This window comes from Agrococcus lahaulensis DSM 17612 (assembly GCF_000425105.1).
Lineage (GTDB): Bacteria > Actinomycetota > Actinomycetes > Actinomycetales > Microbacteriaceae > Agrococcus > Agrococcus lahaulensis.
In genome coordinates this window covers 372,740-428,571 of record NZ_KE384303.1, presented here as the reverse complement: position 1 = coordinate 428,571, position 55,832 = coordinate 372,740, and the positions used below count along the sequence as shown (strand labels likewise).

General features: G+C 73.3%; 51 protein-coding genes, 1 tRNA gene, 2 pseudogenes and 1 other annotated feature (1 of these 55 cut by a window edge). Of the genes and pseudogenes, 19 read left to right on the top strand and 35 right to left on the bottom strand.

The window, feature by feature from the left end; all coding sequences use genetic code 11:
* The 8 genes from mraY to H508_RS0111420 all read right to left on the bottom strand — a co-directional run.
* Positions 1 to 894: the 5' portion of a phospho-N-acetylmuramoyl-pentapeptide-transferase gene (gene mraY / locus H508_RS0111455; protein ID WP_026374159.1), read on the bottom strand. The gene continues 210 nt to the left of window position 1, outside the view; only the first 894 of its 1,104 coding nucleotides appear in the window; it begins with the start codon at positions 892 to 894; the stop codon falls past the left edge of the window.
* On the bottom strand, positions 895 to 2,298 hold the full coding sequence (locus H508_RS0111450) for a UDP-N-acetylmuramoyl-tripeptide--D-alanyl-D-alanine ligase (RefSeq protein WP_026374158.1): 1,404 nt from the start codon (positions 2,296 to 2,298) through the stop codon (positions 895 to 897). It lies immediately after the preceding gene.
* Complete coding sequence (locus H508_RS16080) at positions 2,298 to 3,878, bottom strand: Mur ligase family protein (RefSeq protein WP_035254786.1); 1,581 nt, start codon at positions 3,876 to 3,878, stop codon at positions 2,298 to 2,300. Before H508_RS16080 ends, H508_RS0111450 begins: the two co-directional genes overlap by 1 nt.
* Positions 3,879 to 3,898: 20 nt before the next feature.
* Positions 3,899 to 5,692 (bottom strand): peptidoglycan D,D-transpeptidase FtsI family protein, encoded by a 1,794-nt coding sequence (locus tag H508_RS0111440; RefSeq protein WP_051223315.1) that lies wholly within the window; start codon positions 5,690 to 5,692, stop codon positions 3,899 to 3,901.
* Between the two features lie 91 nt (positions 5,693 to 5,783).
* Entirely contained in the window at positions 5,784 to 6,434 is a 651-nt protein-coding gene (locus H508_RS17475) for a hypothetical protein (RefSeq protein WP_026374156.1), read from the bottom strand.
* The gene (rsmH, locus tag H508_RS16070; protein WP_035254784.1) at positions 6,431 to 7,438 is read right to left on the bottom strand and encodes a 16S rRNA (cytosine(1402)-N(4))-methyltransferase RsmH; all 1,008 of its coding nucleotides are present in this window, start codon (positions 7,436 to 7,438) and stop codon (positions 6,431 to 6,433) included. The genes H508_RS17475 and rsmH overlap by 4 nt, the downstream gene beginning before the upstream one ends.
* A gap of 98 nt (positions 7,439 to 7,536) precedes the next feature.
* Positions 7,537 to 7,968, bottom strand: a complete 432-nt coding sequence (gene mraZ, locus H508_RS0111425) for a division/cell wall cluster transcriptional repressor MraZ (RefSeq protein ID WP_026374155.1) — start codon at positions 7,966 to 7,968, stop codon at positions 7,537 to 7,539.
* 389 nt (positions 7,969 to 8,357) lie between these two features.
* Positions 8,358 to 8,732, bottom strand: coding sequence for a DUF3040 domain-containing protein (locus tag H508_RS0111420; RefSeq protein WP_026374154.1), 375 nt, complete (start codon positions 8,730 to 8,732; stop codon positions 8,358 to 8,360).
* 72 nt (positions 8,733 to 8,804) lie between these two features.
* Between H508_RS0111420 and H508_RS0111415 the strand changes: the two genes are divergently transcribed.
* Positions 8,805 to 9,917, top strand: coding sequence for a polyprenyl synthetase family protein (locus tag H508_RS0111415; protein WP_026374153.1), 1,113 nt, complete (start codon positions 8,805 to 8,807; stop codon positions 9,915 to 9,917).
* A 3-nt stretch (positions 9,918 to 9,920) separates the two neighbouring features.
* Here the strand turns inward: H508_RS0111415 and H508_RS0111410 are convergent, their stop codons facing one another.
* On the bottom strand, positions 9,921 to 10,253 hold the full coding sequence (locus H508_RS0111410; RefSeq protein WP_026374152.1) for an Rv2175c family DNA-binding protein: 333 nt from the start codon (positions 10,251 to 10,253) through the stop codon (positions 9,921 to 9,923).
* A gap of 76 nt (positions 10,254 to 10,329) precedes the next feature.
* Here H508_RS0111410 and pknB point away from each other — a divergent pair, with 76 nt between their 5' ends.
* Complete coding sequence (gene pknB, locus H508_RS0111405) at positions 10,330 to 12,246, top strand: Stk1 family PASTA domain-containing Ser/Thr kinase (protein ID WP_026374151.1); 1,917 nt, start codon at positions 10,330 to 10,332, stop codon at positions 12,244 to 12,246.
* Positions 12,247 to 12,281: 35 nt separating this feature from the next.
* On the opposite strand, the gene H508_RS0111400 is transcribed toward pknB, so the two are convergent.
* Complete coding sequence (locus H508_RS0111400; protein WP_051223312.1) at positions 12,282 to 13,682, bottom strand: class II 3-deoxy-7-phosphoheptulonate synthase; 1,401 nt, start codon at positions 13,680 to 13,682, stop codon at positions 12,282 to 12,284.
* 43 nt (positions 13,683 to 13,725) lie between these two features.
* On the bottom strand, positions 13,726 to 14,454 hold the full coding sequence (locus H508_RS16065; RefSeq protein WP_035254781.1) for a lysophospholipid acyltransferase family protein: 729 nt from the start codon (positions 14,452 to 14,454) through the stop codon (positions 13,726 to 13,728).
* A 149-nt stretch (positions 14,455 to 14,603) separates the two neighbouring features.
* Between H508_RS16065 and H508_RS0111390 the strand changes: the two genes are divergently transcribed.
* A complete protein-coding gene (locus H508_RS0111390) occupies positions 14,604 to 16,409 on the top strand; it encodes an AMP-dependent synthetase/ligase (protein WP_035254935.1) in 1,806 nt (601 codons plus the stop codon).
* Between the two features lie 42 nt (positions 16,410 to 16,451).
* On the opposite strand, the gene H508_RS0111385 is transcribed toward H508_RS0111390, so the two are convergent.
* Together H508_RS0111385 and H508_RS0111380 are read right to left on the bottom strand one after the other, a co-directional pair.
* Positions 16,452 to 16,943 carry a peptide deformylase gene (locus tag H508_RS0111385; protein ID WP_026374148.1) on the bottom strand — a complete coding sequence of 164 codons (492 nt, stop codon included), beginning with the start codon at positions 16,941 to 16,943 and terminating at the stop codon, positions 16,452 to 16,454.
* Entirely contained in the window at positions 16,940 to 20,344 is a 3,405-nt protein-coding gene (locus H508_RS0111380) for a pyruvate carboxylase (RefSeq protein ID WP_026374147.1), read from the bottom strand. The genes H508_RS0111385 and H508_RS0111380 overlap by 4 nt, the downstream gene beginning before the upstream one ends.
* 64 nt (positions 20,345 to 20,408) lie before the next feature.
* Between H508_RS0111380 and H508_RS16060 the strand changes: the two genes are divergently transcribed.
* Entirely contained in the window at positions 20,409 to 21,332 is a 924-nt protein-coding gene (locus H508_RS16060) for a ParA family protein (protein ID WP_084155296.1), read from the top strand.
* Between the two features lie 307 nt (positions 21,333 to 21,639).
* Here the strand turns inward: H508_RS16060 and H508_RS0111370 are convergent, their stop codons facing one another.
* The 5 genes from H508_RS0111370 to H508_RS16055 form a co-directional block, all read right to left on the bottom strand.
* Positions 21,640 to 22,209, bottom strand: a complete 570-nt coding sequence (locus tag H508_RS0111370) for a MerR family transcriptional regulator (protein WP_026374146.1) — start codon at positions 22,207 to 22,209, stop codon at positions 21,640 to 21,642.
* Positions 22,210 to 22,375: 166 nt separating this feature from the next.
* Positions 22,376 to 23,059 (bottom strand): transcriptional regulator FtsR, encoded by a 684-nt coding sequence (gene ftsR, locus H508_RS0111365; RefSeq protein WP_026374145.1) that lies wholly within the window; start codon positions 23,057 to 23,059, stop codon positions 22,376 to 22,378.
* A complete protein-coding gene (locus H508_RS0111360) occupies positions 23,056 to 23,511 on the bottom strand; it encodes an FHA domain-containing protein (RefSeq protein ID WP_021011621.1) in 456 nt (151 codons plus the stop codon). Before H508_RS0111360 ends, ftsR begins: the two co-directional genes overlap by 4 nt.
* 141 nt (positions 23,512 to 23,652) lie before the next feature.
* On the bottom strand, positions 23,653 to 23,967 hold the full coding sequence (locus H508_RS0111355) for an AzlD domain-containing protein (protein WP_026374144.1): 315 nt from the start codon (positions 23,965 to 23,967) through the stop codon (positions 23,653 to 23,655).
* The gene (locus H508_RS16055) at positions 23,964 to 24,692 is read right to left on the bottom strand and encodes an AzlC family ABC transporter permease (RefSeq protein WP_051223309.1); all 729 of its coding nucleotides are present in this window, start codon (positions 24,690 to 24,692) and stop codon (positions 23,964 to 23,966) included. The genes H508_RS0111355 and H508_RS16055 overlap by 4 nt, the downstream gene beginning before the upstream one ends.
* A gap of 35 nt (positions 24,693 to 24,727) precedes the next feature.
* On the opposite strand from H508_RS16055, the gene H508_RS16050 reads away from it, so the two are divergent.
* From H508_RS16050 to H508_RS16045, 3 genes are read left to right on the top strand one after another with little or no spacing between them, the layout of a single operon-like run.
* The gene (locus H508_RS16050) at positions 24,728 to 25,342 is read left to right on the top strand and encodes a DNA-3-methyladenine glycosylase I (RefSeq protein ID WP_035254779.1); all 615 of its coding nucleotides are present in this window, start codon (positions 24,728 to 24,730) and stop codon (positions 25,340 to 25,342) included.
* Positions 25,342 to 26,061 (top strand): glutamine amidotransferase-related protein, encoded by a 720-nt coding sequence (locus H508_RS0111340; protein WP_026374143.1) that lies wholly within the window; start codon positions 25,342 to 25,344, stop codon positions 26,059 to 26,061. The genes H508_RS16050 and H508_RS0111340 overlap by 1 nt, the downstream gene beginning before the upstream one ends.
* Positions 26,058 to 27,203, top strand: a complete 1,146-nt coding sequence (locus H508_RS16045) for a glycerate kinase (protein WP_035254777.1) — start codon at positions 26,058 to 26,060, stop codon at positions 27,201 to 27,203. Before H508_RS0111340 ends, H508_RS16045 begins: the two co-directional genes overlap by 4 nt.
* A gap of 86 nt (positions 27,204 to 27,289) precedes the next feature.
* Here the strand turns inward: H508_RS16045 and H508_RS0111330 are convergent, their stop codons facing one another.
* A complete protein-coding gene (locus tag H508_RS0111330) occupies positions 27,290 to 28,279 on the bottom strand; it encodes an LLM class flavin-dependent oxidoreductase (protein WP_026374142.1) in 990 nt (329 codons plus the stop codon).
* 56 nt (positions 28,280 to 28,335) lie between these two features.
* Positions 28,336 to 29,514 (bottom strand): acetyl-CoA C-acyltransferase, encoded by a 1,179-nt coding sequence (locus H508_RS0111325; protein ID WP_035254775.1) that lies wholly within the window; start codon positions 29,512 to 29,514, stop codon positions 28,336 to 28,338.
* Positions 29,515 to 29,630: 116 nt separating this feature from the next.
* On the opposite strand from H508_RS0111325, the gene H508_RS17945 reads away from it, so the two are divergent.
* Positions 29,631 to 29,759, top strand: coding sequence for a hypothetical protein (locus tag H508_RS17945; protein WP_281168380.1), 129 nt, complete (start codon positions 29,631 to 29,633; stop codon positions 29,757 to 29,759).
* A 72-nt stretch (positions 29,760 to 29,831) separates the two neighbouring features.
* Here H508_RS17945 and H508_RS16035 read toward each other — a convergent pair whose 3' ends face one another.
* Positions 29,832 to 30,422 carry a VOC family protein gene (locus H508_RS16035; protein ID WP_084155295.1) on the bottom strand — a complete coding sequence of 197 codons (591 nt, stop codon included), beginning with the start codon at positions 30,420 to 30,422 and terminating at the stop codon, positions 29,832 to 29,834.
* A 74-nt stretch (positions 30,423 to 30,496) separates the two neighbouring features.
* Positions 30,497 to 32,464, bottom strand: a complete 1,968-nt coding sequence (locus H508_RS0111310) for an FAD-dependent oxidoreductase (RefSeq protein WP_245569513.1) — start codon at positions 32,462 to 32,464, stop codon at positions 30,497 to 30,499.
* Positions 32,465 to 32,555: 91 nt separating this feature from the next.
* Between H508_RS0111310 and H508_RS0111305 the strand changes: the two genes are divergently transcribed.
* A complete protein-coding gene (locus H508_RS0111305; RefSeq protein WP_026374139.1) occupies positions 32,556 to 33,776 on the top strand; it encodes a trans-sulfuration enzyme family protein in 1,221 nt (406 codons plus the stop codon).
* On the opposite strand, the gene H508_RS16865 is transcribed toward H508_RS0111305, so the two are convergent.
* On the bottom strand, positions 33,730 to 35,715 hold the full coding sequence (locus tag H508_RS16865; RefSeq protein WP_051223307.1) for a sensor histidine kinase: 1,986 nt from the start codon (positions 35,713 to 35,715) through the stop codon (positions 33,730 to 33,732). The genes H508_RS0111305 and H508_RS16865 overlap by 47 nt on opposite strands.
* 77 nt (positions 35,716 to 35,792) lie before the next feature.
* On the opposite strand from H508_RS16865, the gene H508_RS0111295 reads away from it, so the two are divergent.
* Positions 35,793 to 36,935: a PQQ-dependent sugar dehydrogenase gene (locus H508_RS0111295; RefSeq protein ID WP_026374138.1), complete on the top strand. Its 1,143-nt coding sequence runs from the start codon at positions 35,793 to 35,795 to the stop codon at positions 36,933 to 36,935.
* Between the two features lie 16 nt (positions 36,936 to 36,951).
* On the opposite strand, the gene H508_RS0111290 is transcribed toward H508_RS0111295, so the two are convergent.
* Positions 36,952 to 37,449, bottom strand: a complete 498-nt coding sequence (locus H508_RS0111290; protein WP_051223304.1) for a nitroreductase/quinone reductase family protein — start codon at positions 37,447 to 37,449, stop codon at positions 36,952 to 36,954.
* A gap of 93 nt (positions 37,450 to 37,542) precedes the next feature.
* Positions 37,543 to 38,778: a cysteine desulfurase-like protein gene (locus H508_RS0111285; protein ID WP_026374136.1), complete on the bottom strand. Its 1,236-nt coding sequence runs from the start codon at positions 38,776 to 38,778 to the stop codon at positions 37,543 to 37,545.
* Between the two features lie 43 nt (positions 38,779 to 38,821).
* Here H508_RS0111285 and H508_RS0111280 point away from each other — a divergent pair, with 43 nt between their 5' ends.
* Positions 38,822 to 39,247: a DUF3054 domain-containing protein gene (locus H508_RS0111280; protein ID WP_026374135.1), complete on the top strand. Its 426-nt coding sequence runs from the start codon at positions 38,822 to 38,824 to the stop codon at positions 39,245 to 39,247.
* On the top strand, positions 39,244 to 39,501 hold the full coding sequence (locus H508_RS0111275; protein ID WP_026374134.1) for a glutaredoxin domain-containing protein: 258 nt from the start codon (positions 39,244 to 39,246) through the stop codon (positions 39,499 to 39,501). Before H508_RS0111280 ends, H508_RS0111275 begins: the two co-directional genes overlap by 4 nt.
* A gap of 15 nt (positions 39,502 to 39,516) precedes the next feature.
* Here H508_RS0111275 and H508_RS0111270 read toward each other — a convergent pair whose 3' ends face one another.
* The gene (locus tag H508_RS0111270) at positions 39,517 to 42,063 is read right to left on the bottom strand and encodes an MMPL family transporter (protein ID WP_026374133.1); all 2,547 of its coding nucleotides are present in this window, start codon (positions 42,061 to 42,063) and stop codon (positions 39,517 to 39,519) included.
* Positions 42,064 to 42,172: 109 nt separating this feature from the next.
* Here H508_RS0111270 and H508_RS0111265 point away from each other — a divergent pair, with 109 nt between their 5' ends.
* Positions 42,173 to 42,766, top strand: coding sequence for a TetR/AcrR family transcriptional regulator (locus H508_RS0111265; protein ID WP_026374132.1), 594 nt, complete (start codon positions 42,173 to 42,175; stop codon positions 42,764 to 42,766).
* A gap of 3 nt (positions 42,767 to 42,769) precedes the next feature.
* Here the strand turns inward: H508_RS0111265 and H508_RS0111260 are convergent, their stop codons facing one another.
* The 4 genes from H508_RS0111260 to H508_RS0111245 all read right to left on the bottom strand — a co-directional run bounded on the left by H508_RS0111260 (position 42,770) and on the right by H508_RS0111245 (position 45,981).
* Complete coding sequence (locus H508_RS0111260; protein WP_026374131.1) at positions 42,770 to 43,567, bottom strand: NAD-dependent epimerase/dehydratase family protein; 798 nt, start codon at positions 43,565 to 43,567, stop codon at positions 42,770 to 42,772.
* 62 nt (positions 43,568 to 43,629) lie between these two features.
* Complete coding sequence (locus H508_RS0111255) at positions 43,630 to 44,604, bottom strand: zinc-binding dehydrogenase (protein ID WP_026374130.1); 975 nt, start codon at positions 44,602 to 44,604, stop codon at positions 43,630 to 43,632.
* 49 nt (positions 44,605 to 44,653) lie between these two features.
* Positions 44,654 to 45,484: an aldo/keto reductase gene (locus tag H508_RS0111250; RefSeq protein WP_156906066.1), complete on the bottom strand. Its 831-nt coding sequence runs from the start codon at positions 45,482 to 45,484 to the stop codon at positions 44,654 to 44,656.
* A gap of 38 nt (positions 45,485 to 45,522) precedes the next feature.
* The gene (locus H508_RS0111245; protein WP_035254924.1) at positions 45,523 to 45,981 is read right to left on the bottom strand and encodes a hypothetical protein; all 459 of its coding nucleotides are present in this window, start codon (positions 45,979 to 45,981) and stop codon (positions 45,523 to 45,525) included.
* A gap of 83 nt (positions 45,982 to 46,064) precedes the next feature.
* On the opposite strand from H508_RS0111245, the pseudogene H508_RS18020 reads away from it, so the two are divergent.
* The 4 genes and pseudogenes from H508_RS18020 to H508_RS17470 form a co-directional block, all read left to right on the top strand.
* Positions 46,065 to 46,382 (top strand): annotated as a pseudogene (locus H508_RS18020) (DJ-1/PfpI family protein); the annotation flags it as partial.
* A gap of 114 nt (positions 46,383 to 46,496) precedes the next feature.
* Complete coding sequence (locus H508_RS17565; protein ID WP_026374126.1) at positions 46,497 to 46,799, top strand: putative quinol monooxygenase; 303 nt, start codon at positions 46,497 to 46,499, stop codon at positions 46,797 to 46,799.
* Positions 46,800 to 46,943: 144 nt separating this feature from the next.
* A complete protein-coding gene (locus H508_RS0111230; RefSeq protein ID WP_211220864.1) occupies positions 46,944 to 48,074 on the top strand; it encodes an NAD(P)/FAD-dependent oxidoreductase in 1,131 nt (376 codons plus the stop codon).
* A gap of 51 nt (positions 48,075 to 48,125) precedes the next feature.
* Positions 48,126 to 48,561: pseudogene (locus H508_RS17470) on the top strand (transposase); the annotation flags it as partial.
* Positions 48,406 to 48,534 (top strand) — a sequence feature (AL1L pseudoknot). (Overlaps the previous pseudogene by 129 nt.)
* A gap of 218 nt (positions 48,562 to 48,779) precedes the next feature.
* Here H508_RS17470 and H508_RS0111220 read toward each other — a convergent pair.
* From H508_RS0111220 to H508_RS0111200, 5 genes are all read right to left on the bottom strand, one after another.
* Positions 48,780 to 48,853: transfer RNA gene (locus H508_RS0111220), tRNA-Pro, on the bottom strand.
* Positions 48,854 to 48,958: 105 nt separating this feature from the next.
* A complete protein-coding gene (locus H508_RS0111215; protein WP_026374124.1) occupies positions 48,959 to 50,452 on the bottom strand; it encodes a S10 family peptidase in 1,494 nt (497 codons plus the stop codon).
* Positions 50,453 to 50,480: 28 nt separating this feature from the next.
* Positions 50,481 to 50,981 (bottom strand): FBP domain-containing protein, encoded by a 501-nt coding sequence (locus H508_RS16020; protein ID WP_051223300.1) that lies wholly within the window; start codon positions 50,979 to 50,981, stop codon positions 50,481 to 50,483.
* A gap of 92 nt (positions 50,982 to 51,073) precedes the next feature.
* A complete protein-coding gene (locus H508_RS16015) occupies positions 51,074 to 52,516 on the bottom strand; it encodes a glyceraldehyde-3-phosphate dehydrogenase (protein WP_051223298.1) in 1,443 nt (480 codons plus the stop codon).
* Positions 52,517 to 52,623: 107 nt separating this feature from the next.
* The gene (locus tag H508_RS0111200; protein ID WP_026374123.1) at positions 52,624 to 53,421 is read right to left on the bottom strand and encodes a siderophore-interacting protein; all 798 of its coding nucleotides are present in this window, start codon (positions 53,419 to 53,421) and stop codon (positions 52,624 to 52,626) included.
* Positions 53,422 to 53,533: 112 nt separating this feature from the next.
* On the opposite strand from H508_RS0111200, the gene H508_RS0111195 reads away from it, so the two are divergent.
* Both H508_RS0111195 and pdxY read left to right on the top strand, forming a co-directional pair.
* Complete coding sequence (locus H508_RS0111195; protein ID WP_035254771.1) at positions 53,534 to 54,796, top strand: MFS transporter; 1,263 nt, start codon at positions 53,534 to 53,536, stop codon at positions 54,794 to 54,796.
* Between the two features lie 38 nt (positions 54,797 to 54,834).
* A complete protein-coding gene (gene pdxY / locus H508_RS0111190; protein ID WP_026374121.1) occupies positions 54,835 to 55,686 on the top strand; it encodes a pyridoxal kinase PdxY in 852 nt (283 codons plus the stop codon).
* Positions 55,687 to 55,832: the final 146 nt, after the last annotated feature.

The window sequence follows — 55,832 nt, the reverse complement described above, 5'->3', positions numbered from 1 at the left end:
GATCGGCAGGCCCGCGATGAGCAGCAGCAGCAGGTGCGTGTCGGTCATGACCGCGAGGCCCGCGAGGGCGCCGCCGAGCGCGAGGGAGCCGACGTCGCCCATGAACACCTGCGCGGGGCTCGTGTTCCACCACAGGAAGCCGATGAGCGCGGCGGCGATCGTGGCCGCGAGCGTCGCGACGTCGAGCGGCTGCGCCACGTCGTAGCAGCGGAAGAGATCCTCCTCCGCGGCGCCGGGCGTGAAGCACGACTGGTTGAACTGCCAGAAGGCGATGAAGGCGTAGCCGATCATCGACAGGATCATCGAGCCGGTCGCGAGGCCGTCGAGCCCGTCGGTGACGTTGACCGCGTTCGCCGCCGAGACGTTGATGAGCGTGATCCACAGCACGAAGACGATGACGCCGAGCGCGCCCCACGGCGCGAGGTCGAGCCACGGGATGTCGCGGACGCCCGAGATGACCGGGTCGACGACGGGCCGGCCGCTCGGGCCGACGGGCACGGTGACGGCGAGCACCCCGAACGCGACCGAGACGACGAGCTGGCCGAGCACCTTCGCCCAGCCGCCGAGGCCGAGCGAGCGCTGGTTCGAGATCTTCAGGAAGTCGTCGACGAAGCCGACGACGCCCATCCCGACGATGAGCAGCAGCACGAGCAGCACCGGCACGGTCGGCGGGTCCTGCCCGACGAGCTTCCCGCCGAAGTAGCCCGCGAGGATCGCGACGATGAAGATGAGGCCGCCCATGGTGGGCGTGCCGCGCTTCGTGTGGTGCGACTGCGGGCCGTCGTCGCGGATGAACTGGCCCCAGCCGATCCGCGCGAAGCCGCGGATGAACAGCGGCGTCGCGAGCAGCGAGACGAGCAGGGCGATGCCGGCGGAGGCGATGAGCACGAGCATCTAGCGGCCCCCGATCCGGTCGCCGAGGTCCTTGAGGCCCGCGGAGAGCGACGACTTCACGAGCACGACGTCGCCGGGCTCGAGGCTCGATCGCAGCAGCGCCTCGGCCTCCTCTGCCGTCTCGACCCACGCCGTGTCCTGGCCGAACGATGACTCGAGCTCGGCCGCGTCGTGGATCGCCTTCGCCGCGCTCCCGACGACGACGAGCCGGTCGATGCGCACGCGCACCGCGAGCCGGCCGATGCGGTCGTGCTCCTCGGTCGAGAGCGCGCCGAGCTCGCCCATCTCGCCGAGCACGGCGATCGAGCGGCGCTGCGCCCCGCGCGTCATGTGCGCGAGCGAGCGGATCGCGGCGGCCATCGAGTCGGGGCTCGCGTTGTAGGCGTCGTTGATGACCGTGATGCCGCCACCGGGCTCGAGCAGCTCCATGCGCCAGCGCTCCGCGCGCTCGAGGCTCCCGAGCGCCCCGACGGCGCGCTCGAGGTCGAGGCCGAGCGCGTCGGCGACGGTGAGGGCTGCGAGCGCGTTCATGACGTGGTGCTCGCCGAGGATGCGCAGGCGCAGCGGCCACGACTCGTCGCCGCGGTGGACGGTCGCGATCGTGCCCTCGAGCGTCGAGTCGACGTCGCCCGCCCACAGGGTCGTCGGCTCGTCGGCGGGGCCGGGCGAGGTGCCGAACCACGCGATGCGCGCGCGCGTCGACCGGGCCATCCCCGCGACGCGCTCGTCGTCGCGGTTGAGCACGGCGACGTGGTGGGAGTCGAGGTCCTGCACCATCTCGGTCTTCGCGCGCGTCGTCGCCTCGACGCCGCCGAACTCGCCCGCGTGGGCGAGCCCGACCTTGAGCACGACCCCGACGTCCGGATGCGACATGGCCGTCAGGCGGGCGATGTCGCCGACGTAGCTCGCACCCATCTCGAGCACGAGGTACCGCGTCGACTCGTCGATGCGCAGCATCGTCATCGGGGCGCCGACCTCGTTGTTGAACGACTTGATCGGGCTCACGGTGGGCCCGTGCTGCTCGAGGATCGCCTGCAGCATGTTCTTCGTCGTCGTCTTGCCGTTCGAGCCGGTGACGCCGATGACGGTGAGCGCGCCCGCCTCGCGCACGCGCCGGATGACGTCGGCGGCGAGCGCGCCGAGCGCGACGACGCCGGAGTCGACCACGATGTGCGGCACGGCCTGCTCGAGCGGGCGCTCGGCGATGACGAGCGCGGCGCCCGCGGCGACGGCCGCGTCGACGAAGCGGTGGCCGTCGGTCGACTCGCCCGGCATCGCGACGAAGACGCCGCCGGCTGCGACCAGGCGCGAGTCGGTCTCGACCGAGCCCGTCACGAGCACGTCGTCGCCCTGGAGCGCTCCACCGACGGCCGCCGCGATCTCGCGGGCGCGCATCCGGAGCATCAGCGCACGTCCCGCGCCGGGCGCTCGCCGCGCTCCTCGGTGGGCCAGCCGGCCTCCTCGAGCGCGCGGCGCGCCTCGGCGCGCGCGTCGAACGGCTCGCGCACCCCCGCGACGTCGCGGTAGTCGGCGTCGCCGGGGCCCGCCCACAGCACGGTGTCGCCGGGGCCGACGAGCCGCAGCGCCTCGCGGATCGCCGCCTCCTCGGGCGACGACTCGATCACGGGCTTGCCGCCGGCGGCGGCGCGAGCGCCCTCGAGCACCTGGGCGCGGATGCTCGCGGCGTCCTCGGTGCGCGGGTTGAAGTCGGTCACGACGACGGCGTCGGCGAGCTCGGCCGCGATGCGGCCCATGTCGGCGCGCTTGGTCGCGTCGCGGTCGCCGTCGGCGCCGAAGAGCATGACGAGGCGGCCCTCGGTGACGCGCCGGAGCGCCTCGAGCGTCTGCGCGAAGGCGTCGGGGCTGTGGCCGTAGTCGAGGAAGACCGCCGGGCCCGCATCGCCCGAGACGCGCTCGATGCGGCCTGGCAGCGTGGGGCGCATGCCGCGGTCGATGACCTCGGCGATCGCCTCCATCTCGAAGCCGTCCTCGACGAGCATGAGGATCGCGATCGCGGCGTCGATCGCCATGTGCCGGCCGATGAACGGGACCTGCACCTCGATCGCGCCGCCGTCGATGCCCGTGAGGGTGAACGACGTCGACGACGGCGTCTCCTCCCAGATGTCGACGTGCCAGTCGGCGTCGACGCCCGGCTCGCTCGTGACGGTCGTGACGGGGATGCGGCTGCGCTCGGCGATGCGGCGGCCCCACTCGGTGTCGACGCACACGACGCCGCGCTCGGCGCGATCGGGCGTGAAGAGCTCGGCCTTGACGTCGAAGTACGCGTCCATCGAGCCGTAGTCGTCGAGGTGGTCGTGGCTGAGGTTCGTGAAGGCGACGACGTCGAACACGACGCCGTCGACGCGGTGCCGCTCGATCGCCTGCGCGCTCACCTCGAGCACGGCGGCGCGCACGCCGGCCTCGCGCATGCGAGCGAGCAGCGCGTGCAGCTCGCTCGCCTCGGGGGTCGTGAGCTTCGACGTCACGACGAGGTCGCCGACGTGCCGCTCGGCGGTCGTCGAGAGGCCGGTGACGAAGCCGAGGTCGGCGAGCAGGCCCTCGAGCATGAACGAGGTCGACGTCTTGCCGTTCGTGCCCGTGACGCCGAAGAGCCGCGGGCGGTCCTCGCCCGTGCGGTAGACCCAGGCCGAGATCTCGCCGAGGGCCGCGCGCGGGTCGTCGAGCACGATGACGGGCGCGCCCGTCTCGAGCATCGCGGCGCCCGCGGGGTCGGTGACGATCGCGACCGCGCCCCGCTCGAGCGCCGCCCCGGCGAACTCGGCGCCGTGGCGCCGGGCGCCGGGCAGCGCGGCGAAGAGGTCGCCCGGCTCGACGTCGCTCGAGTCGAGCGTCACGCCCGTGACCTCGATCCCGTCGAGGTCGGCCTCGACCGTCAGCTCGAACGCCTCGACGAGACCGGTGAGCGGCCTGGGCGTGGGGTGCTCGGGCCGCAGGATCCTCGGTGCGACGGGTCCCACGGACATCCTCTCCTCATCCAACGCTCTCATGGCTGATCGGCGGTCCACTCGAGCGGGATCTCCGGCTGCTCGGTCGTGCTGGGCGGGATGTCGAAGTGGCGGATCAAGAGGTTCACCATATCGTGGAAGGCCGGGATGGCCCCGCCGCTCGTGCGGATCGTCTGAGGGCTGTCGTACATCGTGAGCACGACGAACTGCGGGTCGTCGACCGGGAACACGCCCGCGACGGAGATCATCATCCGGTTCGGGTCGTAGCCGGATCCGTCCTCGTACGCCATCTGCGCCGTGCCGGTCTTCGCGGCGATGCGGTACCCCTCGATCGGGAAGGTGTCGTAGCCGTAGTCGGTCACGACGTTCTCGAGCACCTCGAGCGTCTGGCGGGCGGTCGTGTCGCTCACGACCCGCTCCCCCTCGCCCACCTCGGGCACGGTGACCTCCCCCTCGGCGTCGGTGCAGCCCGCGATGAGCCGGGCGGGGAGGTGCACGCCGCCGTTCGCGAGCGCCTGGTAGGCCGACGCGACCTGGATCGGGGTCGCGGCGATGCCCTGGCCGAAGAGCACGTTGAGCTGCGTCTGCGCGTCGAGGTTCGCGGGGTTGCGGAGCGGCACCGGCTGCTCCCCCGCGAAGTCGACCGCCGTCGTCTCGCCGAAGCCGAAGCGGTCGAGGTACTCGTAGTAGTCGGCGGTCGACATCGGCTCGGCGAGGCGCACCATGCCGGAGTTCGAGGAGTTGACGAGGATGCCCGCGGCCGTCCACTGCTTGACCTCGTGCGAGAGCGCGTCGCGCACGCGCACGCCCGGCGCCGTGTACGTCCACGGCACGCTCAGCTCGTCCCGCGGCGTGATGATGCCGAGGTCGAGCATCGCCGCGAACGAGAACGCCTTGAAGATCGAGCCCGGCTCGTACGCGGCGGTGAAGGCGCGCGAGCCGCGGTCGCGGGCGTCGCTCGCGGTGGGGTCGTTGGGGTCGACGGTCGCCGACTCGGCGACCGCGACGATCGAGCCGTCGGTGCGCATGACGATGCTCGTGCCGCTGCGCGCGCGCAGCTGCGACGTGTACTGCTGCGTGAGCTGCTGCATCTGGAACTGCACGTCGGCGTCGATCGTGAGCTGCACCGAGCCGCCGTCGACGGCGGGCCGGGTCGTCATCGATCCGGGGATGGGCGTGCCGTCCGCGCCGCGGTCGAAGACGCGCGCGCCGTCCTCCGCAGCGAGGCACTCGTCCTCGGATCGCTCGACGCCCGCGAGCGGCTCGTCGGCGCCCATGAAGCCGACGAGGTTGCCCGCCACGGAGCCGGCCGGGTACACGCGCTGCGGATTCAGGCGGAGGTAGACGTAGGGCAGCCCGAGGTCGCGCACCGCCTCGAACTGCGCGACGTCGAGCCCGTCGACGAGCAGCAGGTAGTCGGAGTCGGGGTCGCGCTCGAGCTCCGCGAGGATCTTCGCCTGCAGGTCGACCGGGTCCTGGCCCGTGATCGCGCCGATCTGGACGAGCGCGTCCCCCACGGTGAGCGTCTCGTCGACGCGGTCGATGCCGGGCTGCAGGTCGCGCGTGTAGCGCGGCGAGATCGTGAGGTCCCAGCGATCGACGCTCTCGGCGAGCACGGTGCCGTTCGCGTCGACGATCGGCCCGCGCGTGCCGAAGATCGTCTGCGTCACCCCGCGCCGCCCATCCGCCTCGGCGTTGAGGGCCTCGGCGCGCACGAGCTGGATGTCAGCGAGCCGCACGACGAACGCGGCGAGGAGGGCGAACGTGAGGATGGCGACCACGACGGTCCGCACCCGATCGCTGCTGCGCTTCGCGCTCGCGGCCACGCTCACCTGCGCTTCCTGCTCGGCGGCCGAGCATCCATGTCGACGTGCACGGTATCGGCGTCGGGGCGCGCGGCCGCGCCGCCACGCCCTCGCCGGCTCACTCCTGGCCGGGGGCCGGCAGCAGCGTGCCGGGCGCGACGGTCGTCGGCTCGACGGCCTGCACGGCGGCGGGCGCGGTCGCCTCGATCGCGGGGGCGCTCGCGCCGGCCGGCAGCAGCATGCCGGGGTAGGGCTCGATCGCCGCGGCCTGCACGTGGGCGACGGATGCGGCGACCTGCGGCTGCGCGGTGAGGAGCGAGTTGGGCACGTACATGCCGAAGCCGTCGACGGCCGGCACCTGCATGTGCAGCGCGTCGGGACCGCCCGCGGTCGAGGTCGACGCGAGGGTGAGGAACTGCGAGGGCTGGCCCGCGAGCATGCCGAGCTCGGCACCGGCGACGGCGACGTGCTGCGGCGAGCTCAGCACGGCGAGCTCCTCCGCGACGCTCTGCTCGGCGCGCGCGAGGCTCGTCGACTCCGCCTGGAGCGCGCTCATGCGATACGCGCCCTCGCTGATGACGACCGAGAGGCCGAGCTGCGCGCACACGATGCCGGCGAGGCCCGCGAGGGCGATGACGCCGTGCACGAGCCGCGGCGCGCGCCGGGGCGCGACGCGGGGCGTCGGCAGCGCGCGGAGGTGCCGCTCGGCGGGCGCGTCGGGCGCGGGCAGCGGCTGTGCGTGCAGGTCGAGGACGCTCAGGCTGGTCATGGCTGCTCCCTGGGGGTCGGGGCGGTGGTCGAGTCGTTCGATGCGGGTCGGATGCGCTCGGCCGCGCGCAGGCGGACGGGTGCGGATCGGGGGTTGCGGGCGCGCTCCGCCTCGTCGGCGAGCTCGGCGCCGCGCACGAGCAGCCGCAGGTGCGGCGCGTGCTCGGGCAGCTCGACGGGCAGGTCGCGCGGAGCGGTCGAGGTCGACGCCGCCTGCAGCGCGCGCTTGACGACGCGGTCCTCGAGCGACTGGTACGAGAGCACGACGAGCCGGCCGCCGACGCCGAGCGCGTCGATCGCGGCGGGCATCGTGCGCTCGAGGATCGCGAGCTCCTGGTTGACCTCGATGCGCAGCGCCTGGAAGACGCGCTTCGCGGGGTGGCCCTGGTTGGCGAGCGCGCGGGGCGTCGCGGCCTGCAGGATGTCGACGAGCCGCGCGGAGGTCTCGATCGGCGCCTCGGCGCGCGCGGCGACGATGGCCCGCGCGTAGCGGTCGGCGAGCTTCTCGTCGCCGTAGACGCGGAAGAGCCGGGCGAGCTCGCGATCGCTGCGCTCGGCGAGGATCGACGCGGCCGTCACGTCGCCCGCCTGGCCCATGCGCATGTCGAGCGGGGCGTCCTTCGCGTAGGCGAAGCCGCGCTCCGCGTCGTCGAGCTGCAGGCTCGAGACGCCGAGGTCGAGCAGGATGCCGTCGGCGCGCCCGGCGTCGGCGGCCTCGAGCGCGAGGTCGATGCGGTCGTAGGTGGTCTGCACGGGCACGAAGCGATCGCCGAAGGGGGCGAGCCGCTCCCCCGCGAGCCGGATGGCGTCGGGGTCGCGGTCGATGCCGGCGACGCGGAGCGTCGGGTGCGCCGCGAGCATCGCCGCGGTGTGGCCGCCCATGCCGAGCGTGCCGTCGATGACGAGCGGCGTGCGGCCCTCCTCGGCGGCGCGCTCGATCGCGGGGGCGAGGAGCTCGAGGGTGCGCTCGAGCATGACGGGGATGTGGAGGTCGGATGCGTCCATGGGCTTCGGGCGGTCCGACCCGGCCCCTGATCCCCATCCGTGCGACGCGCCACCGGGGAAGGTGCGGCGCGGCGACCGGCTGAGGGTCACGGGTCGGGTCAGAAGATGCCGGGGATCACCTCCTCCGTCGTCGCAGCGAAGTCGGCCTCCTTGGCCGCGTAGTAGGCGTTCCACGCCTCCGTGTCCCAGATCTCGGCGCGGGAGCCCGCGCCGATCACGGTGAGCTCGCGGCCGAGGCCCGCGTACTCGCGGAGGTTCGCGGGGATCGTGACGCGGTGCTGGCTGTCGGGCTGCTCGCTCGAGGCGCCCGAGAGGAAGAGCCGCAGGAAGTCGCGCGCACCGGCCGAGGTGAGCGGCGCCTGCCGGATCTGCTCGTGGACGCGCTCGAACTCGCGCATCGAGAAGACGTAGATGCAGCGCTCCTGGCCGCGGGTGAGCACGAGCCCGCCCTCGAGCTCCTGGCGGAAGCGGGCGGGGAGGATCACGCGGCCCTTGTCGTCGAGCTTGGGCGTGTGCGTGCCGAGGAACACGGTGCCCCCTCTCGTCCGGCCTGCGAGCAGTTGCGCCAGGTCTCCCCGACTTCCTCCACTCTACTCCACGGAGCGCCACTCAAGCCTAGGAATGCTCTGCATCCGCCCGCGTGTTGCGCAGGATTCTGCGGAGGATCGCGGTGGAGGGTTTTCGCCGGGATCCAGGGCGGCTCAAGCCACGCGCGACGTCGCGGCAGCGCGGCAGGGCGCGAAAAAGGGACCGACTCGGGTGAGTCGGTCCCTGGGGGGAGGAAGGTGGAGGGGGTGGGTGAGCTGGCCGCGGAGGTCCACGCTCGCGTCAGCTGTGGGTCTCGATACGCGCGCGGCGACGCCGCGCGCTACTCGACCCTGAGCCCTCCGCGCTCACCGTGAAGGTGAGCGCTGCGGGCTCAGCGGTTGCGGTCGTCCCACTCCTCGGCGAGGCGATCCATGAGGCTCGTCGACTGCTTCGTCGCAGCGGGGCCCTCGCCCATCGCGCCGGTGCGCGGCACGTCATCGCCCGTCGCGGGCCGCGAGGCCGAGAGCGCCCACAGGGCGCCGACGACCGCGACGCCGAAGCCGGCGACGCCGATGATGGCGATCTTCATGAGCACGCCGACGACGATCAGGACGAGGCCGGCGACGACGCCGAGGACGCCGACGGCCACCTTCGTGTAGTCGACCGTGCGAGGCCCGCTCGTCGTCGCGACGATGTCCGCCTCGTGCTTGTAGAGATTGCGCTCCATCTCGTCGAGCAGTCGCTGCTCGTGCTCGGAGAGGCCCATCTCGCACCCCCCTTCGTCCGACCGGTGCGGAGCGCCAGTCTACGCATCACTCCTGTCAATAGCATGTGGGTTGTGTCCGCACAGCAGCGCTTCGCCCGAGCAGTCGAGGGCTCGATCCACCAGTACCTCGACGCGCGCGAGCGCGCCCTCGCCCGCATCTCCCCCGACGCGGAGCCGCTCGTGCGGCACGTGCGCGAGATGGTCTCGGGCGGCAAGCGCGTGCGGAGCGCCTTCGTGCTGTGGGGCTGGCACGCCGTCGCCGCCGCGCGGCCGGGCGCGACGCACGAGGCGGGCACCGAGCGCGACCCCGAGTGGGGCGACGTCGTCGGCGTCGCGACCGCGATGGAGCTCTTCCACGCCGCCGCGCTCGTGCACGACGACATCATCGACGCATCCGACACCCGCCGGGGACGGCCCGCGATGCACCGCGCGCTCGAGGCGATGCACCGCGAGGGCGAGTGGGTCGGCGAGCCCGAGTCGTGGGGCACGAGCGCCGCGATCCTCGTCGGCGACCTGCTGCTCAACTGGGCCGACGACCGCATGGTCGAGGCGTGCCGCGGCGCCGCGCACGGCGAGCGCGTGCACGACGCGTACCGGCGGATGCGCGAGGAGGTCACGTTCGGCCAGTACCTCGACGTGCTCGAGGAGGCCGCGTGGATCCGGCAGGACCCGGATGCCCTGCTCGACCGGGCGCACACCGTCGCGGTGTTCAAGTCGGCGAAGTACTCCGTCGAGGCGCCGCTCGCGCTCGGCGCGCTGCTCGCGGGCGGCGACGACGCGCAGCTCGACGCCCTCGCCGGCTACGGCCTGCCGCTCGGCGTCGCGTTCCAGATGCGCGACGACCTGCTCGGCGTCTTCGGCGACCCGGCGGTCACGGGCAAGCCGGCGGGCGACGACCTGCGCGAGGGCAAGCGCACGGTGCTCATCGAGATCGCGCGCCAGCGGCTCGCGCCCGGCATCCGCACGATGCTCGACGAGCTGCTCGGCGACCGCGAGCTCGACGAGCGGCAGGTCGCGATCCTGCAGGACGCGATCGCCCGCTCCGAGGCGCCCGCGCGGCTCGAGGCGCTCATCGATCGCGCGGTCGGCGAGGCGCTCGAGTCGCTCCACGAGGGCGAGCTCTCGCGCGCGGCGATGCTCGAGCTCGAGCGGCTCGCCGACACGGTCGCGAAGCGCGACCGCTGAGCCTCAGCCGAGCAGCTGCGCCGCGCGGCGCACCGCGGCCTTCGCGCCGCCCCGCATCGCCTCGACCGGGGGCACGCCGAGCGAGTCGTCCTCGGCGAGCAGCCAGTCGATCGCCTCGTCCTCGGTGAAACCCTGGTCGAGCAGCACGAGGAGCGTGCCGCGCAGCTCGGGCAGCGGCTCGCCGTCCTGCACGCACAGCGCCGGCACCTGCAGTGGGCCGTTGCGCCGCGTCGCGGGCAGGCGATGCTCCTCGATGAGGCGATGGATGCGCCCCACGGGCTGACCGAGCAGTGTCACGAGGTCGGGCACGGAGAGCCATGCGGTGTCTTGCGTCACTCCTCCATCTTGGCATTCTCCGGCTCCGCCAGCGTGGGTGCCGGTCGGACGCCGCACCGCCGCCTATCCTCGCTTCGTGCCCGTCGACTCCCGCGATCCCGTCATCGGACGGATGATCGACCGTCGCTACGAGGTGGGCGAGCGCATCGCGCGCGGCGGCATGGCGAGCGTGTACGAGGGCGTCGACCTGCGGCTCGACCGGAAGGTCGCCGTCAAGGTCATGCACCCGCACCTGAGCGACGACGAGGACTTCCGGGAGCGCTTCATCCAGGAGGCGAAGGCGGCAGCCCGCCTCGCGCATCCGAACGTCGTCAACACCTACGACCAGGGCGAGGAGGGCGAGCTCGCGTGGCTCGTCATGGAGCTCGTGCCCTCCATCACGCTGCGCGACCTGCTCGCGGAGCGCGGGCGCATCACGCCCGAGCAGGCGCTCGACGTGCTCGAGGCGATCCTCGCGGGGCTCTCGGCCGCGCACCGGGCCGGGATCGTGCACCGAGACCTCAAGCCCGAGAACATCCTGCTCGCGCACGACGGGCGCATCAAGATCGGCGACTTCGGCCTCGCGCGCGCCGCGACGGCGAACACCGCGACGGGCAAGGCGCTGCTCGGAACGATCGCCTACCTCTCCCCCGAGCTCGTGACGCGCGGCGTCGCCGACGCCCGCAGCGACATCTACGCCGTCGGCATCATGCTCTTCGAGATGCTCACCGGCAAGCAGCCCTTCACGGGCGACGAGCCGATGCAGATCGCCTTCCAGCACGCGAACGAGCAGGTGCCGCTGCCGTCGACCGAGGCGCCGGGCGTGCCCGAGCAGCTCGACGCGCTCGTGCACTGGGCGACCCAGCGCGACCCCAACCTGCGGCCCGCCGACGCGACGGAGATGCTCGCCGAGGTGCAGGCGATCCGCGACCGCGGCCTCGACGCGCGCACCGCGCTGCTCCCCGCCCTCTCGGAGGACGACCGCTCGACGACCATCATCGAGCGGCCGAAGCCCCCGCGCCGCATCGCGGCCGCGCCGGAGGTCGTGCACGACTCGGGCGACGGGGTCGCCGCGAGCGCGCTCGCGCGGCGCGCGACCGTGCGGCGCAGGCGCGGGATGCTGTGGCTCGCGGTCGTCGTCATCGGCGCCCTCGTCGCGGCGGGCGTCGGCTGGTGGTTCAACCTCGGTCCGGGCGGCCGATCGATGGTGCCCGACGTCTCGGGCGAGCCGGCGGACGCCGCCGTCGCGCTGCTCGCGGAGCACGGCATCGAGGTGTCGGAGACCGTGCAGGAGCCCGACTACGACATGCAGGCGGGGCTCGCCCTCCGCACCGATCCGGGCGCGGGCACCGAGCTCGCGAACGGGGAGCCCGTGCGGCTCATCGTCTCCTCCGGAAGGCGGAGCCTCGCGGTGCCGGCCCTCGCGGGCATGCCGCTCGAGGAGGCGCGCGCCGCGATCGAGGCGGCGGAGTTCACCGTCGCCGAGGGCGAGCCCGACCTCGTGTTCGACCAGGCGCCGGCCGACACCGTGCTCGCGGCGTTCGCGCCGGACGGCACCGACCTCGCGGAGCTCGAGTCGCTCGAGGAGCGCTCCCCCATCGCGCTGCGCGTCTCCCTCGGCCCGATCCCCGCCGCGGCGGGTCAGAGCGCCGCGGAGGCGGCCGCGGCGCTCGAGCAGGCGGGGCTCACCGCCGACTTCTCGGAGGAGCACTCGCTCGAGGTCCCGGAGGGGCAGCTGATCTCCGTCGCGATCCCGAGCGACGGCCTCGTGCGCCGCGGAGCGACGATCGGCGGCGTCGTCTCGCTCGGTCCTCGCATGATCGAGGTCCCCGACGTCGTCGGCGACCCGATCCCGGAAGCCGTGCAGGCCATCCGCGATGCCGGCCTCGTGCCTGACCTCCGCACGAACGTGCCGTCGCCGTTGCAGGCGCTCGCCGCGATCCTCTCGCAGGACCCCGACGCGCCCGGCCCGGTCGTCGAGGGCTCGACGATCGTCATCGACGCGACCTACTGAGCGGCGCCGCCTCGCGGCGGCACCGCTCGAGCGCCTCAGCTCGCCGCGCGGTCCCGCGAGCGGCCGGCGTCGCGCAGCTCCTCGGCGACGAGGAACGCGAGCTCGAGCGACTGCATGTGGTTGAGGCGCGGGTCGCACAGCGACTCGTAGCGCGACTCGAGGCCGAGCTCGTCGATGTCCTCCGAGCCGCCGAGGCACTCGGTGACGTCGTCGCCCGTGAGCTCGACGTGGATGCCGCCCGGGAACGTGCCGGCGGCGCGGTGCGCCGCGAAGAAGCCGCGCACCTCGTCGACGACGTCGTCGAAGCGCCGCGACTTGTAGCCGTTCTGCGTCGTGATGCCGTTGCCGTGCATCGGGTCGGTGACCCACAGCGGCGTCGACTCGAGCGACTTCGAGGCCTCGAGCAGCGGCGGCAGCGCGTCGCGGATGCGGCCGGCGCCCATGCGCGTGATGAACGTCAGGCGGCCCGGCTCGCGGTGCGGGTCGAGCTTGTCGACGAGCGCCTCCATGTCGGCGGGCGTCGTCGAAGGCCCGAGCTTCACGCCGATGGGGTTGCGGACGCGGGAGAAGAAGTCGACGTGCGCGCCGTCGATGTCGCGCGTGCGCTCCCCGATCCACTGGAAGTGGCTCGAGGTGTTGTACGCGAGGCCCGTGCGCGAGTCGATGCGGGTGAGCGGCCGCTCGTAGTCCATGAGCAGGCCCTCGTGGCCGGTGAAGAACTCGACGCCCTTGAGCTCGTCGAAGTTCGCCCCCGCGGCCTCCATGAAGCGCACCGCGCGGTCGATCTCGGCGGCGAGCGCCTCGTAGCGCGCGAAGAGCGGGTTCTCGGCGAAGCCCTTGTTCCACGAGTGCACCTGCCGCAGGTCGGCGAAGCCGCCCTGCGTGAAGGCGCGCACGAGGTTGAGCGTCGACGCGGCCATGTGGTAGCCGCGCAGGATGCGCTCGGGGTCGGCCGTGCGGGAGTCGAGCGTGAAGTCGTAGCCGTTGACGATGTCGCCGCGGTACGCCGGCAGCGTCTCGTCGCCGCGCGTCTCGTGGTCGTTCGAGCGCGGCTTGGCGAACTGCCCCGCCATGCGGCCCATCTTGACGACCGGCATCGCGGCCCCGTAGGTGAGCACGACCGCCATCTGCAGGATCGTCTTGACGCGGTTGCGGATGTTGTCGGCCGTCGCGCCCGCGAAGGTCTCGGCGCAGTCCCCGCCCTGCAGGAGGAACGCGCGGCCCTCGGCCGCCGCCGCGAGGCGGTCGCGCAGCATGTCGACCTCGCCCGCGAACACGAGCGGCGGCGCGGCGCGCAGCTCGCGGCGGACGCGCTCGAGCTCAGCCTCGTCGGGCCATCGCGGCTGCTGCTTGATCGGCAGGGCCCGATACGCGTCGAGGCCCTGCTCGATGGAGCGGCGCTCGTCGGAATGCGGGATCGCGATCGTGTCAGTCATGTGCCTCTGCCTCACGTGGCGCCGAGTGCGCCACCTGTCGAGTCTACCGAGGCGCGGGGTCTGCCACCGGCGTCCCCGCGGCGCTCCGCCGCTCGGCGTCGATGCGCGACTTGACGCTCGAGGCGTACATGTCGACGTACTCCTGGTCGGAGATGCGGTTGATGGTGACCATGATCTCGTCGGTGATCGAGCGGAGCACGAAGCGGTCGCCCTCGAGGTTGTAGTAGCGCGAGAAGTCGAGCGGCTCGCCGAAGACGATGCCGATGCGGCCGACGCGCGGCAGCCGCTTGCCGATCGGCATGATCTTCTCGGTGTCGACCATGACGCACGGGATGACCGGCACGCGCGCGTCGAGCACCATGCGGGCGACGCCCGTGCGGCCGCGGTAGAGCTTGCCGTCGGGGCTGCGGGTGCCCTCGGGGTAGATGCCGACGAGCTGCCCGTCCTGGAGCTTCTCGAGCGCGGCGCCGAGGCTCTGCGAGCTCTTCTCGCCGCCAGAGCGATCCATCGGCAGCTGGCCGACGCCGAGGAAGAACCAGCGGATCAGCCGGCCCTTGAGCCCCTTGCCGTTGAAGTAGTCCGACTTCGCGAGGAAGTAGACCCGCCGGTCGAGCACGAGCGGCATGAGGAAGGAGTCGATGACCGAGAGGTGGTTGCCCGCGATGATGGCGCCGCCCGACGCCGGGATGTTCTCGAGCCCCGAGACCCAGGGCCGGAACACCCGCGTCATGAACGGGCCGACGACCCAGTGCCGCAGCAGCCAGTAGAACATCGCACCTCCAGGACGCGAGCCTAGGGCAGGCCGCCCGGCGACAGGGACATGCGCGCCGCGACCGGCGCGAGACCGCCGCAATATGATGAGGCGAATGCACAAGAGCCGAAGGAGTCCCAGTGCCTCAGATCACCGTCCCTGACGGCGTCATGCCCCCGGTCGTCCCAGCCGACCCCGACGCCAACGTCACCGATCTCCTCGAGGAGACCGTCCGCCGCACCCCCGAAGGCTCCCTCTTCGCGATCCCCGAGGGCGAGGGCTGGCGCGAGGTCACCGCGCGCGAGTTCCACCGCCAGGTCGTCGCGCTCGCGAAGGGCTTCGTCGCCGCGGGCGTGCAGCCGGGCGACTTCGTCGGCTTCATGTGCAAGGTGCGCTACGAGTTCTCGCTCGTCGACTTCGCGCTCTGGTACGCGGGCGCCCGCATGGTGCCCGTCTACGAGACCTCGGCGCCGTCGCAGATCCAGTGGATCCTCTCCGACAGCGGCGCGACCCGCGTCATCCTCGAGGACGCCGACCTCGTCTCGCGCTTCGACGAGGCGCACGGCGACCTCCCCGCCGTGACCGACGTCTGGCGCATCGACCGCGGCGACCTCGACCGGCTCGTCGAGCAGGGCAAGGACGTCGCCGACGACGAGATCGAGCGGCGCCGCTCGCTCGCGGTCGGCAGCGACCTCGCGACGCTCATCTACACCTCGGGCTCGACCGGCCGGCCCAAGGGCACGATGCTGACGCACTCGAACTTCGTCGAGCTGTGCCGCAACGCGGCGGTCGCGATGGCCGACGTCGTCGGGCCCGGCTCGTCGACGCTCCTGTTCGTGACGCAGGCGCACGTCTTCGCTCGCTTCATCTCGGTGCTCGCGATCTCGGCGAGCGTGCGCGTCGGCCACCAGGCCGACACGAAGAAGCTGCTCGCCTCGCTCGGCACCTTCAAGCCGACGTTCTTCCTCGCCGTGCCGCGCGTGTTCGAGAAGGTCTACAACGCGAGCGAGCAGAAGGCGGAGGCGGGCGGCAAGGGCAAGATCTTCCGCGCCGCCGCGCAGGCGGCCGTGGCCCACTCGAAGGCGCTCGATGAGGGCCACGTGCCGCTCGGCCTCAAGCTGCGCTTCAAGGTGCTCGAGCGCCTCGTGCTCAACAAGCTGAAGGTCGCGATGGGCGGCCAGGTGAAGTACGCGGTGTCGGGCTCGGCGCCGCTGTCGACGTACCTCGCGCACTTCTACCGCTCGCTCGGCATCCGCATCCTCGAGGGCTACGGCCTCACCGAGACGACCGCGCCGCTCACCGTCAACGTGCCCGACCGCTTCAAGATCGGCACGGTCGGCCCGGCACTGCCCGGCAACGGCGTGCGCATCGCCGAGGACGGCGAGGTGCTCGGCAAGGGCGTCGCCGTGTTCGCGGGCTACTGGAAGAACGAGGAGGCCACGAGGGAGGCGTTCACCGAGGACGGCTGGTTCCACACGGGCGACATCGGCTCGCTCGACAGCGAGGGCTACCTGACGATCACCGGCCGGAAGAAGGAGATCCTCGTCACCGCGGCGGGCAAGAACGTCGCGCCGAACATGCTCGAGGACCCCATCCGGTCGAACACGATCATCGGCCAGCCGGTCGTCGTCGGCGACCAGCGGCCGTTCATCGCCGCGCTCATCACGCTCGACCCCGAGATGCTGCCGACGTGGCTCGAGAACAACGGCCACGACAAGTCGCTCTCGCTCGAGCAGGCTGCGCAGCACCCCGCGGTCATCGAGGAGGTGCGCTCGGCGATCCAGCGCGCGAACCGGCTCGTCTCGCGGGCCGAGTCGGTCCGCAAGTTCACGATCGTCCCGGTCGAGTTCATCGAGGCGAACGGCCACCTGACGCCGAAGATGTCGATCAAGCGCCACAACATCCTGAAGGACTTCCAGGCGGAGATCGACGACATCTACGCCGCCGACTCGAAGGCGCACGACGTCGGCGAGTGAGCCGCACCGCGAAGGGGGCCCCGCGGGGCCCCCTTCGCCGTCTCAGAACCAGTCGGCCTGGCGCACGGCGTGCATCGCGACCGCGCGCGTCTCCTTCTCGAGCGACTGCAGGTAGAGCCGACCGTCGAGGTGCCCCATCTCGTGCTGCAGCATCTGCGCCATGAGGCCCTCCCCCTCGAGCACGACCTCGCGCCCGTCGAGGTCGACGCCGATCACCCGGCAGTAGGGGTGGCGCGGCGTCGGGAAGCCGAGGTCAGGCACCGAGAGGCAGCCCTCGTCGACGAGCTCGGGCTCGCCGCGCACCTCGTCGATGCGCGGGTTGAGCACGTAGCCGAGCTCGTCGTCGACGAGGTAGGCGAACGCCGCCTTCGCGACCCCGATCTGGTTCGCGGCCACGCCCGCCCGACCGGGCAGCTGCACGGTGTCGAGCAGGTCCTGCACGAGCGCGGCCGTGGCGGGGTCGGCGGGATCGACGGGCTCGGCGCGCTCGCGCAGCACCGGGTCGCCGAAGACGCGGATCTCTCGGACGCTCACGCGGGCCGCACCACCGCGATGAGGTCGCCCGCCTCGACGGGCGTCGTGCCCGAGAGCGCGAGCCGCTCGACGGTGCCGGCGACCGGGGTCGTGATCGCCGCCTCCATCTTCATCGCCTCGATCGTCGCGACGGGGTCGCCGGCCGCGAGCTCATCGCCCTCGGCGACCTTGACGGTGACCGCCCCCGCGAAGGGAGCCGCGACCTGGCCGGGCACCGACGCATCCGCCTTCTCCGCTTGGGGCTTGTCGACCTTGACGGAGCGGTCGCGCACGTAGACGGGGCGCAGCTGGCCGTTCAGCACCGTCATGACCGTCACGATGCCGTCGTCGTCGGCCTCGCCGACCGCCTCGAGCGAGACGTTGAGCGTGACGCCGCGGCCGATGCCGACGTGGTGCTCCTCGCCGTGCTGCATGCCGTAGAGGAAGTCGATCGTGTCGACGACCGAGAGGTCGCCGTACTGCTCGCGCGTCTCCTTGAAGGCCTTCGTCGGGCCGGCGAAGAGCAGCTCGTTGAGCGCGTCGCGGCGGTCGGCGCCCGGCTGCTCGAGGCGCGCGGCCTGCTCGGGCTCGAGCGGCTTGACCGAGATGTCGACGTCGCGGCCCTCGAGCACCTTCGAGCGGAAGGGCTCGGGCCAGCCGCCCGGCAGGTCGCCGAGCTCGCCGGCCATGAAGCCGATGACGGAGTCGGGGATGTCGAACCTGCGCGGGTCGCGCTCGAACTCCTCGGGGTCGACGCCCTGCGCGACGAGCTGCAGCGCGAGGTCGCCGACGACCTTCGACGAGGGCGTGACCTTCGTCGGGCGGCCGAGGATGCGGCTCGCCTCGGCGTACCAGTCCTCGATGCGCTCGAAGTCGTCGGCGAGGCCGAGGGCGATCGCCTGCTGGCGGAGGTTCGAGAGCTGCCCGCCGGGGATCTCGTGGTGGTAGACGCGGCCCGTGGGGCCCGGCAGCCCCGACTCGAAGGGCTTGTAGAGGCGGCGGACGGCCTCCCAGTAGGGCTCGAGGTCGCTCACCGCCTGCAGCGAGAGCCCCGTGTCGCGCTCGGTGTGCGCGATCGCGGCGACGAGCGCCGAGAGCGAGGGCTGGCTCGTCGTGCCCGCCATCGGCGCGCTCGCGACGTCGACGGCGTCGACGCCGACCGCCGAGGCGGCGAGCAGCGTCGCGAGCTGGCCGCCGGCGGTGTCGTGCGTGTGCAGGTGCACCGGCAGCGCGAAGCGCTCGCGCAGCGCCGCGACGAGCTTCGACGCCGCGCCGGCGCGGAGCAGCCCCGCCATGTCCTTGATCGCGAGCACGTGCGCGCCCGCGTCGACGATGCGATCGGCGAGCCGCAGGTAGTAGTCGAGGGTGTAGAGGTCCTCGTCGGGATCCAGCAGGTCGCCCGAGTAGCACAGCGCCACCTCGGCGACCGCGGTGCCCGTCTCGCGCACCGCGTCGATCGCGGGGCGCATCTGGTCGACGTCGTTGAGGGCGTCGAAGATGCGGAACACGTCGATGCCGGTCGCGGCGGCCTCCTCGACGAACGCGGTCGTCACCTCGGTCGGGTAGGGCGTGTAGCCGACGGTGTTGCGGCCGCGCAGCAGCATCTGCAGCGGGATGTTCGGCATCGCCTCGCGGAGCCGCGCGAGCCGCTCCCACGGGTCCTCGCCGAGGAAGCGGAGCGCGACGTCGTAGGTCGCGCCGCCCCACGCCTCCATCGAGAGCAGCTGCGGCGTCATGCGCGCGACGTGCGGGGCGATCGCGACGAGGTCGGCGGTGCGCACGCGCGTCGCGAGCAGCGACTGGTGCGCGTCGCGGAAGGTCGTCTCGGTGACCGCGAGCGAGGTGCGCTCGCGCAGCGCCTGCGCCCAGCCCTCGGGGCCGAGGTCCTGCAGCCGCTGGCGCTCGCCCGCGGGCGCCTCAGCCTCGAGGTCGCAGGCCGGCAGCTTGATCGCGGGATTGATGACGCCGTCGGCCGCGCCGTTCGGCTGGTTGACGGTGACGTCGGCGAGCCACGCGAGCACCTTCGAGGCGCGGTCCTTCGGCGGGTTGATGCGCGTGAGCTCGGGGTGCTCGTCGATGAAGCTCGTCGAGACGTCGCCGGCGCGGAACTCCTCGTGGTCGAGCAGGTTGAGCAGGAACGGGATGTTCGAGGCGACGCCGCGGATGCGGAACTCGCTCACCGCGCGGTGCGCGCGGCGGATCGCGGTGTCGAGGTCGCGGCCCCGGCACGTGACCTTCGCGAGCATCGAGTCGAAGTGCGGGCTCACCTCGGTGCCGGGGTTGATCGTGCCGCCGTCGAGGCGCACGCCCGCGCCGCCGGGCGAGCGGTAGGCGGTGATGCGGCCCGTGTCGGGGCGGAAGCCGTCGGCGGGGTTCTCGGTCGTCACGCGGCACTGCAGCGCGGCGCCGCGCATCTCGATGCGGTCCTGCGTGAGCCCGAGCTGCTCGAGCGACTCGCCCGCTGCGATGCGCAGCTGGCTCGCGACGAGGTCGACGTCGGTGATCTCCTCCGTCACGGTGTGCTCGACCTGGATGCGCGGGTTCATCTCGATGAAGACGTGCTGGCCCGCGCGCTCCCCCGCGGTGTCGAGCAGGAACTCGACGGTGCCGGCGTTGACGTAGCCGATCGAGCGGGCGAAGGCGACCGCGTCGCGGTAGAGCGCGTCGCGCTGCTCCTGCGTCAGGTTCGGCGCCGGGGCGAGCTCGACGACCTTCTGGTGGCGGCGCTGCACCGAGCAGTCGCGCTCGAACAGGTGCACGGTCTCGCCCGTCGCGTCGGCGAGGATCTGCACCTCGATGTGGCGGGGCCGCACGACCGCCTGCTCGATGAACATCGTCGGGTCGCCGAAGGCGCTGTCGGCCTCGCGCATCGCGCCCTCGAGCGCCTCCCGGAGGTCCTCGCGGCGCTTGACCAGGCGCATCCCCCGACCGCCGCCGCCCGCGACCGCCTTCGCGAACACGGGGAAGCCGATCTCGTCGGCGCCCGCGAGCAGCTCCTCGATGTCGGTCGTCGCGGGCGTCGAGCGCAGCACGGGCACGCCGGCCGCGATCGCGTGCTCCTTGGCCGTCACCTTGTTGCCGGCCATCGCGAGCACCGAGGGACCGGGGCCGACGAAGGTGATGCCGGCCTCGGCGGCGGCGGTCGCGAGCTCGGGGTTCTCGCTCAGGAAGCCGTAGCCGGGGTAGATCGCGTCGGCGCCGGCGTCCTTCGCGACGCGGATGATCTCGCTCACCGTGAGGTACGCGCGCACCGGGCGGCCCGGCTCGCCGATCTGGTAGGCCTCGTCGGCCTTCTGGCAGTGGAGGGAGTTGCGGTCCTCGTGCGCGTAGACGGCGACGGTGCGGATGCCGAGCTCGTTGGCCGCACGGAACGCCCGGATGGCGATCTCGCCTCGGTTTGCGACGAGGAGCTTCGAGAACATAGAGGAACCCTCCAGGGTGCGGCGGCGCGGGCTTCTCAATGTAGTGGGGCTAGGCTTGGGCGCCGTGCACGTACTCTCGATCAGCTCGCTCAAGGGCGGTGTCGGCAAGACCACGGTGACGCTGGGCCTTGCCTCCGCCGCCTTCGCCAAGGGCCTCCGCACGCTCGTGGTCGACCTCGACCCGCAGTCCGACGCCTCGACGGGCATGGACATCGAGATCGAGGGCCGGCTCAACGTCGCCGACGTGCTCGCGAACCCGAAGGACAAGGTCGTCCAGCAGGCCATCTCGCCGTCGGGCTGGACGCAGGGGCACGGCGGCACGATCGACGTGCTGATCGGCTCGCCCTCGGCGATCAACTTCGACGGGCCGCACCCGACGATCAAGGACATCTGGAAGCTCGAGACGGCCCTCACGACGGTCGAGAACGACTACGACCTCGTGCTGGTCGACTGCGCGCCGTCGCTCAACGCGCTCACGCGCACCGCGTGGGCAGCGTCCGACCGCGTGCTCGTCGTGACGGAGCCCGGCCTGTTCTCGGTGGCAGCCGCCGACCGCGCGCTGCGCGCGATCGAGGAGATCCGCCGCGGCCTCAGCCCGCGCCTCCAGCCGCTCGGCATCGTCGTGAACCGCGCGCGCCCGCAGTCCCTCGAGCACCAGTACCGCATCCAGGAGCTCAAGGACATGTTCGGCCCGCTCGTGCTCGACACGGTGCTGCCCGAGCGCACGTCGATGCAGCAGGCGCAGGGCGCCGCCCGGCCGCTGCACGTGTGGCCCGGCGAGGGCGCGCAGGAGATGGCGCTGCAGTTCGACGAGCTGCTGCAGCTCGTGCTGACGGCCTCGGGCCGCGCGGGCGACGAGGCGGCCTCCGGTCGCAAGGTGCCGGCGCCGACGGCAGCCGTCGACGCGACCGCCGCGGCGCAGCTCGAGGAGGCGGCGGCCGCCGAGGCGGATGCCGAGTCCTCCCCCGCCCCCGACAAGCAGCAGTAGTCCCGCTGAGAGCGGTCCGCGCCTCGAGCGGTCACTTCCGCCTTCGAGCGGTCACTTCCGCCATCGAGCGGTCACTTCCGCGTTCGAGCGGTCAAGCGCGCGCGGGAAGCGGCACGCATCCCGGCCGGTCAGGAGCGGAGCTGTCCGCTCCCATGCCGAGCTGACGAACTGACCGCTCACGCGCGGAGCTGACCACTCACGCGCGGAGGTGACCGCTCACGCGCGGAGGTGACCACTCACGCGCGGAGCTGACCGCTCACGCGCGGAGCTGACCGCTCAGGATGCAGGGGCGGATGCGCGGGGCGGGTCAGGCGGTGCGGCTGCGGCGCGCTCGGCGCGCGGCGAGCTCGTCGACGGGGCGCTCGTCGACGGGCGTGCCCTCGAGCTCGATGAGCTGCGACTCGACCTCGCGCAGCACGCGGCCGACCGCGATGCCGAACACGCCCTGGCCGTTGCTCAGGAGGTCGATGACCTCGTCGTTCGAGGTGCAGAGGTAGACGCTCGCGCCATCGGAGATGAGGGTCGTCTGCGTCAGGTCGCGCACGCCCGCGTCGTGCAGCTGCTGCATCGCGACGCGGATCTGCTGCAGCGAGATGCCGGTGTCGAGCAGGCGCTTGACGAGCTTGAGCACGAGGATGTCGCGGAAGGAGTAGAGGCGCTGGCTGCCCGAGCCGTGCGCGGGGCGGATCGACGGCTCGACGAGACCGGTGCGCGCCCAGTAGTCCAGCTGGCGGTAGGTGATGCCGGCGGCGTCGGCCGCGATCGAGCCCTTGTAGCCGACCGCGTCGTGCTCCTGCGGCAGCCCGTCGGTGAAGAGCAGGCCCGCGTCGATGCGGGAGGTGCCGCCCTGGTCTGCATCCCGGGTGCCGTCGCGCATCGCCGATCCCTTCCGAAGAGCTGAGCCCCAACCTTCAAGTCGAGGTTGAGTGTTGTCGCCCACCGTATCGACCCGTCGCCCCGACCCCGTGGAACCTACGACCGGCGCGGCGTGTCGGGTCGAGTCTACGCCCTGCCGCCGACGCGCGGCCGGGACGCGCGGGCGCTCACGCCCCGAGCGCGTCGCGGGTCAGGAGGTCGCGGACGGCCTGGATCTGGCCGGCGAGGTCGCGGGCCGTCTCGGCCGCCTTGGCCTGGCTGCCCGTCTCGCGGCGGCCGCGCATCGGCTTGAGCGCCGACTCGATGAGGGCGGCCTCGCGCTGCGCCGACTGGCGCATGCCGCGCAGGTGCCGCGGCTCGATGCCGAAGCGCTGCAGCTCGACGAGCGAGCGCAGTGCCTGCACCGCAGCCTCGCCGAACGGCTCGGCACCCGGCAGCAGCTGCGCCGAGATCGCGTCGGCGAGCAGCTGCTTCGAGGCGCCCGCCTCGGCCTGCAGCTCGCTGCGCGAGAGCCGGCGCTCGCTGCCGAGGATCGACGGCGCCTCGACGCGCACGTTCGCGCCCGGGATCTGCGGCGAGCGGCCCGCGTCGATGTCGTCGAGGTGGCTGAGGATGACCTTGAGCGGCAGGTAGTGGTCGCGCTGCAGCGTGAGGATGTAGCGGAGCCGCTCGACGTCGGCCGCGTCGAACTTGCGGTAGCCCGAGGGCGTGCGCTGCGGGGAGATGAGCCCCTGGTCCTCGAGGAAGCGCAGCTTCGACGGCGACAGGTCGGGGAACTCGGGCCCGAGCTTCGCGAGCACCTGGCCGATCGAGAGGAGGGCGGCAGCCTTCCTCGCCGCCTGCGCGCTCACTGCCGGGGTTCGAGGTCGAGGCGGGAGCGGTAGAAGGTGAGGCGGAACTTGCCGACCTGCACCTCCGCGCCGTCGTGCAGCACGGCCTGCTCGACGCGCTCGCCGTTGTGGTACGTGCCGTTGAGCGAGCCGAGGTCGCGCAGCTCGAACGTCGTGCCGGAGCGGGCGAACTCCGCGTGCCGGCGCGAGACGGTGACGTCGTCGAGGAAGATGTCGGCATCCGGGTGCCGGCCCGCGATCGTCGAGTCCTGGTCGAGCAGGAAGCGGGCGCCGACGTTGGGCCCGCGGCGGACGACGAGGATCGCCGATCCCGACGGGAGCGAGGCGACCGCCTCGCGGTCCTCCGGGGTGGTGCCGGAGAGCATCGACGCGAGCTGCGCGCGGTAGTCGTCACCCCACGACTGGGTGCTCTCTCCGTCGCGGCCGGGCTGGCGGCCGTCGTGCTCGGTCATGCGCTTCCTCCACGCGGATGGGCCATCGCTGGCCAGGGTCTCAAGTGCCGTTCAGCATAGCGATCCGGAGGCTGAACCAGACCTTGAACGTCTGGAGCCTGAGAGGCCACCCTAGCGAATCCGGCAGGCCCGGCGCGCCGGTCAGGGGAAGCCCGCGAACGCCCGCAGCAGCGCCGCCGTGACGGCCGCCGCGGCGACCGCGACGATGAACGGCGCGCGCACCGCGAACAGGCCCGCCGCCACCAGCACGGCGGGGATGCGGGCGTCGAGCACGATGCCGCCGTCACCGCCGAGCGCCTGCACCGCGACGAGCCCCGCGAGGAGCGACACGGTGAGCAGCTCGAGCGTGCGCCGCGGCCGCGGGCTGTCGAACACGGCCGGCGGCACGGCGTAGCCGAGCAGCTTGATCGCGAGCACCGCGATGCTCGCGAGCAGCAGCAGGTGCCAGAGCGTCACGATCGCCGCCCCTTCCCGCTCCCGCGCGGCCCCGGGTCGGGCAGCGCCGACTCGTGCCGCGGCCCGAGCCAGTTCGTCAGCCCGACGACGACCCCCACGACCGCGGCGACGATGACGGGCATCCCTGCCGGCAGCACCGGCAGCAGCGCCGCCGCGAGCACCGCGCTCGCCGCCGCGACCGCGACCGCCTGCCGCGCCTTCAGCCGGGGCCAGAGCAGCCCGACGAACGCGGCTGCGGCCGCCGCGTCGAGCCCCCACTGCCGCGGGTCGCCGAGCAGGTCGCCGAGCAGCGCGCCCGCGAGCGTCGCGAGGTTCCAGCCGATCCAGATGCCGACGCCCGTCACCCAGAAGCCCGTGCGCTGCGCGCGCGGCTCGTCCTGCGCGAGCGCGACCGCGGTCGACTCGTCGATCGTGACGTGCGCCGCGACCGGCAGCATCGCCCCGCGCGGCTGCACGACGCGGCGCATGCTCATGCCGTAGAGCGCGTTCCGCAGCCCGAGCATCGCCGCGCTCGCGACGCCGGCGATGCCGCCGCCCGCGGCGACGACGCCGATGAAGGCGAACTGCGAGCCGCCCGAGAACATCACGAGGCTCAGCACCATCGTCTGCCAGAGGTCGAGGCCCGAGGCGATCGAGAGCGCGCCGAACGAGAGCCCGTACGCGCTCGTGGCCACGACGACGCTCACGCCCTCCCGCCAGGCCCGTCGCACCGCATCCGTCTGCACCGATCCAGCCTAGGCGCGCGGCTAGCCTTGCCTGCATGCACCTCATCGTGGGCGACGACGGCCTCGCCCGCCCCGCGTGGGCCGCGACCGATGCGCTGCTGCGCGAGTACTACGACACCGAGTGGGGCATGCCGGTGCGCGACGAGCGCGGCCTGTTCGAGCGGCTCTCGCTCGAGGCGTTCCAGTCGGGGCTGTCGTGGGCGACGATCCTGCGCAAGCGCCCGGCGTTCCGGGCGGCGTTCGCGGGCTTCGAGCCGGATGCGGTGGCGCGCTTCGGCGAGGACGACGTCGCCCGCCTCATGGGCGACGCGGGCATCGTGCGCAACCGGCGCAAGATCGACGCCACGATCGGGAACGCGCGCGCGACCGTGCGGCTGCGGGAGGACGGCGGGCTCGCCCACCTCATCTGGTCGTTCCAGCCGGAGTCGACGCCGATGCCGCGCTCGTTCGCCGACGTGCCCACGTCGAGCCCGGAGTCGGTCGCGCTCTCGAAGGAGCTCAAGCGCCGCGGCTTCGCGCACGTCGGGCCGACGACGATGTTCGCGCTCATGGAGGCGGTCGGCATCGTCGACACCCACCTCATCGGCTCGCACCGGCGCGGCTCGAGCGGCGTCTGGGCGGCGGACGGCTCGCGGGCGGAGGCGGCGTGATGCGGCGGATCATGGTCGTGCAGTCGCGGCCCGAGGACGAGGTCGCCGACGCGGAGCTCGAGGCGATGGTGCGCTTCGGCGCGCTCGACGAGGCGCGCATCCAGCGCGTGCGGCTCGATCGCGAGATCCCGCCGCTCGAGCTCCGCGACGTCGACGCCGTGCTCGTCGGCGGCGGCCCGGCGAACTTCAGCGACGAGCACCGCCGGCCGCCCGCCCACGCCGCGACGATCGCGTGGCTCACGCACCTCGGCGAGCGCGTCATCCGCGACGACATCCCCTACCTCGGCGCGTGCCTCGGGCTCGGCGCGATCGTGCACGCGCTCGGCGCCCGGATGGTGCGCGGCATCGCCGAGTCGGTCGCGCCGGTCGAGCTGAGCCTCATCGGCGACGACTGGCTCACCGAGGGGCTGCCGCGCGCCTTCACCGCGTTCGGCGGCCACAAGGAGGGCATCGCCGAAGCGCCCGAGGGGGCGACGACGCTCGCCGTCTCGGCCACGTGCGTGCACATGGTGCGGGTGGGCCAGCACGTGGTCGGCACGCAGTTCCACCCGGAGCTCGACGCCGACGGCCTCGAGCAGCGCATCCGCGTCTACCGCGACCACGGCTACTTCTCCCCCGACGAGGTCGAGGACCTCGTCGCCGCGGGGCGAGCCGCGAGCGTCTCGCACCCGCAGACGATCCTCGCGCGCTTCGCCGAGCGCTACGGGCTCACGCGATGACCGCGAGCCGGCAGCGGGCGCGCGCGGTCGTCGCGTTCGACGCCTTCAAGGGCAGCCTCACGGCGCTCGAGGCGTGCGAGGCGGCGGCGCGCGGCATCCGCGCCGCGGCGCCGGGCACCGACGTCGCGCTCCTGCCGATGGCCGACGGCGGCGAGGGCAGCCTCGACGCCGTGCTCGCGCGCGGCGGGGAGGAGCGCGCCACGCCCACGGTCGACGCGCTCGGCCGGCCGGCGCTCGCGCGCTGGGCGCTCGAGGGCTCGCACGCGGTCATCGAGCTCGCGCAGGCCGCGGGGCTGCCGCAGGTCGAGGACGTGCCGCTCGAGCCGCTCGCCGCCTCGACCGCCGGGCTCGGCGCGGTCGTGCTCGACGCGCTCGACCGCGGCGCCGACGAGCTCACGCTCCTGCTCGGCGGCTCGGCGACGACCGACGGCGGCGCGGGGCTCCTCACGGCGCTCGGGGTGCAGCTGCTGGATGCGTCGGGCCGGCCGGTGCGCTCGGGCGGCGGCGGGCTCGGCTCGCTCGAGCACCTCGACGCGACGGGCCTCGACGCCCGGGCTCGCGCGGCGCGCTGGCGCTTCGTCACCGACGTCGACGCGCCGCTCACGGGACCGGGCGGCGCCGCCGCCGTCTTCGGGCCGCAGAAGGGCGCGAGCCCCGACGACGTCGCGGTGCTCGACGCCGCGCTCGAGCGCTTCGCGCGCGTCGCGGCGACCGCGCTCGGCGTCGATGTGGCCGTGATCGCCGACGTGCCGGGCGCTGGCGCGGCGGGCGGCGTCGCGAGCGTCCTGCGCGCGCTCACGGGCGGCGAGATCGTCGCGGGCGGCGCGTGGTTCGCGGAGCTCGCGGGGCTCGACGCCGCGGTCGAGGGCGCCGACCTCGTGCTCACGGGCGAGGGCCGCTTCGACGGCCAATCGGCGCTCGGCAAGGTCGTCTCGGTCGTGCACGCCGCCGCCCGTCGCGCGGGCGCGCCGCTCGCGGTGATCGCCGGCTCGGTCGACGCTGCGGCCGCGTCGTCGATGGGCGTGCCCGCGCTCTCGATCGCGCCCGGTCCCGCGAGCCTCGACGAGCTGCGGCGCGACGCCGCGAGCCTCGTCGAGGCGGCCGCCGCGACCGTCGCGCGGCTCGCGCTCCCCCCGCGCTGACGGACGCGACGGGGGCTGCACAGCCCCACGCCGCGCGAGCAGACTGCCGCCATGGACGACGGCGTCCGCAGCATCCGCACGCCCGATCAGGCGGCGAGGCCCCCCGCGCCCTCGATGAGCTCGAGCGCGCGCACGCGCTCCGCGGTCGTGCCGTGCACCGCCATGATGAGCTCGTCGGCGTCGGCCTCGATCGCGAACCGGCGCAGCGTCGCGACCGCCTCCTCGCCCGTGCCGAGCGCCGTGTGCTGGAGCATCTTCTGCACCGGCGCGGCCTGCGGGCTCGCGGCGAGCGCGTCGAGCTCGTCGTCGCCGACCTGCTGCGCGATCGGGCTGTCGCGCAGCAGCAGTCCGCGCACCCGCGCCCGGGCGACCGCGCGCTGCATCTCGAGCGCCTCGGCGCGCGATGGGGCGACGACCGCGTTGATGCCGGCGATGACGAAGGGCTCCGCGAGCTGCGCGGAGGGCTGGAACCGCTCGCGGTAGACGGCGACGGCGTCGTGCAGGGCATCCGGCGCGAAGTGCGACGCGAACGCGTAGGGCAGGCCGAGGGCGGCGGCGAGCTGCGCGCCGAAGAGCGACGAGCCGAGGATCGTGAGCGGCACGTCGGTGCCGTGGCCCGGCACGGCCTTGATCCCGGGCACGGTCGGCTCGCCGCGCAGGTAGCCCTGCAGCTCGACGACGTCCTCGGGGAAGCGATCGGAGGCGCGGATGTCGCGGCGCAGCGCCGTCCACGTGCGCTGGTCGGTGCCGGGCGCGCGGCCGAGCCCGAGGTCGATGCGGCCGGGGTGCAGCTCGGCGAGGGTGCCGAACTGCTCGGCGATCACGAGCGGCGAGTGGTTGGGCAGCATGACGCCGCCCGCCCCGAGGCGGATGGTCGACGTGTGCGCTGCGACGTGGGCGATGAGCACGCTCGTCGCGCTCGAGGCGATCGTCGCCATGTTGTGGTGCTCGGCGTACCAGACGCGCGCGAATCCGAGCCGCTCCGCCGCCTGGGCGAGCAGCTCCGAGCCGTGCAGGCTCTCGCCCGCCGTCTCTCCGGGGTTGATGGGGGCGAGGTCGAGCACGGACAAGCGCATCGATCCAGCCTAGGCCAGAGGCTCTGGGCCGCGGCTGGCCGAGCGGCCGCCCGGCGTCAGATGGCCTCGAGCACGACGCCCGTGCCCTGGCCGCCGCCGCCGCAGATGCCGGCCGCCCCGAGCGAGCCGGTGCCGAGCTGCTGCAGCCGGCGCGCGAGGTGGCCGATGATGCGGGCACCCGACGCACCGATCGGGTGGCCGAGCGCGATCGCGCCGCCGTTCGCGTTCACGATCTCGGGGTCGACGCCGAGCTGGCGGGTCGAGGCGACGCCGACCGCCGCGAACGCCTCGTTGATCTCGACCGCCTGCAGGTCGCTCGTCGCGCGGCCCGCGCGCTCGAGCGCCTGCTCGATAGCGTCGGCGGGCTGCGAGTGCAGCGAGACGTCGGGACCGGCGACGAAGCCGGTCGAGACGATGCGCGCGAGGCCCGTGAGGCCCTGCTGCTTGGCGTAGGCGTCCGAGACGAGCACGACCGCGGCGGCGCCGTCGGTGATCTGGGATGCGTTGCCGGCGGTGACCGTACCGTCGGGCGTGAAGGCGGGGCGCAGCGACGCGAGCGACTCGACCGTCGTGTCGGCGCGGAGGCCGTCGTCGACCGAGACCGTGACGGTCTTCCGGCCGGCCTTCGCCTCGAACGGGATGATCTCACCGTCGAGCGTGCCGTCCGCCTGGGCGCGGGCGAGGCGCGCGTGCGAGGCGGCGGCGAACTCGTCCTGCTGCTCGCGCGTGATCTCGAACCGGCCGTTGTGCTCGTCGGTCGAGGCTCCCATCGCGACGCGGTCGAACGCATCCGTGAGCCCATCGAACTGCATCGTGTCGATGAGGCTCGTGTCGCCGAACTTCGAGCCGGTGCGCATGGGCGCGGCGTGCGGCGCGAGCGACATCGACTCCTGGCCCACGGCGAGCACGACGTCGGCCTCGCCGAGCTGGATCATGCGGTGGCCCGTCACGATCGCCTCGGCCCCCGAGAGGCAGACGGCGCTGATGCCGAGCGCTGGCACCGACATCGGCACGCCCGCGGCGACCGCGGTCTGGCGCGGCGGGTTCTGGCCGACGGTCGCCTGCAGCACCTGGCCGACGACGACGACGTCGACCTCACCGGGGGCGACCCCGGCGCGCTCCATCGCGTGACGGGCGGCGTGGGCACCGAGCTCGGTCGACTTCGACTGCGCCAGCTGGCCCAGGAACTTCGCGAACGGCGTGCGCGCGTATCCGGCGATGATCGTCTCGGGCATGGTGCTGCTCCTTCGCAGGTCGGGGTACGACCAGGATACGCCGGAGCGCGCCCGGCGGTCGTGCGCCTCCCAGGTGCGCGCGGTAGGACGGGGGCACGACGACGACAGGAGGCATCGTGACCGACCAGCAGCATGGCCAGCAGCCCGACGAGGTCGAGGAGCCGCGCGAGGGCGCGGCGCGCCCCGAGCCCGACCACCACAACCCGGAGACGGAGGAGGACACCACCTCGGGCGGGCCCGCCTAGCGATCGCGCGAGTCGAGCGCGGCGCCGCCCGCCGGGTCGCCCCGGTGCCGGCGCCGCGTTCGTCTCAGCCGGTCAGCGCTGCGCGCCCGGGTCCCGCTGCTCGTCCGCCGGCCACTGGTCGGCGGTGTTCTCGTGCCCGGAGCTCGGCTCGCGCGTCGCGCCCTCGGAGTGCCACTGCTCCGCGGTGTCCTGGTGACCGCCCGCGGTCGCGACGCCGTCGTCGTCGATCGCCGACGACACATCCGCCCCCCGGCCCGCGACCGGCGCGATGTTGACCATCCACAGCACGCCCCAGCGGTCGACGAGCATGCCGAACTTGTCGCCCCACGGCGCCTCGACGAGCGGCTCGAGCACGGTCGCGCCGTCGCTCAGGCCCTCCCAGTAGCGCGAGAGCGTCGCGTCGTCGTCGCCCGAGAGCGAGACCTGCTGGCGGCCGCTCGGCTGGTCCATGCCGCGTGGCGTGTCGCTCGCCATGATCGTGTGGCCGTCGGCGGTCGTGAGCTGCGCGTGCATGACGAGGTCGGCGTCGCCCGGGTCGTCGGCCATGCCGCTCTCGCCGAACGTGCTGACGACGAGGTCGCCGCCGAACACGCCGTGGTAGAAGTTCATCGCCTCGCGAGCCTCGCGACCGAACGCGAGGTAGGGGTTGAGCAGGGTTGCCATCTCGGCTCCTCACTGCGGCCGCGCGGCCGCGTGGAGTCAGCATGCCGCAGTCGGGCGGCGTGCGCCAGGGTCGGTCAGGCGGCGTCGCGCGCGAGCTGCCACGCCTCGGCGATCGCGGCGTCGATGCCGCGCGGCGCTCGCGCGTCGCCGATCGCGAGCACGGGCACGCCGAGCGATGCCTCGAGCCGCTCGGCGTCGTGCTCGTCGAGGCCGACGGCCTCCGGCGGGGTGAGCGCGACGATCGCCGTCGGATCGGCGAGCCGCGTCGCCTCGCCCGTCAGCACGTCGACCGCCCACGCCCGCTCCGCGTCGAGGCGCACGCGGGCGGCGGTGCGCCGCACGACGCCGCCCGCGGCGAGCGAGCGCAGCACGAGCTGCCGCTCGTAGCCGGTGCGGACGTGCGGCAGCAGCCGCTCGAACGGCGTCACGACCTCGATCGCCGCGCCGCTCGCCGCGAGCGCGAGCAGCACGCCGGACGCGCGCGCCGTGCCGTCGTCGTCGACGACGAGCACGCGATCGCCGAGGGCGGCGGGATCGTCCATCGCCCGCCACGCGTCGATCGTCGCCGGGCGCTCCCCCTCGAACGCCTCGTCGACCGCGAGCGCGGTGCGCTCGGGCGGCACCGCGCCGGTCGCGAGCACGACCGCGTCGGCGCCGAGCGCGCGCAGGCGCTCGAGCGTGGCCGGCTCGCCCAGGCGCAGCTCGACGCCCGCCGCGCGCGCGTCGCGCTCGAGGTCGGCGACGAGCAGCGCGACGGAGGAGCGGCCCGGCACGCGTGCGGCGCGCCGCAGCTGCCCGCCGAGCTCGTGCTCGCGCTCGAGCAGGGTGACCCCGTGGCCGAGCCGGGCGAGGTCGAGCGCCGCGCGGAGGCCCGCCGGTCCGCCGCCGACGACCGCCCAGCGCCGCGGCGCCGCGGCCCGGGCCGGCACCGGTTCGAGCTCGCGGCCCACCTCCGGGTTCACGGTGCACGAGACGGGCAGCCCTTGGCTGCCGCGCCCGAGGCACCCCTGGTTCAAGCGGATGCAGTGCCGGATGCCCTCGGTCGCCCCGGTGAGGAGCTTCCGGGCGAGGTCGGGGTCGGCGAGCTGGCCGCGCGTGAGCGCGACCATGTCGGCGATGCCGCTCGCGAGCACCTCCTCCGCCTGCTCGGCGCTCAGCGCCGCGCCGACGCCGAACACCGGGATGTCGGGGTTCGCGGCCTTGAGCGCCGCGACGTCGTCGCGCAGCCACGCGACGGGCATCGCGGACGACGGGAACACCCAGTGGACGTCGTGGTAGCTGCCGGCCGCGGTGTCGAGGAAGTCGATCCTCGCCTCGTCGCGGAGCGCCGCGACGACCTCGCGCATCGCGGCCGCGTCGAGCCCGCCCTCGCGGTGCTCGTCGAGCACGATGCGGATGCCGACGGTGAAGTCGTCCCCGACCCGGGCGCGCACGGCGCGCAGCACCTCGCGCGGGAAGCGCGTGCGGCCCTCGAGGTCGCCGCCGTAGGCGTCGGTGCGGCGGTTCGTGAGCGGCGTGAGGAACTGGTGCAGCAGGTAGCCGTGCGCCATGTGCACCTCGACGCCGTCGAAGCCCCCGAGCCTCGCGCGCTCGGCCGAGTCGGCCCACGCCTCCGCGAGCGCCCGCAGGTCGCGCGGCGTCGCCGCCGCCGTCGCGACGCCCGTCGAGGGCGAGAGGATGCGGCTCGGTGCGAGCACCGCGCGCGGGCCGTCCGGCCCCTCGGGCGACGCCTGCGCGCCGTGGTGGTTGAGCTGCACGAGCACCCGCGCGCCGGCCTCGTGGATCGCGTCGGTCATGCGCCGGTTCGCGTCGACCGCCTCCGGTCGCCAGGCGTCCTGGAAGCCGCGCGTCGACCCGCTCGGGTGCACGAGGTGGTTGCCCGCGACGAAGAGCCCGCACCCGCCGCGCGCCCGGCGCACGAAGTAGGCGGTCTCGCGATCCGACTCGACGCGGTCGGAGTACTGCTTCGAGTGCGCCGCCTGCATGATCCGGTTGGGGGCGTCGAAGGCGCCGATGCGGAGGGGCTGGGCGAGGAGGGTCACGGCTCTCGATCCTGCCATCGGCGAGCGCATGCTGCCCGCCCGGCCGCGCGGGACGCATCCATCACTTGACACTTGGGGCATGATCGGATGCATGACGACGAGCAATGACGCTCGCCTCCGACCCGACTCGCTCGCGGTGCATGCCGGCCGCGACGATCTCCGGTCGCTCGGCGTGCACGCGATCCCCATCGACCTCTCCTCGACGAACCCGCTGCCGGACGTCCTCACGGGCGGCGACGCGTACGAGCGGCTCGCGACCGGCGGCGACGTCGGCGACGGCTCGGCCGTCTACCAGCGGCTCTGGAATCCGACCGTCGCGCGCTTCGAGGAGGCGCTCGCGCAGCTCGAGGGCGGCGAGCGCGCGGTCGCCTTCGCCTCCGGCATGGCGGCGGTGACCGCCGTGCTCATGGCCGCGCGCCAGCGCCGCGGCAGCCACGTCGTGGCGCTCCGGCCGCTCTACGGCGGCACCGACCACCTGCTCGCGACGGGCCTGCTCGGCACCGAGACGACGTTCGTGGACTCGGTCGAGGCGGTCGCCCGCGCGTGCCGCCCCGACACGGGCCTCGTGGTCGTCGAGACGCCCGCGAACCCCACGCTCGAGCTCGTCGACCTCTCGGCGCTCGTCGCCGCCGCGGGCGACGCGCCCGTGCTCGTCGACAACACGTTCGCGACGCCCGTGCTCCAGCGGCCGCTCGCGCACGGCGCCGCGCTGTCGCTGCACTCCGCGACGAAGTACATCGGCGGCCACGGCGACGTGGTCGGCGGCGTCGTGGCGTGCAGCGAGGAGTGGGCGCGGGCCCTCCGGCCCGTCCGCGCCATCACGGGCGCCCTCGCGCATCCGCTCGCCGCCTACCTCATGCACCGGGGGCTGCAGACGCTGCCGCTGCGCGTGCGAGCGCAGCAGGCGGGAGCCGAGGTCGTCGCGCGCGCGCTCGCCGCGATGGACGGCGTGCTCGAGGTGCACTACCCCGGGCTCGACGGATGCGACCCCGCGGGCCTCGTGGGACCGGGCAGGCAGATGGCGGGGCCGGGCTCGATGATCGCGGTCGACGTCGGCGACGTCGAGCGCGCCGCCGCGGTCGCGGAGTCGGTGGAGCTGTTCACGCACGCCGTCTCGCTCGGCAGCGTCGACTCGCTCATCCAGCACCCCGCGTCGCTCACGCACCGGCCGGTCGCGGCGGAGGCGAAGCCGCACGCGGGCGTGCTGCGGCTCTCGATCGGCCTCGAGGATCCGGCCGACCTCATCGACGACCTCGAGCGCGCGCTCAGCCGCTCGGCGGCGGCGCGGCCGGCAGCCGCAGCTCGGCGCTGAGCCCTCCCCCGTCGGCGCGGCGCAGCTCGATCGAGCCGCCGTTCCGACGGGCGAGCTCGGCGACGATCGCGAGGCCGAGCCCCGTGCCCGGCACGTTGTCGCGCACGGCGCTCGGCGCGCGGTAGAACCGGTCGAACGCGTGCGCGAGCTCGTCCTCGCTCATGCCCGGCCCCGTGTCGACGATGCGGATGCGCACGGCGTCGCCGTCGCGGTCGGCGCCGAGCAGCACGCGGCCGCCGGCCGGCGTGAACTTGATGGCGTTCGTGAGCAGGTTCGACACCGCGCGACCGGCGTCGCTGCGCGAGCCGAGCGCGACGCTCTCGTCGACGTCGACGAGCAGCTCCACCGCCTTGCGCTCGGCGATGGGCGCGAGGCTCGCGGCCGCGTCGTCGAGGAGCTCGCGGCAGTCGATGCGCTCGGGCTCCTTGGGCCGCGGCGTGGAGGTCGCGCCGCCGCTCAGCGTCAGCAGGTCCTCGACGAGCTCGGAGAGCCGCACGGCGTTGCGCTCGATGACGGCGACCCACTTCCGCTCCGAGGCGCCGAGCCCGGCGGACTCGGCGAGCAGCTCCGCGTAGCCCACGACGCTCGTGATGGGGGTGCGCAGCTCGTGGCTCGTGGTGGCGAGGAAGTCGTCGCGCTGGCGCTCGAGCTCCTCGCGGATCGAGCGCGCTGCCTCGCGCTCGATCCCGGCCTCGACCTCCGCCTGGCGGGCGCGGAGGAGCTCGGTCACGTCGAGCAGCTGCGCCGCGACGCGGTCGTCCTCGCCGTCGATCGGGTTGGCCTCGATCGTGAGCGTGCGGCCGGCGGCCGTCGTCGCGGTCGTCGTCCCGCCCGAGCGCATCGCCGCGGCCGCCGCCGAGGCGACCGGTCCCGACCAGTCGTCGCCGTCGAGCTCGGTGTCGAGCATCGCTCGCGCCGCGGGGTTCGCCCACGCGAGCCGGGCGGCGTCGCGGCCCGGGCGCCACAGCACGAGGCCGAGCCGAGACTCGACGACGCTGCCCGTGAGCAGTCGCGCCGAGGCGTCGAGGCGTCGCCAGACGGCGCGCAGCTCGTACTGCGCGGCGGAGATGACGAGCGCGAAGCCCGCGATCGTCAGCAGGTAGACCTCGAGCACCGCCGCTTGCTCGGTGACGTCGAGGGCCGCCGACGCGAACGGCCCGCGACCGGCGAGCGTGAGCACGAGCATCGCGAGCGACGCGACGAGGGACTGCACGAGCACCACGCGGATCGGGAAGCGGAACGCCGCCCACGCGAGCACCGGGTAGGGCGCGAAGGACAGCGGCAGGCTCGAGTCGAGCTGGAAGACGAGCACGAGGACGAGCACGAGCACGAGCGACTGCGCGACCATCTCGACGGTGCTCGCGCGCACGGGCACGCGCGGCGGCAGGGCGGCGAAGGGCGCGATCATCGCGACCGCCGCCGCGTGCGATGCCGCGACGAGCACGATCGTCGGCCAGAAGGAGCCGCTCTCGAGCACGGTGACCGAGAGCGCCGCGATGAGGCCGGCCGCGGCGGAGCCCACGCTGATGGCGATCGCGAAGCGCAGTCCGGCGCGCAGCGACGAGAGCTGGAAGTGCTCGCGGCCCCAGCCGAGCAGCACCGCGATGACCGCGACCTCGGCGACGTTCGCCGCCCCGAAGCCGAGCGCCTGCACGAGCGTGCGACCGCCCGCGGTGTTCGCGACCGTCGTCGCGACGAGCACGAGCACGAGCACCATCCAGATGCGCCGCGGCGGCTGCAGCAGCGCGAACGCGACCGAGAGCCCCGCCGCCGGCCACCACACCGCGACGGTCGTGCCTGCGGGCGCGAACAGCACGCCCGCGACCGCCGCGAGGAAGATGAGCGCCCCAGCGGCGGTCCACGCGGGCCACGGCAGCCTCGGCCGCGCATCGACGTCGGCGCTCGTGTCGAGCGCGAAGCCTGCCGCAGGCGTGCTCATGGTCGCCACCGTACCTCCCGTCCGCGCGTATGCTGAGCGCACCCGGGGAGGGAGCCGAGCATGAGCGGAGCCGCACCGTGAGCCTCCGTCGCCGCCGCGGCGTCGCGCCGCCCGTCGGGCTCGCCCTCGTCCTCGCGCTCGCGCTCGCCGCGTGCGTGCCCGTCGAGCAGCCCGCCGAGCGGCCCGCGACGAGCACCGACCCGGCCGCGACCGGCGCGCCCGCCGTGCCCGACGCATCCGCCTCGCCCTCCTCCATCCGCACCGGCAGCCTCGAGTCGCCCGAGACGCTCGCGACCGGGCTCGAGAGCCCGTGGTCGATCGCGCTCCTGCCCGACGGCGGCGCGCTCGTGAGCGAGCGCGACTCGGCCCGCATCGTCGAGGTGCGACCCGAGGGCAGCACTGACCCGATCGCCGAGCTCGAGGGCGTCGTGCCCGGCGGCGAGGGCGGGCTGCTCGGCATCGCCGCGCGCGACGGGCACCTCTACTGGTACGCGACGAGGAGCGACGGCAACGCCATCCTGCGCGCGACGCTCGAGGGCGCCGTCGGCGAGCGATCGCTCGGCGAGCCCGAGGAGCTGCTCACCGGCATCCCCGCGGCCCGCAACCACAACGGCGGGCGCATCGCGTTCGGACCCGACGGGATGCTCTACGCGACGACGGGCGACGCGGGCGTGCCGACGCGGGCGCAGGATCCCGCGAGCCTCGCCGGCAAGATCCTGCGGCTCGAGCCCGACGGCTCGCTGCCGGCCGACAACCCCGACCCCGGCTCCCCGGTCTACACGCTCGGCCACCGCAACCCGCAGGGCCTCGCGTGGAGCGATGACGGCGCGCTCTTCGCGACCGAGTTCGGCCAGGACACGTGGGACGAGCTCAACGCGATCGAGGCGGGAGCGAACTACGGCTGGCCGGTCGTCGAGGGCGCCGCGGGCGACCGCCGGTTCGTCGATCCCGTGCAGCAGTGGCGGCCCGCCGAGGCGAGCCCGAGCGGGATGGCCTTCGCGGGCGACGCGCTCTGGATCGCGAACCTGCGCGGGCAGTCGCTGCGCCGCGTGCCGATCGACGACCTCGCGGTCTCGAGCGTGCACTGGCAGGGCGAGCACGGGCGGATGCGCGACGTCGTGGCCGCGCTGGACGGCTCGGTCTGGGCGCTCACCGGCAGCACCGACGGCCGCGGCCGGCCCGCGGAGGGCGACGACCGCATCCTCGCCTTCGCGCCCTAGCGCGAGGCGCGAAGGGTCAGCCCGCGCGCGGCTCGAGCACGACGACGGGCGTCGCGCGCCGGCGCGCCCGCTCGTACTCCGCCATCGCCGGCCCCTCGTGGAAGGCGTCGAAGCCCGCGAGCAGGCGCTCGCGCTCGAGCCCGGACACCTCTCGGGCGTGCACGAGGCGCGGACCGTCGGGCAGGTCGACGGATGCGTCGGGGTGGGCGCGGAGGTTGTGGAGCCAGGCGGGGTGCGCGTCGGCCCAGCCGTTCATCGCCATCGTCACGAGAGCCTCGCCCTCCTCGTAGTAGGAGACGATCGCGACGCGCGGCTCGCCCGAGCGGCGGCCGATCGTGTGCAGGCGCAGCATGCCGAACTTCCCCGGCCTCGGCCGCGCGAGGCCGAAGCGGCCGCTCGTGACGCGGTAGAGCGCGCGGTGCACGACCCACGCGGAGCGTACGAACCAGCGCGGCGGCAGCTTCGGCGCAGGGGCCGGGACGGAAGCGGGCGCACTGCTCGCGGTGTCGGTCACGATCGACTCCTTCGCGTCGGGCCGGTGGGCGGGTCGAGCTCAGCGTAGGCACGCGTGCGGCGCCGCAACCAGGGGGCTATCCCCCGCTCGCCATCACGCGAGCGCGGCGTCGAGCCCCTCGAGCAGCCGGTCGACGTCGGTGTCGTCGTTGTAGGGCGCGAGCCCCATTCGCAGTCCCGCCTCGGCGCCGGTGCCGAGCGCGAGGAACGGCTCGTGCGCGTAGAAGGTGCCGGCGGGCGCGAGCACGTCGCGCGCTGCGAGCGCGCGGGCGACGGCGAACGGGTCGCGGTCGCGGAAGGTGACGAAGAGCGTCGACGTGCGCTCCTCGGCGACCGAGTGCAGCGTCAGCCGGCCCTCGAGCGCGCGCAAGTGAACCTCGATGCGCTCGCGCAGGCGCCGCTCGTGGTGCTCGACGAGCGCGTTGGCGGCGACGAGGCGCTCGCGGCGGTCGCGCTGGGCATCCTCGACCGGGGCACCCGCGATGCTCGCGATGACGTCCACGGCCGCAGTCGCGCCCGCCATGAGCTCGTAGGGCAGGGTGCCGAGCTCGAAGCGCTCGGGCACCGCGTCGGTCGAGGGCAGCAGCTTGTCGGGGTGCAGCGACTCGAGCAGCTCGGGCGACGCGGCGAGCACCGCGCAGTGCGGGCCGAAGAACTTGTAGGGCGAGCAGACGAAGAGGTCGGCGCCGAGCGCGGCGACGTCGATCGCGTCGTGCGCGGCGAGGTGCACGCCGTCGACGTGCACGAGCGCGCCGACCTCGTGCGCGCGGGCCGCGATGCGGGGCAGGTCGGGCTTCGAGCCGATGAGGTTGGATGCGCCGGTGACGGCGACGAGGCGCGTGCGCTCGGTCACGACCTCGTCGAGCTCGTCGAGCCGCAGCTGCCCCGTCGCGGGGTCGAGCCGCAGCCACCGCACCGTCATCCCGACGCGCTCGGCGACCTGGAGCCACGGCCGCACGTTCGCGTCGTGGTCGAGCTGCGTGACGACGAGCTCGTCGCCCGCCGCCCACTGCTTCGCGAGCGCGCGGGAGACGTCGTAGGTGAGCTGCGTCGCGCTGCGCCCGTAGACGATGCCGCGCGGGTCGGCGCGGAGCAGGTCGGCGTAGGCGGCACGGAAGGCGGCGACCGCCGCGTCGGCGTTCCGCTCGCTCGCGACGCTCGAGCCGCGGTTCGAGAGCGGACCGGTGAGCGTGCGGGCGATCGCCTCGCCGACCTCGGCCGGCGTCTGCGTGCCGCCCGGTCCGTCGAAGTGGGCGATGCCCGAGGCGAGCGACGGGAACCGCGCCCGCAGCGCCTCGACGTCGAGTGCGGTCGCGGTGGCCTGCTCCATGGAGCCGAGCATGCCAGATGCGCCGTGCAGCTACGGTCGAGGGGTGACCCGCCGCGCCGCAGCCCCTTCGCGCCTCCTCGCGGGAGCGCTCGCGCTCGACGCCGCGCTCGTCGTCGCGTTCGCGGCGATCGGCCGCGCGAGCCATGACGACGGCGGCGCGGGTGTGCTGGGCGCCGGCGGCATCGGCCTCGCGACGACGGCCTGGCCCTTCCTCGCCGCACTCGTCGCGGGATGGCTCGTCTCGCTCGCGTGGCGGCGGCCCGCTGCGCCGCTCCGCACCGGCGTGCCGGTGTGGCTCGTGACGGTCGTGGGCGGGATGCTGCTGCGCGCGCTCAGCGGGCATGGCACGGCCCTCCCGTTCGTCGTCGTCGCGACCCTCGCGCTGCTCGCGCTCCTGGTCGGATGGCGGCTGCTGGCCGCGCTCGTGCGTGGCGGAAGCGAGCGGCGCTCACGTACCGTGGGGGCATGACCGACACGACGACGATCCGGGTGTACGGCGCCGACTGGTGCCGCGACTGCCGGCGCACGAAGCAGCAGCTCGACGGGCTCGCGGTGCCCTACGACTACATCGACCTCGAGGAGGACGAGTCGGCGACGCGCGAGGCGCAGCGCATCTCGGGCCGCATGCAGATCCCGGTCGTCGTCTTCCCCGACGGCTCGCACCAGGTCGAGCCGACGAACGACGAGGTCGAGGCGAAGCTCCGGGAGCTCTCGCTCCTCTGAGCCCCGCCTCGCGCCTCAGCGCTGCGCGGTCGCGCCGGCGGCGACCGCGTCGACGCTGCCCGTGCTCGCGCCCGGGTGGCGCCGCTCGAGGCCCGCGCCCTCGACGTCGACGTTCGGGATGATGCGGTCGAGCCAGCGCGGCAGCCACCACGCGCCGCGGCCGACGAGGTGCATGATCGCGGGCACGAGCAGCATCCGCACGACGAAGGCGTCGAGCAGCACGCCGAGCGCGAGCCCGAAGCCCATCGCCTTGATGATGATCGACTCCGAGGCGATGAAGCCGGCGAAGACGGCGATCATGATGAGCGCGGCGGCGATGACGACGCTGCGCCCCGCCCGGAACCCGCGCGCGACCGCGAGTCGCGCATCCGCCCTGTGCACGTACGCCTCGCGCATGCCGGTCGTGAGGAAGAGCTGGTAGTCCATCGCGAGCCCGAAGAGGATGCCGGTGAGGATGACGGGCAGGAAGCTCAGGATGGGCCCGGGCTCCGAGACGCCGAAGAGGCCGCCGAGCCAGCCCCACTGGAACACCGCGGTAACCGCGCCGAAGGTCGCGAAGAGCGAGAGCACGAAGCCGCCGGTCGCGATGAGCGGCACGAGGAGCGAGCGGAACACCATCACCATGATGAGGAACGAGAGCCCGACGACGACCGCGAGGTAGGTCGGGAGCGCGTCGGCGAGGCCCTCGGAGATGTCGATGTTGCTCGCCGCCTGGCCGGCGACGCCGAGCGGCATGTCGCCCTCGATCGCCGGCCGCTCGCGCAGCTCGCGCACGAGCGCCTCGGTCGACTCGCTGTTGGGGCCCTCGGCGGGCACGACCTGGAAGACCGCGAGCCGTGCCTCGTCCGCGGCGTCGTCGGAGACGCCGATGGGCGCGACCGCCACGACGTCGTCGCTCGCCGCGAGCTCGCGCGCGACCGCGAGCTGGCGCCGCTCGACCTCGACGTCGTCGAGGCCGCCCGGCATCGTCGCGGTGACGAGCAGCGGGCCGTTCTGCCCCTCGCCGAACGCCTCCTCGGTGAGGCTGTAGGCCCGGTAGGCGGTCGATTCGGCGGGCTCGGAGGCACCGTCGGGCAAGCCGAGGCGCATCGAGAGCGCCGGGATCGCGATCGTCGCGAGCACCGCGACGGCGAGCACGGCGCCGAGGACCGCGCGGGCGGTCGACATCGGGCGCACCGAGCGCAGCGCATCCGCGCCGTCACCCGCCGCGTCGGCCTTCGCGATCGCGCGTCGGCTGAGGATGCGGCGGCCGGCGAGGCCCAGCAGGGCCGGCGTTGCCGAGATCGCGATGAGCACGGCGATCGCGACGCTCACGGCGCCCGCGACGCCCATGAGGCCGAGGAAGGGGATGCCCGTGATGCCGAGCGCGAGGAGCGCGACGATGACCGTGACGCCCGCGAAGACGACCGCGTTGCCCGCCGTGCCGTTCGCGAGGCCGATCGACTCGACGACGCCGGCGCCGCGCAGCAGCTGCTTGCGGTGGCGGTAGATGATGAAGAGCGAGTAGTCGATGCCGACCGCGAGGCCGAGCATGACGCCGAGGATCGGCGTGACCGACGCCATCTGCACGACCCCCGAGAACGACAGCACGGCCATCGCGCCGATCGCGACGCCAAGCAGCGCCGTGACGATCGGGAGGGCGGCCGCAAGCAGCGAGCCGAGCACGACGACGAGCACGACCGCCGCGAGCGCCACGCCGACCGCTTCGCCGATGCCGAGGATCTCGGGCACGCCCTGCGCGATGTCGGTCGAGAACGAGATCTCGAGCCCGTCGATGGGCTGCGAGGAGAAGTGCGCCATCGTGGCGTCCTTCGACTCCTGCGGCAGCTCGAGGCGCGTCTCGGTGTACGAGACGGTCACGAGGGCGGTCGCGCCGTCCTCGGAGACGAGGCGGATGCCGTCGGCGAGCGAGAGGAGCTCCTCACCGCGCTCGAGCCGGGTGGCCTGCTCGTCGAGCTCGGCCTGCCCCTCGTCGAGCTGCGCGCGCTGCTCGTCGATGACAGTGCGCTGCGCGTCGAGCTGCGCCTGCTGGGCGTCGAGCTGCGCGGCCGGGAAGCCGGCGGCCTCGGCTTGCGCTCGCGCGGCGTCGAGCTGCGCCTGACCGGCCTCGAGCTGCGCGGCGCCCGCCTCGAGCTGGGCGAGGCCCGCGTCGAGCTGCTCCTGCCCGGCCTCGAGCTGCGCGCGGCCGTCCTCGAGCTGCTGCGCCTGGTCGGCGCGCTCGGCCTCGGTCGCGAACGGGTCGTTGACGGCCGAGACGTCGGGCAGCGACTCCGCGCCCTCGATGAGCTCGGCGAGCTGCTCGCGCTGCTCCTCGGTGATCGCGCCGTCGGTCGCGTGCACGACGACGGTGCCGGTCGCGCCGGCGAAGTCCGGCAGCTCGCGCTCGAGCTCGGCGACGACCTCGCCGGAGGCCGTGCCGGGGATGTCGAAGCTCGACGAGAGCCCCTTGAAGCCGATGAGGAAGCCGCCGACCGCGGCGGCGAGGATGACGATCCACGCGATGAGGACCGTCCACGCGCGGCGCGCGGCGAACGTTCCCAAGCGGTGCAGCAGCTCGGCCATGAGGCCCTTCCGATCCGCGCGCGAGCCGAGGCCGAGCGCTCCCGACGACGACAAGCGGGGCCTAAGATAACACGCACCGTCTCGTCTTTCCTGTGGCCCTGGAGGTGCCATGTCCCTCCCCCGCACGGGTCCCGTCCGCAGCGAGGCCGCCCGCATCGCGATCCTCGACGCGACCGCGGCGCTCTTCGCCGAGCGCGGCTACGAGCACCTCACGATCGAGGGCGTCGCCGCGCGCGCCGGCGTCGGCAAGCAGACGATCTACCGCTGGTGGCGCTCGAAGGGCGCGCTCGTCGCGGAGTGCCTGCTCGAGGGCCTGCTCTTCGACGACCGGCTCGCGCTGCCCGACACGGGCGACGTGCGCGCCGACATGCACGCGTGGCTCACGACCGTCTTCGCGGTGATCGACGACGAACCGGGACTCGTCCTCTCGCTCCTCGCCGCGGCCGCGGAGCATCCCGAGGTGGGGGCGCGGCTGCGCGACAGCCTGACCGGCTCCGCCTCGATCTCCGGTCGCCTCGACGCGGCGATCGGCACCACGACGGGACTGCGGCCGGGCGTCGCGACCGAGCAGCTCGCGGAGGCGCTCATCGGCGCGGTCGTGCTGCGCGCCCTCAGCCGCACCTCGTCGACCGCCGACGACGCCGCGCGGCTCGTCGACCTGCTCATCGGGCGTGCGTCCGACGACGCCGTGTCGCCGAGCTGACCCCTACGAGCCCTCGGGCCACGAGTCGGGCACCGACTTCCCCTCCGGCACGACGTCCTCGCCATCGGGTGCCGCATCCGCCCACGAGTCCTTCGGCCGGTAGCCGAGGTCGAGCATGGTGTTCGTGAGGTCCCACCGCCGGTTCGGGTTGTCGGAGATCGCGTAGTAGAGCCCGAAGTCGACGGGCGCCTCGATCGCGCAGCGGAACACCTGCACGGCGTCGTCCTCGCTCAACCACATCGCGTGCAGGATGTCGAGGTCGGCGCTCGCCGGGTCGTCGGTCATCCAGCCGATGCGGAGGGCGATGAACGAGAGCCCGTGCTCGTCGGCGTAGTAGCGGCCGAGCGTCTCGCCGAACGCCTTCGAGACGCCGTAGAGCGAGTCGGGGCGCGGCAAGTGGTGCGGGTAGACCGGCCACTGCTCGAGCCGGTCGTACATGCCCATCGCGTGGTTCGAGGAGGCGAACACGACGCGGCGGACGCCCGCCTCGCGGGCAGCTTCGAGCACGTTGCGGGTGCCGACGATGTTGGCGCCGAGCACGTCGTCCCACGTCGACTCGGGGCTCGCGCTGCCGGCGAGGTGCACGACGGTGTCGATGCCGTCCATGAGCGAGCGCACGGCGTCGAAGTCGGTGAGGTCGGCCTCGCGGAGCTCGCGCTCCTGCCGCGGGCTCCGCGGCGTGCGGCCGTGCATGACGACGTCGTAGTCGCCCTGCAGCCGCTCCGAGAGCACGAGGCCGATGCCGCCCGTCGCGCCCGTGATGAGGATGCGGCGCGGAGCGTCGCCCGTCGAGTCGTCCATGGTGCTCCTCCCCGCCCCGACACTATGCAGAGCGCCTGATCGTCTCGTGGGCGCGACCCGGGCTACGGCCGCAGCTGCACCTTGCCGACGCGGCCAGGCGTCAGGCTCGCGCGCACCGCCTCTCGCACGTCCTCGAAGGGATGCGTGCTCGAGACCGGGAGCGTGAGCGTGCCCTCGCCGATGCGCTCCGCGAGCTCGGCGAAGAGCCGCTCGCGCGTCGCGGCGTCCATCGTGCGGCCCACGGTGCTGCCCCAGAAGCCGCGCACGGTCGTGTGCTTGAAGATGAGGTCGCCGGAGGAGAGTTCGAGGGTCGGTGCGGCCATCGCGCCGAAGACGACGAGCGTGCCGCCCTCATCGAGCACCGAGAGCACGTCGCCGGCAGCCGGCCCGCCGACCGAGTCGACGCCGGCGACGATGCGCCCGTCGCCCGCGAGCTCGCGGACGCGCTCGCGCCAATGGTCCTCCGACGTCGAGACGGTGCCCTCGATGCCGGCCTCGCGCAGCTCCTCGACCGCCTCCCGGCGCCGCACGAGGCCGATGACGCGGATGCCGCGGCCGGGCGCGAGCTGCGCGACCATGCGGCCGACGGCACCGTTCGCGGCGTTCTGCACGAGCACGTCGCCCTCGGCGAGGTCGAGGCTCTCGAGCAGGCTCACGGCGCTGAACGGCATCGCGACGAGCTGGGCGGCCGCGCTGTCGGGCAGTCCATCCGGCGCCGGCACGAGGCCGCGCGCGTCGGCGACGAACGACTCCGCCCAGACGCCGAAGGCGCCTGCGACGACGCGGTCGCCGATCGCGAGGCTGTCGACGCCCTCGCCGAGCGCCTCGACGACGCCGACGGCCTCGGTGCCGCTGCCCGCGGGCAGCTCGGGCTTGAAGCCGTAGGTGCCGCGCACGGTCCAGAGGTCGTGGTTGTGGATGGTGGCGAGCGTCGTGCGCACGCGCACCTGGCCCGGCCCGGGCTCGGGCGTGGGTCGCTCGGCGACGTGCAGCACGTCCTCGGGCTCGCCGAATCGGTCGTGGACGATGGCGCGCATGTGCGCTCCCTTCGGTCGGTGGTTCATTCGTGATGGATGCGCGGCGGCGTCACATCTCCTCGTACGACGCTGGGTCCTGGTCGGCGAGCCGCCCGTCGGGCCGCCCGAGCGCGGTGATCGCGGCGATCTCGTCCTCCGCGAGCGCCACGTCGAGCGCACCGAGGTTCTCGCGCTGGCGATCGACCGACGCGGCCTTCGGCAGCGGCACGGCGCCGCGCGCGATCGCCCACGCGAGCAGCACTTGCGCGGGCGTCGCGCCGTGCGCGCGGGCGATCTCCACGACCTCGTCGCGCTCGAGCAGGTCGTTGCCCCGCCCGAGCGGGCTCCACGCCTGCGTGATGATGCCGTGCTCGCGGTCGTAGGCGAGCTGCTCCTCCTGCGGGAAGTACGGGTGCAGCTCGATCTGGTTGACCTCGGGCAGCACACCCGTCTCCGCCTGCAGGCGCTCGAGGTGCTCGGGCAGGAAGTTGCACACGCCGATCGCGCGCACGAGCCCACGCTCCTTCGCCTCGATGAGCGCGCTCCACGCATCCACGTACTTGCCGACGCGCGGGTTCGGCCAGTGGATGAGGTAGAGGTCGAGCCGCTCGAGGCCCGTGCGCGCGACGCTCTCCTCGATCGTCGCGAGCGCTGCGTCGCGCTCGTGGTGGCGGCCGGGCAGCTTCGAGGTGATGATGAGGTCGTCACGACGACCGGATGCGCGCACGGCGGCACCGACCGTGCCCTCGTTCTCGTAGTTGAAGGCGGAGTCGAGCAGCGTGTAGCCCTGCTCGATCGCGCGGCCGATCGCGTCGGCGCCCGCGCGGCCCTTGAGCTTGTAGGTGCCGAAGCCGAGCACTGGCAGCTGCAGGCCGCTGTGGGCGGTGGTGGTGGGGATCACGGATGCGCTCCTCTCGGCAGGCGGGACGCCTGTCCGCGTCACCCTACGCCGCGCGCCCAGAGTGCCGCCGAGAGTCGCGAGACGGCCGGGTCGTGCGTGCGCTGCCAGTTGCGGCCGCCGCGCGAGAAGGTCGCTCGCACGGCGGGCGGCACGTCGGCGTCGGCGACCGGCGCGCCGAGCCACTCGCACGGCCGCACGTGCACGAGGTCGGCGGCCGACGCATCCGGGCTCGCGTCGTAGCGCCACGGCCCCGCGAACTGCCCGAGCCAGGCGAGCCCGTCGTCGTCGCGAGTCCAGACGAAGGCGCCGTCGGGCGCGTCGGCGAAGCGCTCGATGCGAGCGGCGAGCCGCTCGTCGTGCTGCTCGGCGGCGACCGTCGCCGCCTCGGCGACGGTGCGCGGCGCCGGGTCGAGCGCGCCGCCCATGCCGACGAGGCCCTGGGCGAGCGCCCGCTCGACGCCCGCGCCCTCCGGGACGGCGGGCAGCCTCGACCGCATGGGCGCGCGATAGACAGGCGGCTCGACCTCGATCACGGAGCGGGGGCGCTCCCCCGAGGTCACGGTCAGCGGTCCCGCTGCCGATGATCCGCCGTGTCCGGCTCCGACCGCAGGACGTCAGCGATCTCCTCCTCAGGACGCGGCGGCACCGCCTGATCGGCCTCGAGCTCCGGGATGCTGTGCTCGTCAGCGCCCGGGTTGTGCTGCGGCGCGGGCTGCTCTGCTGCTGGATGCACGATGGACCCTTCCGTCGAAGACGACACCAGCGTATGCAGGATCCCGATACCGTCGGAAGTGGCAAGCCCGTGGCAGCGATCTGTCACGCGCCGTGGACGTTGGTCGAGGCTGGCGTGGCCGCCGGTCGCACCCAGACGTCGTTCCCGAGCATTCGCACCGACCTGCGCAACGCCGGCCCCGACGTCGTCGACCAAGGCGTGGTGGTCGACAAGAATCTCATCACCCGAGGCGATAGTGTCCCGACTCGGGGGCGCCCCGACAAAGGAAGAGGAGAAGTCATGAGTGTGACCAAGGGATTGCTGGTCAGGTTTGACGCGCTGCCCGGGAAAGAGGACGACGTGGAGGAGTTCCTCGACAGCGGCCGTGCGCTTGTTGAGGACGAGCACGCGACCACCGCGTGGTTCGCGATCCGCCTCGGGCCGACCTCGTTCGGGATCTTCGACGTGTTCCCCGATGACGCCGGACGTGACGCCCACCTGTCCGGCCCTGTTGCGGTAGCTCTCGGCGAGCAGACCGGCACATTGTTCTCCGAACCGACGATCGAGAAGCTCGACGTACTGGGCTCCAAGCTCCCCGCCTGACGCCACAGACCGGGAGTACTAGCGATAGGCCGCAAGCGAAGGGGCCGCTGCCACGACGTCAGCGGGCTGTGCAAGCCCGAAGTCACCGCGCGCAGCGACCCCTCCTCTCTCGGCCACTCATCACCAACACATCGAGGAACCGCGATGACAGGAACTGACGACGGCGTCGCCTCGACGCGTTCACCCGAGGTAGCAGTGATCGGGGGCGGGATCGTCGGTCTGTCGACGGCGTACGCGCTGCGGGAGCAGGGCGTGTCGGTGCGCTTGTACGAGGCTGGTCTGCCCGGGACGGGTCAGTCCGCAGGCGAGGCGCGGATCTTCCGGCATGCCCACGACGACCCGCGACTCGTCGCTCTCGCACGCGAAAGCCGCGGCGTATGGGATGAGTGGGCCGAGCACTTCGACGTCGAGCTGGTCTCATCAGACGGTGTCCTGGCGATCGGAGACAGCGCCCTGGCGCGGCTGCGGGTGCTCGACCAGGTCGGCGGCGTGGAAGCGCACGAGATCGATGCGGCCGAGGTCGCCCAGCGGATGCCGCTGCTCGCTGGGTACTCGGGGCCGGCGGTGCTCGACGAGTCGGGCGGCGCGATCCGCACCCGCGCCGCGATCTCGGCACTCACGGGTGCCCTCGCAGATGCGGTCACCACCGGTGAGGTCATCTCCATCGATCCCCGCGGCGACGGGACGGTCGAGGTGCGCAGCGTCACCGACCGGGCTGTCTACTCGAAGGTGGTCGTGTGCGCGGGCCGCGAAACCGCCCGCCTGGCACGCAGCGTCGGCCTGTCGCTGCCGGTTCGCCTTGCCGCACACGTCAGGCTAACCTTCGACGTGAAAGCCGCCGCCCCGGCACGAGTCGCGTGCCTGCAGGACAGCAGCGGCGTCTTCGGCGAAGTCGGCGTCTACGCGACGCCGCTACCGGGCAACAGCAACTATTCAGTCGGACTCAGCGACACCGTCGGCGTCCGCGACGACGGAACTTTCATCGACCCGGCGGCGATTCGATCGCTGGACGAACGCGCACGCGAATACGTGACACGGGCGCTGCCCGGTCTCCACCCGGAGCCGCGCGACTTCCTTCACTGCTGGGTGACCGACCTCCCGTGGAGTGAGGACGGCGTGGCCGTGTGGGAGGCAGGCTCTGTCTTCTTCGTGGCCGGTCACAATTTGTTCAAGCAGGCACCTGCGCTGGGTCGCGCTCTTGCCCGGGCTGCGACCGGCGGCGGTCTCCGCGCCGAGCTCACGCCCGAAGCGCGCCTCGGCGAGGCCCAGGGCTAGGGCGAACCGCCCTGGGGTGTCCGGGGGCTCCATTGATTGAGGGATGGAGTCATGGCACGTCCAAGCAAGTACCCGCGGGAGCTGCGGGAGCGCGCAGTCCGGACGGTCGTCGAGTCGATGGCCGGTACCCGAGCGAGTTCGAGGCGATCCGTTCGATCGCGGGCAAGCTCGGCATCGGTTCGCCCGAGACGCTGCGGAAGTGGTTGCGGCAGTCGGAGGTCGATGGCGGCAACCGGCCGGGCAAGACGACGCAGGAGATCGCCGAGATCCGCGAGCTGAAGCGTGAGAACGCGGAGCTGCGGCGGGCGAACGAGATCCTCAAGGCGGCGTCGGCGTTCGTCGCGGCGGAGCCAGGCCGCCCACCGAAGTATTGACTGCGTTCATCGACGAGCACCGTGACGTGTTCGGGGTCGAGCCGATCTGCCGCGTGCTCTCGGAGCACGGCGCCACGATCGCCCCGTCGACGTACCACGACGCTCGCAAGCGGCCGCCCTCGAAGCGGGCGCTGAAGGCCGTCGATCGGCGTTCTGGTCCCCTTTTGGTCCCCTTATCCACAGGAGGAGCCGCCGCGAGACCCAGGAGCCTCTTCGGCGGCCGACGAACACGTGCCCTCAGTCTGCTCAGGGGACCGGGGGGACCAACGAAAACTCGTCGCCAGACATGACGAAGCCCTGATGAGAATGGCTTCTCATCAGGGCTTTTCCGTCGGGCTGACAGGATTTGAACCTGCGACCCCTTGACCCCCAGTCAAGTGCGCTACCAAGCTGCGCCACAGCCCGTCGCTCTCGCGATCGAGTCGCCCGGAGGCAACCAAGACAGCCTACCGCATGCAGGAGAGGTCGGTTCCCCCTTCGACACGCTCTGCGCCTCCGGCGCGGAGCGGCTCAGGGAGCGGAGCGGCCGGAGCGGCGCTGCACGAAGTCGGCGAGGTCCGCCGCCTGCGCGACGCGCGAGGGCTCGTGCACGTACATCATGTGGCCGGCCTCGTAGTAGCGGTGCTCGAGGTTGTCGCGCAGGGCCGCAGGGATCTGCAGGTGCGCGACCGAGTCCTCCGCGGCCGAGAACGGCGTCGCCCCGTCGAACCAGCCGTAGGCGAAGTGCACCGCGAGGTGCGGGTTCTGCCGCATCGCGCGCGAGAGCCGGTCGATGACGTAGACGGGCGCGTTCTCGAACTCCTTGTAGCTCCAGTGCTCGATGACGTCCTTGCCGAACACGTGGTACGGCCCGGTGTCGCGCACGCCCAGCTCGTGGTGGAGGTAGTGCTGGTACGCGGCGGCGTACGGCCCGAGGATCGCGTCCATCGACGGGTCGGCGTCCATGTGCTCGGCGATGCCGCTCGCCGCGGGACCGGTGAAGCGCGAGTCGAGCCGGCCGACGGTGAGGCCGCGGTCGCGCAGCAGCTCGCCGAAGTAGCGCCAGTGCTCGATGCGCAGGTCGGCGCGGTCGACGTAGGTCTCGCTCAGGCCGGTGAGGTGCGCGACGCGAGCCACCGCATCCGCCCGCTCCTCCGCCGTCAGGCGAGCGCCCCGACCCAGCACGTACGGGTAGTCGCGCGCGGCGTACTCGTGCGCCTCGGCGACGACCTCCTCGAGCGAGCGGCCCTCGTGGAACCCGTGCTGCCACGCGGTCGCGGCATAGAAGGGCAGGTACATCGCGTGCGCCCGGTCGCCGCCGCGCTCGAAGTTGGCGGTCGAGAAGTCGAGCACGCTCGAGATGAGCAGCAGCCCGTTGAGGTACATGCCCAGCTCGCTCTGCAGGTGATGCGCGAGGCCCGCGGCGCGGGTCGTGCCGTACGACTCCCCCGCGAGGAACTTCGGGCTGAGCCAGCGGCCCTCGGCCGTCACCCACTGGCGGATGATCTCGGCGACCGACTCGATGTCGGCGGTGAAGCCGTGGAAGTCCTTCGCCTTCTCCCCCTCCGCGGGCCGCGAGCGGCCGGTCGAGACGGGATCGATGAAGACGAGGTCGGAGACGCGCAGGAGCGACTCGGGGTTGTCGGCGATGCCGTAGGGCGGCGCGGCGAGCGAGCCGGCATCGCCCATCACGACGCGGCGCGGTCCGAGCACGCCCATGTGCAGCCACACGCTCGCCGATCCGGGGCCGCCGTTGAACGCGAAGGTGACCGGTCGCTGCGTCGGGTCGGCGCCGTCGAGCGTGTAGGCGGTGATCGCCACTTGCGCGCGGGCGCGGCGGCCGCGGAAGACGTCGTCCTCCGTCTTCTCCTGCCACAGCACCACGCGGCCCGACCGTGCCGTGTAGGCGAGCTCGCCCTCGTCGGTCGCGAGCGTGTGGCGCGTGGTGATGAGCTCGTCGTCGAGCTGCGTGATGCCGGTGTCGGTGGCGGGCTTGGAGTCGTCGCTGCGCTGCGTGTCGTTCACGCGCCGACGCTATCGAACCCCGCCGCGCTCAGCCGCCGCGCGCCTCCCGCGTCGCGCGCTCGACGCGGGCGGTGAAGCGCTCGAGCCGCTCGAGCAGCGCGGCGCCGCGCGCGGCGATGCGCGCGGGGCTCGTCAGGTGCGGCGGGCCGCTGCGGATGATGTGCGAGCACGCGAGGTCCTCGCACAGGTAGGTGCCGATCGAGCTGCCGGTGTCGCCCTCGAGGCTCGCGAGCCGCGCGCTGAACATCCGCACCTGCGTCGCGGGCTGCGTCGAGTGGCACATCGAGCACATCGCGGCGATGCCGGGCCGCAGGCCGCCGGGCGCCGCGCGCACGACGACGCCGACGAGCTCGTCGCCGCGCCAGTGGACGATGTAGCCGATCCGGCTCGAGCGCTCGCCGCGCCAGCCGAGGTACTCCCGCTCGTCCCAGATGGTCTCGTGCAGCCCTGGCATGGGCAGCTGCTCGAGCTCGCGCCGCGTCGCGTTCACGAAGCACGCGCGGAGCTGCTCCTCGGTCACCTCGCGCATGGCGACGACGCTATCGGATGCGTGCTGTGCGTCGAGGGGGTTTGCCCCCGTCGGGCCTCCACCCAGGAGAGTCCCGACGGGGGCAAGTCGTGTCAGGCCGGGGCGAGCTGCCGGGCCTTGGCCATCTGGTCGGCCATGTGCTCGATGACGCGGATGACCTGCGACGAGTAGCCGAACTCGTTGTCGTACCAGACGTAGAGCACGAGGTGCTTGCCGCTCGCGATCGTCGCCAGCCCGTCGACGATGCCTGCGCGGTTGTTGCCGACGAAGTCGGAGGAGACGACCTCGGCCGAGTCGGTGAAGTCGATCTGCGCGCGCAGCTCGCCGGTGAGCGAGGTGCGGCGCAGCAGGTCGTTCACGGCGTCGCGCTCGACGGCCTGCTCGAGCGAGAGGTTGAGGATCGCCATCGACACGTTGGGCGTCGGCACGCGGATCGCGTTGCCCGTCAGCTTGCCCTCGAGCTCGGGCAGCGCCTTCGAGACGGCCTTCGCCGCACCGGTCTCGGTGAGCACCATGTTGAGCGCCGCCGAGCGGCCGCGGCGGGCGCCCTTGTGGAAGTTGTCGATGAGGTTCTGGTCGTTCGTGTACGAGTGCACCGTCTCGACGTGGCCGTGCTCGATGCCGTACGCGTCGTTGATGACCTTGAGCACGGGCGTGATGGCGTTCGTCGTGCAGGATGCGGCGGTGACGATGCGGTCGTCGGCGCCGATGGTGTCGTGGTTGACGCCGAAGACGACGTTCTTGAGCGGGCTCTTGCCCGGCGCGGTCAGCACGACGCGGTCGACGCCCGGGCACTCGAGGTGCTGCGCGAGGCCCGCCTCGTCGCGCCACTTGCCGGTGTTGTCGACGACGATCGCGTGCTCGATGCCGTGCTGCGTGTAGTCGACGCTCGAGGGGTCGTCGGAGTAGATGACCTGGATGAGCGTGCCGTTCGCGAGGATCGTGTTCGCCTCGCGGTCGATCTCGATCGTGCCCTGGAACGCGCCGTGCACGGAGTCGCGGCGCAGCAGGCTCGCGCGCTTCTCGAGGTCGTTCTCGCCGCCGCGGCGCACGACGATCGCGCGCAGGCGCAGCCCGAGGCCGCGGCCCGCGTGGCCGATGAGGATGCGCGCGAGCAGCCGGCCGATGCGGCCGAAGCCGTAGAGCACCACGTCGGTGGGCTGGTCCTGCTCCCACGAGGGCAGCTCGGCGACGCGCTCGCGAGCCCAGTCCTCGAGGCCGCTCTCGGGCGCATCGCCCAGCAGCAGGCCGAGGTCGAGCGAGACGCCGCGGATGCCGAGCTCGTCGACGAGGCGCAGCACCACCATCGAGTCCTCGATGCTGAGGACGCGCTCGCCCACGCGCCGCGCCCACTTGTGCGCCTTCAGGATCTCGATCGGCGACTGGTTCACGAGCTGCTTGCCGTGCACGTGCGTGACGACGTCGCGCTCCCGGTAGAGGCGCCCGATGATCGGCACGGCGGACTCGGCGAGGGCGACGCGGTCGAGCCACGCCTGGTGGGCGCTGTCGACGGCGGGAACGGTTGCGGATGCCACGGCTTACACGTTAGGCAAGCGGATGCGTCACCACCGTCGAAACGGACGGTCAGGATGGCCGCAACGTCACCCTGGCGAAAGTTCGCGCGAACTTTCCGCCGCTCGGCTCAGGAGACGTAGGCCTTGCCGAGCTTCCAGTAGCCCGTGAAGGTGATGCGGCGCTTGTCGATGCCGCGGTCGCGGACGAGGTGGCGTCGGGCGCCCGTGGCGAGCCTCTGCTCCCCCGCCGCGTAGGCGTAGCCGAACTGCTCGGGCATGCGCAGGCCGCGCAGCTCCTCGAGCGCCGCCTCGCCCTCGCGGACGCTGCCGCGCTCGACCCAGCGGAGGTCGATGCCCGCCGGCCGGTGGAAGTCCTGGATGTCGTCGCGGTGGCCGACCTCGAGCACGATCGTGCCGCGCGCATCGTCAGCGAGCGAGTCGCACACGCCCGCGACGGCCGGCAGCACCGACTCGTCGCCGACCATGAGGATGTCGCCCTCGAGCCCGTCGTCGTTGTAGAGCAGGCCCTCGTCGAGCAGCACCGCTCGCTCGCCGCGCTCAGCGGCCATCGCCCACGCGGCGCCCGGGCCCGGGTCCTCGTGGCAGACGAAGTCGATGTCGAGCTCTCCCGCCTCGAGCCGGAAGCCCCGCACGGTGTAGTTGCGGATCCAGGGGCGGTGCGCCTCGCGCATCGCGAGGTACTGCGGGAACCAGGTCGAGGGGCTCTTCGGCACGCGCAGGACGTCCTGCCCCTCGCGGCGCATGAAGAAGCGGAACCACTGGTCGTAGCCCTGCGGCGTCATCGCCGAGACCTCGTCGCCGCCGAGCGTGACGCGACGGATGTGGGGCGACACCTGCTGGTTGTCGAGCACCTCGAGCTCGATGAACTTCGGTGCGACCGCGGCGACGCGCTCGGGTCCTGCCATGCGAAGCCTCCCGGGGATGTGCGCCTCAAGTGAGGCAAGCCTTACCAATGTAGCAAGCGAGGCCGCCGGAGCGCATCCGCCCCAGAGCCCGGCGCGTAGCATCGACAGCAGCATGCAGCTGACTCCCGCGCGACGGTCCCTCGCGCTCTTCACCCTCGCGCTCGGCGGATTCGGGATCGGCACGACCGAGTTCGCGACGATGGGCATCCTCCCCCTCGCCGCGAGCGACCTCGTGCCCGCGTTCGACGCCGACCCGGCGGGCGGCATCGCGCACGCCGGCTGGCTCATCACCGCCTACGCGCTCGGCGTCGTCGTGGGCGCGCCGCTCGTGTCGGCGTGGGCGGCGCGGATGTCGCAGAAGTCGCTCGTGCTGCTGCTCGCCGCCGCGTTCGCGGTCGCGAACCTCGCGAGCGGCCTCATGCCGACGTTCGAGCTCACCGTCGCCGCGCGGTTCGTCGCCGGCATCCCGCACGGCGCCTACTTCGGCGTCGCGGCGCTGCTCGCCGCGCGCATCATGGGGCCGGGCCGGCAGGGCGCCGGCGTCGCGCTCGCGCTCTCGGGCCTCACGATCGCGAACATCATCGGCGTGCCGCTCGGCACGTGGCTCGGGCAGGCGGCGGGCTGGCGCTGGACCTACGTCGCCGTCGCCGCCATCTTCCTCGTCACGCTCGTGCTCGCCGCGATCCTGCTCCCCCGGCAGCCGGGTGATCCGACGCGGAGCGCGAAGCGCGAGATCTCGGCGTTCCGGAACCCCAGGCTGTGGCTCATGATCGCGGTCGGCTGCATCGGTTTCGGCGGCTTCTTCGCCGTCTACTCCTACGCGGCCGAGATCGTCACGCGCGTCGCGGGCCTGCCCGAGCCGGCGATCGCGTGGCTGCTCGCGACCGTCGGCGTCGGCATGACGATCGGCAACGCGATCGGCGGCTGGGCCGCCGATCGCAGCATCCGCCGCACGATCCTCATCGCCTTCCCCGTGCTCATCGCCTCGCTCGCGCTGTTCGGCCTGCTCGGCTGGCAGCCGGTCGCGCTCTTCGCGCTCGCGTTCATGATCGGCGGCGCCGGATCGGTGCTCAACCCGGCGATCCAGGCGCGCATCATGGGCATCGCGGGCGATGCGGAGCTGCTCGGCGCCGCGACGAACCACGCGGCGTTCAACGTCGGCAACGCGATCGGCGCGGCCCTCGGGGGCGCCGTCATCGCGGCCGGGCTCGGCTACCTCGCGCCCGCGTGGATCGGCGTCGCGCTCGCGGGCACGGGCTTCGCCATCGCGCTCTGGAGCCTCGCGATCGATCGCCAGCCCGACACCGCGGCGCACCACGTCGTCGCGACGGTGCTCGGCCCCACGACGGCGGGCATCGAGGTCGTCGACCGCTGACGCACGGCGCGACCGGCGCGCAGTGCGAGAATCGACGGATGAGGTTCCTGTCGATCCAGTCGCACGTCGCCTACGGGCACGTCGGCAACTCCGCGGCCGTCTTCCCCCTGCAGCGCGCGGGGCACGAGGTCTGGCCGGTGCTCACCGTCAACTTCTCCAACCACACGGGCTACGGCGCGTGGGGCGGGCCGCTCATCCCTGCTGACGACGTGCGCGCCGTCGTGGCCGGCATCGAGGACCGCGGCGTGCTCGGCACGGTCGACGGCGTCCTCTCGGGCTACCTCGGCGGCGAGGCGATCGTCGAGGTCGTGCTCGACGCCGTCGCGCGCGTCAAGGCCGCGAACCCGCAGGCGACGTACACGTGCGACCCGGTGATGGGCAACGCGAAGTCGGGCTGCTTCGTCGCCCCGACGATCCCGCCGCTCATCCGCGAGCGCGCGCTGCCGGTCGCCGACATCATCACGCCCAACCAGTTCGAGCTCGGCTTCATGACCGGCACGGAGCCGGACACGATCGAGTCGACGCTCGAGTCGGTCGACCGCGCGCGCGACCTCGGCCCCGACACGGTGCTCGTCACGAGCGTGCTGCGGCCCGACCGCGAGGCTGACACGATCGAGATGCTCGCGGTCGACGGCGAGGGGGCGTGGATCCTCCAGACCCCGCACCTGCCGTTCAAGGCGAACGGCTCCGGCGACGTCACGAGCGCGCTCTTCACCGCGCACTACCGCGAGAGCGGCTCGGCGAAGGTCGCGCTCGAGCGCACCGCCTCGAGCGTCTTCGACCTGCTGCAGGTGACGCTCGACTCGGGCGAGCGCGAGCTGCGGATCGTGCAGGCGCAGGATGCGTTCGCGCACCCGCGCATGCAGTTCGAGGCGCGGCAGGTGCGCTGACGCGCCACCCGCTCGGCAGATCACCCGCTCGTCAAGTAGGCCCGCAGGGCACCCGCTCGTCGAGTAGGCCCGCAGGGCCGTATCGAGACGACCGTGACGCGTCTCGATACGCGGCCTGCGGCCGCTACTCGACGAACGGGGGTGCG

Coding starts and splice junctions, on each gene's coding strand:
- H508_RS0111450 (WP_026374158.1), bottom strand. CDS start 2,298: ATGCTCCGGATGCGCGCCCGCGAGATCGCGGCGGCCGTCGGTGGAGCG.
- H508_RS16080 (WP_035254786.1), bottom strand. CDS start 3,878: ATGTCCGTGGGACCCGTCGCACCGAGGATCCTGCGGCCCGAGCACCCC.
- H508_RS17475 (WP_026374156.1), bottom strand. CDS start 6,434: ATGACCAGCCTGAGCGTCCTCGACCTGCACGCACAGCCGCTGCCCGCG.
- rsmH (WP_035254784.1), bottom strand. CDS start 7,438: ATGGACGCATCCGACCTCCACATCCCCGTCATGCTCGAGCGCACCCTC.
- H508_RS0111420 (WP_026374154.1), bottom strand. CDS start 8,732: ATGGGCCTCTCCGAGCACGAGCAGCGACTGCTCGACGAGATGGAGCGC.
- H508_RS0111400 (WP_051223312.1), bottom strand. CDS start 13,682: ATGACTGACACGATCGCGATCCCGCATTCCGACGAGCGCCGCTCCATC.
- H508_RS16065 (WP_035254781.1), bottom strand. CDS start 14,454: ATGTTCTACTGGCTGCTGCGGCACTGGGTCGTCGGCCCGTTCATGACG.
- H508_RS0111390 (WP_035254935.1), top strand. CDS start 14,604: ATGCCCCCGGTCGTCCCAGCCGACCCCGACGCCAACGTCACCGATCTC.
- H508_RS0111380 (WP_026374147.1), bottom strand. CDS start 20,344: ATGTTCTCGAAGCTCCTCGTCGCAAACCGAGGCGAGATCGCCATCCGG.
- H508_RS0111370 (WP_026374146.1), bottom strand. CDS start 22,209: ATGCGCGACGGCACCCGGGATGCAGACCAGGGCGGCACCTCCCGCATC.
- H508_RS0111360 (WP_021011621.1), bottom strand. CDS start 23,511: ATGACCGAGCACGACGGCCGCCAGCCCGGCCGCGACGGAGAGAGCACC.
- H508_RS16050 (WP_035254779.1), top strand. CDS start 24,728: ATGCACCTCATCGTGGGCGACGACGGCCTCGCCCGCCCCGCGTGGGCC.
- H508_RS0111340 (WP_026374143.1), top strand. CDS start 25,342: ATGCGGCGGATCATGGTCGTGCAGTCGCGGCCCGAGGACGAGGTCGCC.
- H508_RS16045 (WP_035254777.1), top strand. CDS start 26,058: ATGACCGCGAGCCGGCAGCGGGCGCGCGCGGTCGTCGCGTTCGACGCC.
- H508_RS0111330 (WP_026374142.1), bottom strand. CDS start 28,279: ATGCGCTTGTCCGTGCTCGACCTCGCCCCCATCAACCCCGGAGAGACG.
- H508_RS0111325 (WP_035254775.1), bottom strand. CDS start 29,514: ATGCCCGAGACGATCATCGCCGGATACGCGCGCACGCCGTTCGCGAAG.
- H508_RS16035 (WP_084155295.1), bottom strand. CDS start 30,422: ATGGCAACCCTGCTCAACCCCTACCTCGCGTTCGGTCGCGAGGCTCGC.
- H508_RS0111305 (WP_026374139.1), top strand. CDS start 32,556: ATGACGACGAGCAATGACGCTCGCCTCCGACCCGACTCGCTCGCGGTG.
- H508_RS16865 (WP_051223307.1), bottom strand. CDS start 35,715: ATGAGCACGCCTGCGGCAGGCTTCGCGCTCGACACGAGCGCCGACGTC.
- H508_RS0111285 (WP_026374136.1), bottom strand. CDS start 38,778: ATGGAGCAGGCCACCGCGACCGCACTCGACGTCGAGGCGCTGCGGGCG.
- H508_RS0111275 (WP_026374134.1), top strand. CDS start 39,244: ATGACCGACACGACGACGATCCGGGTGTACGGCGCCGACTGGTGCCGC.
- H508_RS0111270 (WP_026374133.1), bottom strand. CDS start 42,063: ATGGCCGAGCTGCTGCACCGCTTGGGAACGTTCGCCGCGCGCCGCGCG.
- H508_RS0111265 (WP_026374132.1), top strand. CDS start 42,173: ATGTCCCTCCCCCGCACGGGTCCCGTCCGCAGCGAGGCCGCCCGCATC.
- H508_RS0111260 (WP_026374131.1), bottom strand. CDS start 43,567: ATGGACGACTCGACGGGCGACGCTCCGCGCCGCATCCTCATCACGGGC.
- H508_RS0111255 (WP_026374130.1), bottom strand. CDS start 44,604: ATGCGCGCCATCGTCCACGACCGATTCGGCGAGCCCGAGGACGTGCTG.
- H508_RS0111245 (WP_035254924.1), bottom strand. CDS start 45,981: ATGCGGTCGAGGCTGCCCGCCGTCCCGGAGGGCGCGGGCGTCGAGCGG.
- H508_RS17565 (WP_026374126.1), top strand. CDS start 46,497: ATGAGTGTGACCAAGGGATTGCTGGTCAGGTTTGACGCGCTGCCCGGG.
- H508_RS0111230 (WP_211220864.1), top strand. CDS start 46,944: ATGACAGGAACTGACGACGGCGTCGCCTCGACGCGTTCACCCGAGGTA.
- H508_RS16020 (WP_051223300.1), bottom strand. CDS start 50,981: ATGCGCGAGGTGACCGAGGAGCAGCTCCGCGCGTGCTTCGTGAACGCG.
- H508_RS0111200 (WP_026374123.1), bottom strand. CDS start 53,421: ATGGCAGGACCCGAGCGCGTCGCCGCGGTCGCACCGAAGTTCATCGAG.
- H508_RS0111195 (WP_035254771.1), top strand. CDS start 53,534: ATGCAGCTGACTCCCGCGCGACGGTCCCTCGCGCTCTTCACCCTCGCG.
- pdxY (WP_026374121.1), top strand. CDS start 54,835: ATGAGGTTCCTGTCGATCCAGTCGCACGTCGCCTACGGGCACGTCGGC.